This is a genomic window from Corynebacterium sp. ES2794-CONJ1 (assembly GCF_025660615.1).
Taxonomy (GTDB): Bacteria; Actinomycetota; Actinomycetes; order Mycobacteriales; family Mycobacteriaceae; genus Corynebacterium.
In genome coordinates, this window is the sequence record NZ_JAOTIM010000004.1 from 115,344 (window position 1) to 173,014 (window position 57,671).

Below are 57,671 nucleotides of genomic sequence, written 5' to 3' on the forward strand. Positions count from 1 at the left end.
GCCCGCTCGACGGCGGTGATAAACGTAACTCCTACTTCACACCAGCACTTCGTAGCTCGGTATCAGCTTGACACCTATATACTTAATTCCCAGAGAGCTCGATGAGGGATGCGATAATGCCGTGACGCACACAGAACAGAATTCGCCGCAGATAGTGCCTGAGAATATTCAGGATGAGTGGTTGGAAGAGACATCTCACCACCGCAGTGTCTACCAAGAGTTTTGGCATGACTATATCAACTATCCCAAGGCGCTCATCCAACACGGATGGAGCTTTCTGAAAACGACCCCGGGACGCATGACCGCCCTCATGCTTGTGCTGAGCATTGTGGTGGTCGGTACAGGGATGTTCATGAGTCAATCCGCTGCGCAGCGTCGCAGCGACCTCGATCACTTAATTACCACCACCGAACCTGTGAGCTATCTAGCACAGTCTCTGTACTCCAATTTGGCGGCGGCGAATACGGCGGCGAGCTCCGGCTTCGTCTTGGCTGGGGTCGATTCCAACTCCAATCGCGATGACTATCAGTTGGCGTATCAGCAAGCAGCCCGAGATATAGCGGTTACCGCCAATGGAATTACCGACCCAACTGGCGAAGAGATGAGATTGATTACTCGTCTATCCGAGCATTTACCCATCTATACCGGGTTGGTGGAAACTGCGTGGGCTAATAATCGCCAAGGCAATCCAGTTGGCGTGGCGTATATGTCCGAGGCGTCTACGCTAATGCGCGAACATATGCTTCCCAATGCTGCTCGTCTTTATGCACTTACCAGTGAGAACGTCCACCAGCAACAGACAACGCTGACCCAACCCCTGTGGATTCCCCTCATAGGCTTATTGGTTGCTCTCATCGCACTCATTCTCACCCAATTGTGGCTGTCAAGTGTGAGTAACAGGCGTTTGAACCGGGGTATGGTAGCGGCCACCTTCTTGCTATTAATTGCTAATGCGTGGGTGATTTCCTCAGCCGCTCTTACTTTTCAGGCGGGAAATCAGTCCTATACTCAGGCTTCTCAGCCCCTATCGGAGGTCATCGAGGCTAGAATTGCGGCCCAACAAACGCGTGGTTCGGAGATGCTCGCTTTAGTTTGGCGTCAATCGTTGGTGAACTCGACGAAGAATTTTGACACCACGATCAGCGATATCAATGCCACTTTAGACCTTTTTCCGCAGAGTAAAAGCAGTGATGCTCATGAACTCCTTGATCGATGGTCTCGTTCTCACCAACAATTAGTCACCCTCCTCAATGCTGGGGATTATGATCAGGCACAAAAACTTACCGCCGCTGCTTCCTCGAGTCATCCTTATCAGGAATTGGATACAGCTCTAGCGACTCTCATCGATGATTCACGAAGCCAGATGCGCGACTATATCAATCGAGGCATCGCGGCCTCGGCCTCCGTTTCGGCAGTCACACTCGTCCTCTCCCTCCTAGCGGTTGTGAGTATCTGGATGGGAATACGCCCTCGTTTACAGGAATATCTCTGATGAAGAATCCTTTTGCCCTTAACCCACTACGCTGCGGTCTCGGTGCGTGCATGGCTGTGATGGGCGCGACGAGCGGCTGCCAGGCATCACCAGCCGACCCTCCGCTGATCGCCAGCCCTAGGACCGAGGCGATTATGCCGCTACCCCACAAAGCGGTCAAAGAAGATGCGGGAGCCCAGAAGGCCCACGAATTTCGCAGTGTAGAGAATCGCGGATCCCTCCGCCCTGATGCTTTAAGTCCCAAGGAGCGGGTGCCATTGATTGTCCGCCGCGGTCGGTTAATCGTCGGCGTCGACCAAGCTCACAATCTTTTGAGTTTTCGAGACCCTACGACTGGCACGCTGGAAGGCTTCGAAGTAGATATCGCCCGTGAGATAGCTCGAGATATTTTCGGTGACCCTAATCGCATTGAGTTCCGCTATATTAACGCCACAAACTGGGAAGATGCTTTGCATACGGAAGCAGTTGATATTGCGATGCGTACGATTTCTATCACTCAAGAGCGAGAAAACGAGGTAGAGTTCTCTATTCCCTATTTCGCCGGATACACCCGAATGCTGGTCGATAAATCCTCGGGCATCAGTTCTCTTGAAGATTTAGCAGGGGGCACTGCCTGTGTCACAGAGAATTCTACGGGAGCGGCCTTTGTACGGTTGGAAGCTCCTCAAACCCATCTACTCATCACTCAAACAAGTGCTGATTGCCTAGTGGCCCTGCAGCAAGATCAGGTAGCGGCGATTATCACTGACGATACTATTTTGTCAGGAATGGCTGCCCAAGACCCCTTTACAACCATTGTCGGAGACAACCTCAACAGGCAGGATTACGCGGTGGCGATTGGACAGTCAGATTATCGTCGCAACACGTCGGGATTGGTACGTCAGGTTAATGTCACCCTCGAGCGCATTCGAGCCGATGGCACGTGGCAGCGTTCATATAATAAGTGGTTGGGTGCCTATTTACCACAGATAGCGCTACCTGCACCACGGTATCGAGAGGAGGAATAATGGATACTCATAGTGAACGTATGCATCCCGAGGTTGCTACCTCGGCGGTCCCCTTCGATCCCTTTGCTGATGATACTGAGGGCACTAGCTTCTCCTTGACCACCGCTACTCCTGCTATAGATGATCCTTCGGTACGCTCACACCAGGAAGCGCTTTCAACCTTTCGCAAACGCCGTGCAGCTACCAGGGGGGCGCGCGCGGTTGCCAACGGCATGGTGTATTTGCCCTTTGTACCCATTAAGGAAACGGAATTTCTCACTTCTGATGCGTGGAAAGACCACCAGAGCCCCGTGCTGGGGCCCGGCGATGTGGTGGGCGACCAGTATGAGGTACTCGGCGTATTAGAGCGTGGCGGTATGGGGTGGATCTATCTGGCCAAGGACCGCAATATCACCGGGCGTGTGGTGGTGCTCAAGAGTATTGTCAGCCGCGATAATCCCCGAGATTATGCGGCGGCTGTAGCGGAGCGGGAATTCCTTGCAGATATTACCCACCCGGTGATTGTTAAGGCCTACAACTTTATCGACGACCCGCGTATCGACGGTGGCTTTATCGTCATGGAATTCGTGCCTGGACCCAGCCTCAAGGCCCTACGCAGCTCCCAATATAACGGGCTCTTCCCGCTCGATATAGCTATCGGCTATATTCTGGAGATTCTACCGGCGCTGTCCTATTTGCATGCCCGCGGGGTTGTCTATAACGATTTGAAGCCCGATAATATCGTCGTCACCGAGGATCAAGTCAAGTTGATCGACCTTGGGGCGGTTTCTGGTATCGGCGCCTTTGGCTATATTTTTGGCACCAAGGGTTTTCAAGCCCCCGAGGTAGCCACCCAAGGTCCGAGTGTGGCTAGCGATATTTATACCATCGGACGTACCCTCGCTGCGTTGACCGTTCACTTACCTGTTGATAACGGCCACTACACTCTAGGACTTCCTACTCCTGATGAGGAGCCTCTCTTTGCCCATTATTTGAGCTATTACCGGCTCCTGCAGCGCGCTCTAGCTCCCGATCCGGCAGCTCGCTTTAGTTCAGTCCACGAAATGGAAACTCAGCTGTATGGAGTATTGCGGGAATATTTAGCGATCCACAAATCGCTGCAATACCCGGCGCAGCACTCACTCTTCTCCCCGCAGCGTTCCACGTTTGGTACCAAGCACACGGTTTTTAAAACTGATCAGCTCCTCGATGGAACAGTGCGGAATGCGTCAATAACGCCGGCTGAAGTCGTGGCAGCTCTGCATATTCCACTCCTCGATCGCGATGATCCCGGCGCGACCATGATCGCTGGATCAAATTATGCAGAACCCTCGGAGGCGCTCGAAACCATGCGCGGAGCCTTGCAATTAGAGGAATTTGGCGGGTCAAAGGAAATCCCTCTCGGCATCGTGCGCAGCCTCCTTGATCTCGGTTTTACACAGCAAGCCAAAGAATGGCTGGGAGAATTAGAGGAAGAATTGGGAACCGAATGGCGTTTCCAGTGGTATTCGGGTATCACTCGGCTCTTACTTGAAGATTTTACTCATGCCCAAGACGCTTTTAACAGGGTTTTTAGTGTCCTGCCCGGTGAGGTTGCACCTAAGCTGGCGCGCGCTGTAGTTAGCGAATTAATCCTCCAGCAAAAAGGGCTGTCCGAGTCGCCTTTGCTAAGCCCAGATCTCGCGCTGGAAGCCGCAAGCCTTCAAGGGACAGCGGTGAGTGAATTTGCTGGTTTGTGGAATAAGCTTACGGCAAAACCTGAAGTATTGCGCTTTAAAGCGATCTATCTCTATGCGCTGGTATGGGCTACGAACCCCACCACGGTGAGCTCGGCCTTCGGATTGGCGCGCCAATTGCTCGCCGAAAAACAGATAGATATGGCTGTGAAGGCACTCGATGAGGTACCGCCTGCGTCAATGCATCATCGTATGGCCCTATTGACAAGTATTGTGTACCTCGTCTCCTTGAAACCGAACGAGCAGCGCATTAGAAGAGCTGCTCGACGTTTGGAGGGGATTCCTACGAATGAGCCGCGTTTTTTGCAGCTGAAGATTGTGATTCTCCATGCAGCACTGAACTGGTTACGCAGCAGCAATTTGGAGGAATCCGCTGTTACCACCGATTTATTTGAGTACCCCTTTAGTCAAAAGGGGTTGCGGGTGGGCTTGGCAAAATCTCTACGTGTGCAGGCTCGAGTGGCACCGAGCGCGAAATATCGCTATCAGCTGGTCGATATGGCTAACAAAGTTCGGCCACGTACGTGGTTTTAAAAAAGCCTTAGTGGCTATTCCACTAAGGCTTGTATTGGCTTTTATTTTTTTAATCGAGACCAGCGAGCTCACTTGAGTAGCGAGCAATCGCAAGCTCCTCGTTGGTGGGAACAACGAAAACTTTGACCGCTGAATCATCGGTGGAGATCACGGTCGGCTCCTCAGCGCGCACAGCGTTTCGATCAGGATCAATCTTTATGCCATAGACCTCAAGATCTTTCAGCGCATCAGCACGCACAATAGCGTCGTTCTCTCCTACGCCGGCGGTGAAAGTGATGGCATCGACGCGGCCCAGTTGAATCATATAGCTACCGATATAACGTCGCAGTTGGTGAATATAGATCTCATAGGCCAACCGAGCTTTTTCATCACCGCGAGCGATGAGCTGGTGCAGCTCACGGAAATCATTAACCCCCGAAATACCCTTCACACCGGATTTCTTGTTCAGCAGGACATCGATCTCGTCAATGCTCATACCAGCAGTACGGTGCAGGTGGAATACGATGCCTGGATCAATGTCACCTGAGCGGGTACCCATGACCAATCCTGCGAGCGGGGTCAGCCCCATCGAGGTATCGATGGGTTGGCCGCCCTTAATAGCTGCGCAGGAGGCGCCATTACCGAGGTGCAAAGTGATCTGATTAATCTCGGCAGCGGGTTTGTCTAGCAAACCTGTAACTTGCCTGGAGATGAATTCGTGGCTGGTGCCGTGGAAACCATAGCGGCGGACGCCATATTTCTCTGCGGTCTCAAGCTCGATGGCATAGAGCGCTGCACTGGCAGGCATAGCGGCGAAGAAGCCAGTATCAAATACTGCAATATGAGGAACAGTGTCAAGCAGTTTGCGCGCCACCACGATACCGTCGATATTGGCAGGGTTATGCAGTGGCGCCAAGGGGATCAAATCGTAAACCTTCTCGAGGATCTCATCGGTGATCACTACCGGGTGGCTAAACAGCGTGCCGCCGTGGACGAGCCGGTGCCCAACCGCCTTGAGTTCCACATCCTTAGGCCCACAACCGTGCTTGGTCATCAGCGCGAAGGCCATATCGAGGCCGGTAGAATGATCGGGAACGGGGGCTTCCACAATGTGTTTTTCTCCCTGGAATTTTAGGGTAATGCGCCCTAATTCCTCACCGATTTGCTCCACTAGTCCGCTGGCAAATGGGGCCGCGGATACATCTTGGGCAGGATCGACTAGCTGGAATTTGATCGAGGACGATCCCGAATTGAGAACGAGTACGAGGGCCATGATGTAAAACTCCTTATAAAGCGGCGGCTTGGATAGCGGTGATCGCTACAGTATTGACAATATCTGCCACGGTAGCACCACGAGAAAGATCATTCACAGGTTTATTTAATCCCTGCAGGATAGGGCCAACCGCGAGGGCATGGCCGGTGCGTTGGGCGGTTTTGTAGCCAATATTTCCGGCCTCTAGATCGGGGAAGATAAAGACATTGGCTTGACCTGCAACCTTGGAATTGGGCATTTTCTTCTCAGCCACTCCGCGGTCGACGGCTGCATCAAATTGAAGGGGGCCGTCGATAAGAATATCGGGGTGGTTCTGGTGCGCGATGCGAGTTGCCTCGGTGGCACGATCAACGTCAGGGCCGGAACCTGAAGTACCGGTGGAATACGAAAGGATGGCGACCCTCGGGTCGATACCGAATTGCGCAGCGGTTCGCGCTGAGACGGCGGCAATTTCGGCGAGCTGTGCAGCGGTGGGGTTGGGGTTGACGGCGCAGTCACCAAAAGCCCACAGTCGGTTGCGCATCACCATGAGGAAGATCGATGAAACCACGGAGGTGCCTGGTTGGGTTTTGATGATCTGGAAAGAAGGTTTGATGGTGTGGGCGGTGGTATGCGCGGCACCCGATACCATGCCATCGGCAAGACCCTTGTGGATCATCATGGTGGCGTAATAGGAAATATCCTGCATGGTTTCCCGGGCCTTTTCAATCGTCATGCCCTTGGCCTTACGCAACTCATAGAACTCTTGGGCGAATTCTTCTGCGTGGGGATCGTTCGAAGGATCCGACAGGTGCGCGGCGCTGATATTCAAACCCAGCTCTGTAGCCCGAGCAGTAATAGCCGCAGGATTACCGAGAATGGTCAACTCACAGATATCCTGGGCCAGTAACTGATCGGCAGCGAGCAAAATCCGGTCATCGTCACCTTCGGGCAGGATGATATGGGCCCTAGCTTGGCGGGCGCGATCGAGCAGCCAGAACTCGAAAACCTCAGCCGACATAACCGGCTCGACCTGAGCTTCGTGCAGGGCGGGGAGGGCGGATTCTAGAGAGCTACCAGGGCCTAGGATATCGACGATATGTGCCCCCAGAACTTTGGCTTCGGCGCGTGCTAGTTCTGCACTGACGCCCAATTCAGCAGCCTGGATGATAAGTGGCACTCCGAGCGCTGCTGCCGCTCGGGCGTCGAAATCAATACTTCCCGTGCCCTGATAGACCACGGGTGATTCAGGTCGGGTGGACAAAACCCCTGTGATGGTGGGGTCGGCCACGACGAGCGGCTGGATATCGAGGCCCAATATCTGGGCGAAGTGCTCAAGATCAGCTGTGTCGATCTGGCGTCCTAGGGCGCTAATGACAACGGAGCGGGTTGTATGTGTCACCTTCAGGTGTCCCTTCTATATGGGTTTAAATACGAGAACTCGTCACACCATTTACTGCTGTGAGCCATCCCTCACAGCTTAGCGCATATACCAGCGACAACACAGAAATATTCACCGCTTCAAAAGTCCCAATTGCCCTACATATTGGCACATAAAGTGGACAAAGAGCAGAAATCCTTTCCCTTTACGCTATGGGAATTATTTTCCTACTAACCTTATTCGGGGTTAGTTCCTTCGGCACCGCTGAAATCCTTCCATTGGAGATAGCTGACACCTTAAGCGAGAAATCGCGAGGAAGCGCGAGAATGGACGAGAACGGGCAAGAGTGGGAGAGTCTGGGCAAGGCTGAGCAAAGCTGGGCAACACGTGGCTAGGCTCGCCACGATGCATTTAGGCCGTGCGGGATCCTACTGGGCTCGGCGGGATGAAGTTGGCTCGGAGGAGTGTTAGTGGCATATCTAGCTTGAAGGAATGGTTCTCTTTGGCTATTTCGATCTGTGGCCAAGACTGCTAGTATTCTTGTGCGATCGCAAAGCTAGAAATAATACAAGGATATATCGACTCTATGACTAATTCTCGCCCCCTCCGTGTTGCCGTAATTGGCGCCGGCCCCGCAGGCATCTACGCCTCTGATCTATTAATGAAATCTGGCCTTGAGGTAGCCGTCGACCTTTTCGAGCGGATGCCCACTCCCTTTGGCTTGATCCGCTATGGTGTGGCTCCTGATCACCCTCGTATTAAAGGCATCGTGAAATCTTTGCACGCGGTTATGGAGAAGCCACAGCTGCGCTTTATCGGCAATATTGACATTGGAAAAACCGTCAGCGTTGCGGAATTAAAGGAATTCTATGATGCTCTGATCTTCTCCACTGGCGCCGTAGCAGACCGCGACCTTGATATTCCAGGGCAGGATCTCGAGGGTTCCCATGGGGCGGCGGAATTCGTGGGCTTCTACGATGGCAATCCCGAATTTGCCCGCGATTGGGATCTTAGTGCTCAGCAAGTAGGCGTGATTGGGGTAGGTAACGTCGGCCTAGATGTGGCTCGTATCTTGGCTAAAACGGGCGAAGAACTTCACGTCACCGAGATTCCCGATAATGTTTACGAAGCACTGAAATCTAATAAAGCCACCGAGGTACACGTATTCGGACGTCGGGGACCCGCACAGGCGAAATTTACTCCATTGGAGCTCAAGGAGCTCGACCACTCCCCGACTATTGAAGTAGTCGTAGATCCTGAGGATATTGACTACGATGCTGCGAGCGAGAAAGCGCGTCGTGAATCGAAATCGCAAGATCTGGTGTGCCAGACCCTCGAGCAATATGCCATGCGGGAGCCCAAGAACGCCCCTCATAAGCTCTTTATTCACTTCTTTGAGTCCCCAGTCGAGATCATCGGCGACGATGGGAAGGTTGTGGGCCTAAAAACGGAGCGTACTCAGTTAGACGGCTCTGGAAATGTGGTAGGGACGGGCACTTTCAAGGTGTGGCCTATGCAGGCTGTCTACCGGGCGGTGGGTTATCGTTCTGATGCTGTTGCTGATATTCCTTTCGATCACGATAAAGCGGTGATCCCCAATGATGGTGGCCATATTCTCGACGCCCACAACCAGCCGATTCCTGGACTTTATGCCACCGGCTGGATTAAGCGTGGGCCTGTGGGCCTCATTGGCAATACCAAGTCAGACGCCAAAGAAACCACCCAGATGTTGTTGAGTGATTGGAAGGCGGGGCAGCTGGCACCGACCCAGAAACCCGAATTGCATCATATTATCGAATTCTTAGAGGCTAAGGGGCTTACCTACACCACGTGGGATGGCTGGCACCGGGTCGACGCCGCTGAGCGCGAATTGGGTGAAAAGGAAGGCCGCGAGCGTAAGAAAATCGTGGAATGGGATGATATGGTCTCCCATGCGCGTTTCGACGCTCAATCCTAATAGTTCATCCCCCGACCTCTTCAAATCAAGAAAGGTCGGGGGATTTTAGTTAGCCATCTCATGTTCTACACTCTATGGCTATGACATTCTTTTTTGCCGTTGATCCGCTGCAGCGTTTAAGCGCTCTGGAATTACACGAGATCTACCAACTCCGTGCGGATCAGCCAGCTTCCTTGGCCTTAGCCCCCATCATCGATGATCGCGACACGCTAGGCAGTACTGCCCATCTTAGGTGCTACGAACGCATTAATGACAAGACCGTACTCGCTGGCGCCGTTCGCATTAGCTCCGCCGACAACCACTTCCGCCTCGATCACGTCATAGTGGGCACGGCCTATCGTGGTGGCCACATACTTTCCGATCTTTTGGCGCATAGTTTGCGTTTTTGTTACGAGCAGGACCCCCAGCGCGAAATAGTGACCCAGACGCTCGCCGATGACGTAGACATATATGCCGAGCTAGGTTTTAAAGATTTAGATTCCAATTCTGCAGCTCTGGTGACACTCTCCTCAACCCCGCAGAGCGCTTTTGAGCATACTCGGCATTTATCCCACTGATTGATTAAGGTAAGAATATGGCATACCACGCAGACTCCCTCGATCTGGACACTAAGGAAATCTTAACTTGGGAAGGTTTTGGTACCGCTAGCCGCGAGCTAGCGCAGACCATTGCCGATTCCGATTTCGATCCCGAGATTATTATCGCAGTGGCACGTGGCGGCTTAGTACCCGCTGGTGCACTCAGCTATTCCCTGGGCGTGAAGCTTTCTGACGCTATCAATGTGGAATTTTATACCGACGTTAACACCACGTTGCCCGATCCTATTCTCTTAGAGCCCATGCTCGATACCTCCTCGATCAGCGGCAGGCGGCTTCTCGTGGTTGATGACGTGGCTGATTCAGGTCGTACTCTCAATTTGGTTATCAAACTTCTCAAGGAGCAGGGTGCTGAGGTTAAGACCGCATGTATTTATGCCAAGGACCGCACCGAGGTGATGCCAGATTATGTGTGGAAGCACACGAATGAGTGGATCGTCTTCCCGTGGTCTGATAAGCCCCCAGTTCAGAAGCGGGTATCTTAAATTTATTGAGTCGCTGAGCTGGTCATATATGCGCCATGAATAAAAATTGGTGATTCTTCACCAAAATATTGTGGACACGTCACCTTTTATGTATAGTGGTCATCAGTGGCCGCTTAGGTCATTGAAAAACTTTTAATTTCACTATATTTAAGGAGTTCACTTTCATGAGCGCATATACCTTCGACCCAGCACATACCACCATTGGTTTCGAGGTTCGCCACGCAATGGTTACTAAGGTGCCCGGCAAATTCACCGAATTCGAGGCTACCTTTGATCCTGAGGCCAAGACTGCACAAGCGACCATCAAAGCCGCTTCCTTTAATACCGGTAACGATGATCGCGATGCTCACGTTAAGGGCGAGGACTTCTTCAATGTAGAGCAGTTCCCTGAGATTACGTTCACAGCGACCTCCTTCGACCTCAACGCTGAAGGTGGCACCGTGACCGGTGACCTCACCATTAAGGGCACCACTAAGCCTGTCACTTTCGATGTCGAGCTCTCTGGCCCAGTTGAAGATCCATGGGGCGCCACCCGCCTCGGCGTCGAGGCCAAGGCCACCATCAACCGCAAGGACTTCGGTATCGATTTCCAGGCGCCGTTGAACTCTGGCGGCGTGCTTATCTCTGAGAAGGTTAAGATCAGCGTAGACGGTTCCGCTCTCCAGGACGCCTAAATAACTTTAAAAAGACCAGGTTGTAGCCTCTACAACCTGGTCTCTTTCTATCTAGGGGTGCTTGCCGCGAAGGTGTGACAGTTCCCCGATGAGCGAACTCAAGTAAGCAAACCGGCAGTGACTTTCGTATTTCACCTTCCACTTTTTAAGGTTCTTCTCTCTTAGACTCCTATTTCAGGTACGATCTGTATCTTCCCAGCAATAGCCACTATATCCCGGTGACCATGTGCCGCATCTATGAACAAAAACAAAAGCCCAAAAACCAAAGGCACAGAGGGGCCGTTACTTTATACCTTAGGGCCAATATTTCGTGCTGGTTGTAGGGGATGTCGCCGGGCAACGGGACCGGGTAACTACGCTGGGCAATAATGCTGATAGCGGAGCTTTATTCTTATCCGAGCACTGCAAGAGCATAGAGTTCTGGCCGCATAATCGCCCGTAGTGGGACTAAAGATATAACCCTTGTAGTGATCGAACACATATATTCGGGAATGAGTACCTAAGAGGAGGGCACTCGTATCAATCGTGCGGTGAGTACCATGACCACATGAAAAACCCAGTTCACAGATAACTCAGTGAACTGGGTTGGATTGTGGATCTTTACAGACCCTTAAAACCACTTGGTCGCGGAATATTGCGCAGATTCGACTTCGCTAGATCGAACATTTTGCCCACGCCGCCCTCCAAGACGGTGCGAGTAGCTGCGCGAGTAAAGCCTGCCACCTGCTCGAGGGAAATCTCGGGCGGGATCGAGAGAGCGTTGGGGTCGGTGACCACATCAACAAGAACGGGTCCGTTATACGCCAGTGCCTTACGAAGGACAGGCTCAATATCTTCTGGCTTTTCCACGCGGAAAGACTTGATGCCAATAGCCTGGGCGATATCAGCATAATTGATATGCTCATGGTCGGTGGCGAAGTCTGGCAAACCTTGGACGAGCATTTCGAGTTTTACCATGCCCAAGCTGGAGTTATTGTACACAATCGTCTTAATGGGCAGATCATAATTATGTACCGTGATCAACTCGCCAAGAAGCATTGATAAGCCGCCGTCGCCACACATGGCCACAACTTGGCGGTGCATATCTGCTTTTTGGGCCCCGATTGCTTGGGAGAGTGCGTTGGCCATGGTGCCGTGCCGTAGGGAGGCAATCAGCTGACGTTTACCCGTGGGGTTGATATAGCGGGCGTGCCATACATTGCACATACCAGTATCGGCCGTGAAGATCGCATCCACATCTGCGACGGAATCCAAGATATCAGTGAGATATTCGGGGTGTATGGGCGTGGTTTGCCGAGTGCCCTGAGTATAGGCCTCGATGACGTGGCGCAGATTCTTTTCTTGGCGCACCAGCATATCGTCTAAGAAGGAACGATCGGTCTTGACGGTGATAAGTGGGAGAAGAGCCTCGATGGTTGCTGCAACGTCACCGACCACCCCGATAGATACCTCCGTACGTCGGCCAATATGGGAGCCATCAATGTCGATCTGCGCGGTCTCGGTATCGCGCGGGAGGAAGTCGGAATACGGAAAGTCCGTACCAAGAAGAATGAGTAAATCCGCGCCGTCAAATGCATCATTGCAGGCGCCGTAGCCTAGAAGGCCTGACATGCCCACGTCGAAGGGGTTATCGTAATGCAGGTATTCCTTGCCACCGTAGGCGTGACCTAATGGTGCTTTGATTTTTTCGGCAAGTGCAAGGACCTGCTCCCGAGCGTTCTTACAGCCGGCGCCACCGAATAATGTAACCTTTTCCGCCTTGTTAATGGCCTCGGCTAGGCGTGTCAGGTCCGCCGGATTGGGCATCACTACTGGGGGATTGACGGTGAGATTAGAACGCAGTTCTGGGACGTCAACAGCGTCCTCAGAGGCGATATCGCCAGGTAGAACGAGGACGGAGACTCCATTGCCAGCGAGCGTAGATTGCAGGGCGTGGTGCAAGATCTTCGCGGCTTGTTCAGCGGAATTGGCCATCTCGCAGTAGCCTGAGCATTCAGCAAAGATCTGCTCAGGGTGGGTCTCCTGGAAGAAATCGGACCCTATGAGCTGGCTGGGGATATGGCTAGCAATCGCAAGTACCTTAGCCCCGTTCCGGTGAGAATCATAAAGACCTTGGATAAGGTGGGTATTACCAGGCCCGCAAGAAGCTGCGCATACAGCTAGTTTGCCTGTTGCTAATGATTCTGCTCCGGCAGCGAAAGCAGCGGCTTCCTCATTGCGTACGTGTACCCACTCTATGGAGCTCGTCTTGATGGCATCGACGACCGGGTTCAGGCTGTCGCCAACAATCCCGTATATCCGTTCGACGCCGTTTTCTTCTAGTGTTTGGACAAGTTGCTCAGCATAGTTCATAGACATGTCAACTATCCTACTCTAAGAATTCCTAAGGAAACACGGGGCACTGGGCGAGTGTGAAGGTACTCTTATCACTGAGGTTATCACCGAGGTTATCACTAAGGTTTTATTCACATCACCGGCGGCCTAGACGCCACCCTCCTCTGGTAGCTTTAGAGTGCAATTTGCATACCCTTTAGATAAGGACCTCCATGACACCCACAGTCCTCTTCGCCTGCCGCCACAACGCCGGCCGCTCCCAAATGGCCGCGGCTCTCGCCGGATATCACGCAGGCACAAAAATCCGCGTCCTGAGTGCTGGCACAACACCAGCCGATGATATTCACCCACTCGTAAGCGAGGTATTGAAGGCGCGCGGTTTGGGTGCGCACACCACCGCTCCCCGACTGCTCACCGCTGATACCATCGCTGAATCTGATTGGGTGATCACGATGGGCTGCGGTGAAAGCTGCCCAGTATATCCAGGCAAGACTTACGAAGATTGGCCAGTCGACGATCCAGCTCACCAATCCGAAGATAAAGTCAGAGAGATTATGGCCGACATAGAACGTCGCGTGATCAACCTCATCGAGCGGATTACTGCATAAATGACGACGATGACTTCTCCCCCGCGCCTATCATTTTTAGATCGCTTCTTGGCCATATGGATACTCATTGCTATGGCGCTGGGGTTGGCTATTGGACAGCTTATCCCTGGTGTGCAGACATACCTGACGGCTCTGGAAATATCCCATGTTTCGCTCCCCATAGCAGTGGGGCTGATCGTCATGATGTACCCACCCCTGGCGAAGGTGCGGTACGACAAAGCCCAAGCACTGATCAAAGACAAACGGCTGATGATTATTTCGCTGGTTCTCAACTGGATCATTGGGCCGGCGGTGATGTTTGCCTTTGCGTGGCTTTTCCTCAGCGATTTGCCCCAGTTGCGAACTGGTGTCATCATCGTGGGCTTAGCTCGGTGTATCGCCATGGTCCTGGTGTGGTCTGACTTGGCTTGTGCAGACCGCGAGGCGACGGCAATTTTAGTAGCGATTAATTCTGTTTTTCAGCTCCTTATGTTCTCAATTTTGGGATGGTTCTATCTCGAGGTGCTTCCTACCTGGCTCAACCTCGATACCAAGAGCGTAAACTTCTCGTTTACAGATATTGCGCGTTCGGTTCTGATCTTCCTAGGAATTCCTTTGATTCTGGGACTGCTCAGTCGGATTGTGGGCGAGAAGTTAAAAAGCCGAACTTGGTACGAAGAACGCTTCCTGCCACGTATTTCACCGCTAGCACTTATAGGCTTGCTTTATACCATTGTGGTGCTCTTCTCACTCCAGGGCGATGCAATCTTGGCCAACCCAAGTACCGTCGCACGTGTGGCCTTGCCCTTGCTGAGTTATTTTTTGTGCATGTTTTTCATTGGCCTGATCGTGTCATGGTCGGTGGGGATGAATTATCAGCAATCGGCCTCAGTGGCGTTTACTGCCACGGGCAATAATTTCGAACTGGCCATCGCGGTAGCGATCGGAACTTTTGGGGCCAGCTCCCCTGAAGCGCTAGCAGGAACGATTGGTCCACTTATTGAGATCCCAGTTCTCGTAGGTCTTGTCTATGTGGCGCGGTGGATCGCACCGAAACTCTTTGGGAACAAATAATAAGCATCACAGCACGTGTCGACGCATCAGACGCCCCCACCTCGGGGGCGTCTGATGCGTCAAAGGGATTCTGCTCCCTTGATTTCCTTTAGCGGCATGAGATGTGGTGATGGCCTATTCAGAGTCGGTCAGCATGCACGCGAGCTAAGTCACTCATATGAGACAGACAAATTAGGGTATCCTAAGTATATGTCTGAAAAATTCAAAGCTGCGGTGGTTGAAGAATTCGGCCCCACTCTCACCCTTAGTCATATTGACCTCCCGGAGCCTGGCCCTTTCCAGGCACTCGTCCGAAATATTGCATCTGGCATTTGCCACACTGACCTCCACGCTGCTGAGGGCGATTGGCCCGTGAAACCCACCCCACCATTTATTCCGGGCCATGAGGGTGTCGGTGAGATTATTAAGCTCGGCCCCGGCGTCCACGACCTTAACGTTGGCGATATGGTGGGCAACGCATGGTTGTGGTCTGCCTGCGGCTCCTGCGAGCATTGCATCCAAGGCAACGAAACCCGATGCGAAAATGCCGAGTACGGAGGCTACACCATTAACGGCTCCTTCGGTGAATATATGCTGGTTGACACTCGTTATTGCCCACGCATACCCGACGGCGTCGACCCCTGCGAAGTGGCGCCGATATTATGCGCCGGCGTAACCGTATACAAGGGCCTAAAAGTAACCGAGACCAAGCCGGGACAATTCGTAGTCATTTCTGGCATCGGCGGACTCGGTCATATCGCCGTGCAGTATGCCGTTGCCATGGGTATGCGCGTCATCGGCGTCGATATCGCCGATGACAAACTTGAGCTCGCCCACAAGCTTGGCGCCGAATATACCGTCAATGCAAAAGACTGCGATCCCGTCCAAGCCATTCGCGACTATACCAGCGGGGGCGCGCATGGCGTACTCGTCACCGCGGTTCATCCCCAAGCATTCGGCCAAGCGATCGGCATGACGCGCCGTGGCGGGACGATTGTCTTCAACGGGCTACCTCCAGGGGAATTTCCCGCACCGATCTTTGACATCGTTCTCAAAGAACTCACCATCCGCGGTTCCCTTGTAGGAACTCGCCACGATATGGCCGAAGCTCTGGACTTCTACGCCCGTGGGCTTATTAAACCCACATGGAAAGAAGTTGGACTCGACGAGGTCAACGACGTCTTCGCAGACCTTATCGATGGCACGGTCGATGGTCGCCGCGTGATTAGATACTAAAATTTCCGATAGGTCATTCCTCCTCATCATTATGAGGAGGAATTTTTTGTCCTGTACACTCTGTGACGTTCACGTATATTTGGAAGGACATAAATGAACCGTACTAAACTGCTGGCCGCAGCCCTGGCAGCAACCCTTATCCCCGTAAGTCCGGTACATGCAGCAGAGAATACTGTTGTGGCTGGCTATACCGTTAGCGTTGATGCTTCAGCCCAAACCTGCACAATCACCCCAACCGACGTCGCTCGAGCTCAAACGAAAAACCTTGGCGATACCATGTGGGTAGGTGCTGAAAAAGCTATTCTTTCTACGGGGCAACCGTGGGCTGCGGCTCAGGCACAGAAGATCAATGAGCAGCGCCAGCTCGGCACCGCTAAAGGTAACGTTGCTATTACCACTCCCATGGCAGCTCTCGAAGCTCTCTCGGTGCTGAAAGCTGGAAAAGACACGAAGGGGGCGGTTGACACCCTTAAGAAGCTACCGATCATAGGCTCCCTCATCGGGCTCATCCCTCTAGAGGGAACCGTCTCTTCGATTTTCGACACCATCGGCTCTTTAATCGGTGTCGCCATCGATGTGGATAAACTCATGCTGCCCGGGGAACTGGCAGCGCGCTTTGTCAACCCCAGCATCGACGCCTCAACTCCATTTGTAGCCTCGGGTGGTCAAACCTTCGCGCTCAACAAGATTGCGGCTGAAAAAAATTACTACCAAAAAGAGATAGACAATCCGAGCTATGCACGGGCACCGCTTACTGGTGCCGCCTTAAAGCAGGCTCGCGCCCTCGACCCCGAGTTCAAGAAGGCGTGGGCTGCGTATAATACAGACGCGGTCAAGGCTCTTGATGCCTGCATAAAACCCGTAGCCGATACGGCGCCGACCAATCCTCAGGACGTTCGGCCCCAGGACGTTCCCAATAGCCCAGATCTCCTCAAACCTCTCGATCCTCAGCAATCAGGCAGCGATGCTTCCTCGAGGATCGACGCCGCCGATAAACTTAGTTCGCTAGCCGGCAATGAGAATGGGTCTTCTAAAGCTATCGGCATTACCTCTGCTGTCATTGGTATTCCAGTCCTCTTGGGTATCATCGCCGCACTGATCCCTGTGATCAAGCCTCTGCTCCCGCCAGAGATCAGCCGCTTGCTTCCTTAAATAAATAAACTCCCCGGTATAACCCGGGGAGTTTATTAAAATCTTAGCGACGCTGTCTGGAGAGGAAAGACCAGATCTCGTCAGCAGTGCTGGGGGTATACCACCATAAGTGCCCACCAGGGACCCGAATATGCTCGGTGGGGGCCGCGCAGCCTTGAGCTACGACCTTGGTGGCACCACCGGGCAGTGGGTGTTCGGTGCGTCCCGCCCAGCAGCGATTACGCTGCGCATAGCGTTCCATCATCTCTCTACCACCGTAGTAGTGCAGTCCATAGCGGAAACCGCCATTATAGTTATGCTGTTGATCGCTCATCCCGTGAACGTTGATAAAAGCGATGGGATTGCCCTTGCAGTTGCTATCCACCGCATCAAAATAAGCGCCGGATACTGGAGCGACTCCTGCGAAAAGATCGGACGCGTGGCAGCCAAGTACCGCGGCCATTCCAGACCCCGTCGACATACCTGTGGCATAGATGCGGCCACGATCGATATTATAGGAGGCCTGAACACGGTCGATGACGCGCCGAATGAAGTCAATATCTTGGCCTGGTGCGGACGTGGCGGTGGGGTTACCCTCCCACGATTGATTCCAAGAATCTGGGTACACAATGATTGCGTCGCGACCTATCGACGAGTACTTGAGCCGCGAGTAGTTACGAAAATTCTCAGAGGTATCCTGATATGCGGGGATGCCCACCATCACAGGGAACGGGCGCGCCGCGTCATAACCGGCTGGCACGTCGATGAGGAACCGGCGGTTGCCATATGGGGTATTCACCCACAAGGCTCCGAAACCTCCGTTAGCTACGGGTTGTGGCTGCGATGGACGCCAACCGGCCGGAGCCGGCGGTAGTGGCAGTGGAGCGGAACTCGAGGAACCTTGAGCGAGCTGACGCTGAATATCGTTGACAGTGCGCTCAACCTGGGTGCGCGCATTGTCAATCGCTCCCTGAACCTCGGGCGGCAACGGCAACTGAGCCTGAGCGGTGGCGGGGAGTACAGAGGTCATGAAGGTTGCCGCAAAAGCCGCAACTGCCATGCGCGAAAAAGTCTTGTTCACAATAATCTTTCCACTAATTTTTCTAAAGAATAGGGGGAGCTAGTAACCAGCGACGCCTTGGGCGCCACCCGGCAGCTCAACAGGAGCTTCAACAGGGGCTGCAGGTTGTTGAGGGGGCGCTGGAGGTTGATACTGCGGAACGGGCGCGGGAGCTGGGGCAGGGACAGGTGCAGGCGCCGGAGCAGGTACGGGGGCTGGTATCTGTTCCTGCGGTGCCGGAACCTGATCGGGCACCACTGGGGCTGGATCACCTGCGGTTGTCGCTTCCCCTGGAACCGGCTCTGCGGAAGTAGACTCGACCGTAGTCGTTGGGGTGGTTGTGATAGTTGACACAATCACCGTGGTCGTCGACGTCGTCGTGGGTGCTTCTTCATCATTGCCACAGGCAGTGAGCGCGAGCGAACAAACTCCAGCGCCAATAATGACACGGGCGACTTTTTGAGATAAGTAGGCCATATTGATTCCTCCCCTTAGGTATTGGTCCATTTTAGTACGTTAAAATTATCAGCTGCGAAAACTCTCACCTAATAGTGAGCCCCCTCGGGGGGAATTTCTGCGGGACTTATTATTACCGATCATTAACATATCAAGGATCGTTGATAGTTTCAGAGCTAACCCTTATGGGGTCACGTATAGTACCTTCTGATGACGAAACCGCCGAGCGAATAAAGAGAGAAAACGTTGACCGCCTTTCCCATCACTGGCAAGCGCCCCACCCTTCCTTCTTTGACGGGCGCACGCTGGTGGGCCGCCGTGGCGGTCTTCCTCCTGCATGCTTTAGTATTCCTTGCCGTTTACCCTTTCCAAAAGGGTGAGCTTTTTGCCGCCCTCCACCGCCTTGTTCCCATGCAGTTGGGGTCCGCGGGTGTGACTTTCTTTTTCGTATTGTCTGGTTTTCTCATTTACTGGTCGAATAGCGATGTCAGAGGGGCTCGCGATATCGTTTACTATCTTCGACGGCGCTTCACCAAAATTTATCCGATGCACTGGGTTGCGTTGGTGCTCTTTGTTTTAGCCTCGGCATCCATTAGCCGCGACGGTATCACCTTTGCACTCGATTTCTCTCGACTCGAACTTTGGGTACCCAATGCCCTGCTTATTCATACATGGAATCCCCATTGGGCACTTCTAGGTGGTCTCAATGTCCCCTCCTGGTCCCTAGGTGCAGAGATGCTTTTCTATATCTCTTTTCCTTTTATTATTCCCTTTGTTAACAAGCTCACTGGCTCGCGTACATGGTTTGCTTTCTGGTCGCTCTTTGCATGCGCGAGCGCGGTGGCTCTCAGCGTGCACTTTATTTTCGAAGGCGGCTGGGCCACTGCAAATGCTTTCGTACCACGTTTGTGGGATATGGATATCTCGCCAGTTGCAGAACCCCATGCCGATCCAGTGTGGTTCCAGCAACAATCCATTCCGGTGCATATGGCTTATTTCTTCTCCTATTATTTCCCTCTCTCGCGTCTCGTAGAGTTTTATATGGGAGCCTTAATAGCCAAACTAGTTGCGGAAGGGCGTTTTGATAATCGCAAATTGCTGTGGCCGCTGGTGGCTTTAGTGCTAAGCTTTGGCGCTACATGGTTTGTCCCGGTGGCCTTAAAGATGGCGGTGATGATGCTCGTCCCCATGTGCTTTGTGGTGGGAACTCTAGCCACCCGGGATTTAGCCGGCATTTCTGGGCGCATCGCTCAACCTCGCGCAGTCCTTTTGGGAAATATCTCTTTCGCCTTCTATCTCGTGCAGTTCCCAGTGATGGTATTTCTCCAGCGTTATCTCATTGCTGGTCATAGCTGGGGTTTTCTGGGATGGTTAGGATCAGCAATCTTAAGCTTCCTCATCTCACTCATTGTGGCGTGGCTGATGTTTACCCTCATCGACGATCCCCTCATGAAAGCCACTGCCAGAGGCCCGAAGCGGTCTCGGAGGCGGGAGAATATTCTTATTCGCGATGCACGGATCCTGCTCAATATAAAACACTGATACGAAAATGATATGAGCGGTACTCATGACCGCCTGATGACGGGAGTCAACTCTAATGAATGTGCAATGCGTCAATAGCGCGTTCCGCCTGTGGTGAGGCGATTTGGAAAAACCATACCCCACGGGGGAACTTTGGGTAGCCAACGAGGATGGAATCTGCTCATCAACGAAGGACAGTCAAGCAGACTTTTTAAGGTGGTTATATAACCAGCGCTCTCGACTCTGACGGTGCTAGCGCGATGGGCCCGTCAAATAGCGGATATTGTAGTGGAGCTGGCGACGGGAATCGAACCCGCGCCGTCTGCTTGGGAAGCAGAAGTTCTGCCATTGAACTACGCCAGCAATGGTCTCATGATATCACCCATTGATCTCCAAACAAGAATTCCCAGCTAAGACCAGAGCTCTCCCCCACCTCAGCCCATTAAAAAGGGGTAGGAGCGGAGTCCGTTTCGTTGCAGAGAGGATTGTTGGCTCGCGTTTGCGCAGCACTTTTGCACGGCGCATCTATGCAGTAGCTCTAAGCAGCTCTAAACAGCGGCTCTCCCAGTCGCCGACGCAAGACCCACGAGCCCTCCAGCACACTCTCTTCCCCATACGCCAGAGGATGCGGAAATTCGACAGTGTACCCAGCTTAGTTTTCCTAGTAAGACACTGAGGCCCGTGGCCCCATACCATCCGATAATTAATGGCGGTAGTAAATTGGGGCCTCCCCATAGAAGCAGTCTGGATGCCGTTGCCCTGCAACGGAGGTGCCTGAGGGGCGAATATTTATTGTCTATCGAATCACTTAGGCCACAACGGTTTTCTACCAGTAGCACTCCACCACAAATCAAACCGCGATACAGTGGAATAAAAATAACCCACATATGCGGAGCAATTGAAGCTCGCAGATGTGGGTTTGTTAGAAGTAGTCTAATTCTCCATAACGTCATGCAACACAATAGTCTGATCGCGCCCAGGACCTACACCGATATAAGAAATACGGCAGCCAGATAGTTCCTCTAAGCGGCGAACATACTGCTGCGCCTTATCGGGCAGTTCTTCAAATGTCGTGCAGCTAGTAATATCCTCATCCCATGCAGGCATCGTCTCGTAGATCGGGGTGGCGTGGTGGAATTCTGATTGCGTCAATGGCATCTCATCGTAGCGCTTTCCGTCCACGTCGTAGGCCACACAGATCGGGATTTCCCCGATACCAGTGAGCACGTCGAGCTTGGTGAGGAAAAGATCGGTAAAGCCGTTGACTCGAGAGGCATAGCGGGCGATCACGGAATCGTACCAGCCACAGCGCCTCTTGCGGCCGGTATTCACACCTACTTCCCCACCGGTGGTCTGCAGGAATTCGCCCCACTTATCAAATAGCTCAGTGGGGAATGGGCCCGCGCCCACACGCGTGGTATAGGCCTTAATAATGCCAAGCGAGCTAGTAATGCGCGTAGGTCCAATGCCCGCGCCCACACAGGCGCCACCAGCGGTAGGATTCGATGAGGTGACAAAGGGATAGGTGCCGTGATCAACATCGAGCATGGTCGCTTGACCACCCTCCATAAGGATATGTTTGCCGGCATCGAGGGCTTTGTTTATTTCGAGTTCCGCATCAATCACCATTGGTCGCAGGCGGTCGGCATAGGAGAGGAAATACTGGACCGTTTCCTCCACATCAATGGCTTGGCGGTTGTACATTTTAACCAGTACCTGGTTTTTGAATGCCAAGGCAGATTCGATCTTTTGCCTCAGGATCGATTCGTCGAAGATATCTTGCACGCGAATACCCACACGCGAGACTTTATCGGCATAGGTTGGGCCGATACCACGCCCGGTGGTACCGATCGCGCGTTTTCCTAAGAAACGCTCCTGAACTCGATCGAGTTTTTGATGATAGGGAGCAACGAGATGTGCATTCGCAGAAATTCGCAGGCGGGATGCCTGAGCTCCACGAGCTTCGAGGCCGTCAATTTCGGCGAAAAGCGCTTCTAAGTTGATCACAACACCATTGCCCAAAATTGGGGTGGCGTTCTCCGAAAGTACGCCCGCGGGAAGCAATTTAAGCTCGTATTTTTCGCCGCCGACAACGACGGTATGCCCAGCATTATTTCCGCCGTTTGGTTTGACGACGTAGTCGACGAGCCCGCCGAGGATATCAGTCGCTTTACCTTTGCCTTCATCGCCCCACTGGGCGCCGACGATTACGATTGCTGCCATGATCAAAATCCTTATCGGGAATGGTGTATGCTGCGCTGCGAACGCGTAGACGATTCCTCATTGTACATGCCTGGCCACCTTCTACGGCTGAGTAAAGAGATCCGCTCAGTCGCAGTCTCCTAGTACACTAGGAGACGTCAATCCGTGCGACTGTTTCGCACTTTTTCTACCTCGAATATGAAGGGCCTTTTTATGACTACTCCTACTCCATTTACCATCGACCGCGTAGCTAAAATCTTCGACGAGAAGGGCTATAACTACAATACTGACGATGACGGCGATATCTACGCCGGCTTCGACGAGAATAAATTCATGCTGCTCGCCACTGGTCAAAAGCGCGAGGTATTTGCGGTGCGCTCCGCGTGGAAGGCCACCGGGCCCATCGAATCTCGCGCTACCTTGATGGAATTCTGCAATGAGTGGAATCGCACCAAGATGTGGCCTAAAACGTATGTCACCGTTAATGATGAGGGGATTGTCGGCGTGCAGGCTGAGGTTAATACCGACCTCGAACATGGTGTTACCGATGCCCAGCTCGAGCAGTTGCTCAACTGCGGTATCGCTACGGCCTTGCAGTTCTTCCAAGAATTAACAGAGCAATTCGCTGTGGCCCAGGCGGATGAACCCAAAGAGTAAATGAGGCAGACGCTCCTGATTAAAGCGGGGGAATGTTCCATGCAACCCCCCGCTATCGAATATCTGCGTACCTCTGATAAGCCCACTAGAGCCGAATTGCGAGCACTCGATAGTCTCGCGGCTCAGATACTTCCCAACGATCCCACGCCCAGCTTGGATGAGATAGTCAAGCGCCCCGATATTCCTCATATGGGTCAACCAACGGTGGCCCCCCAAAAGGATTATCTCCTACACCCTCTACGCATCATTGTGGCGGGAAGCGATGCGGCGCTGTCGCTCGTGGTCACCCGCTTGATGCGTAGCGATCGGCTGTGGGCAGAGGTCGCCTTTATTCCCACTCATGAAGAATCTGCTGTGGCAAGCTGTTGGGGGCTGCCGCGGGACACTCAGCAATGCCTCGATATCGCTCTGAATGCTCCCGTTGCGCCCATGCCACTCATCCGCGATGACACCGCCACAGCACTGATGGGTCGTGGAGAGGTGAGCGCGTGGGACGCAAAGGAAATGACTGCCGAGATCGTTGTCGATGATGAGGTATTGCTGCGCCATCAAGCGCGACGTTTAACCCCGCGACGGGGGATATTCGGAGCGCGACTAGCACCCATGCTTGATGCCCCCGGATTAGCAGCAGTGGTCCTTGATACCCCTGTTGTTTCGCGCTCTCGACTCCTAGGGCCATGGGGAACCGCGGACCCTGAGTCCGTGATGATCGGGCGGGCCCTGCAGGCCGGTGGAGAGCAGCTGCGAGTGACCATTGATGGTATCTCTCGGCCTCGCGCTACTGACCGTGTGACTTTCTATCGCCACCTGCGCGACCTGCAGGCCGTGCGACCAGCCTAGTTTTCATCGAGAGGCAATTCGCTGCCCCAAATCTCTGGAGGTTGTGCTGGGGTGCTGGAGGTCGGCTTGAGGGTCGCTATCGCGCTGCGACGACTCAAACCGCAGATCTGCAGGAGATCGACAATGATCGAACGGGATTGGCCCAAGATAATTTGTGCACTCAGAACGTGTTCGTTGGCGGTATCGAGCCCCGCCATACTTCCCAAGACTCGCAACCGCTTCACTTGCTCAGGAATTACTTTGTATTCCTTGTCATCACCGTGGAAGAGTCGGTGTAACTCATCGGCCACGCTCGCGAGTTCCTCAATGATATAGAGCTGGTCGTCGGAGACTTCATCGTGATCTTCCGCTAGCACGAGGGCGCGCCTAGCGAGCACGCGGGTATTGCGCATAGCGTTGTCCACGGGGTTGAGCAGACGCATGAGTGATTCAATTTTCTTGCGTTGCCGCCACAAGAGGGGCGAGACCACAATATTTTCTTTACCTGCCCGTGCGGTCGCAATCATAGAGTTGATGGCTCCCTGGGTACCCCGGGCGCTGTTTAATGCCTCTTCAATTCCAGCTACGTCACCTGTGCGCAAAGCTGCTGCTACTTGGGCCAGCACCTGCGAGGTCATTTGAAGTAACTGAGATACTTCATTACGTCCAGGTTTGAGTGGCGATTGGGGTAAAAGGGCGATCACAACCAGCCCAACAAGGCCGCCCACGAAGGCGTCCACCATGCGGTCTGGTCCTCCACTCGTAGAGGGGGGCAAAATAGTAGCCACCAATACCGCGGCGAACGCGGCTTGGTTGGCCACGAGAACACCTCTATCGATAAAAGTGCCGAGGGCGATGGCGAGAGTGACGCCCACAGCAATCTGCCATACTCCGGAGCCAAATGTCTCAATCAGCAGGTCACCGAGGCCCACGCCCAAGGACACTCCTACTACTAACTCCACAGCGCGTCGAAGCCTCTCACCACCGGCGGTGGAGAGGACGATCACGGTGGCCATAGGGGCGAAGAAAGGATGGGGGTGGTTGAAAATATGAACGCCCGCCCAATAAGATGCGCCGGCCGCAATACCTGCCTGGAGGATATAGAACCACTGATTGCGGAGACGAGTAAGCCCATCGCGAACTCTTTTTTCCACGGTGCCCGGGACTAATGGATACATGAACTAAAACCTCTTTAGAATCTAAGCGTATGCATTACCATACCCACCCCCTGAGACATGGCAAAAGCCCAGCGTAAACGCTGGGCTTTTGCTGCAGACCTTCAATTAGGCCTTATTGGCGTAAGTCACGGTACCACCCGTAGCCTCGGAGATAACCTGCAGGTAAGCAGGGTCATTCTTGAAGGTCACGGCGTCCACGCGCACATTTGGGTGCTCGTCAGTCATCTTGAGGGTTAGCTGGGCGATATCGCCGCCACAGGTATCCACACCATCAGAGAATACAACGATACGGGCTGGGCCGTCAGCTGGCAGCAGCTTGGCGGCTTCCTCGATGGCCTTGGTTACTGGGGTATAACCGCGAGCTGGCAAAGCCTCGATGGCCGCGGTGGCAACCTCAGCATCCTCGAGGGAAGAAAGGGGACGAAGAACCTCAACGTCTTCGCAACCCTGAACTTGGCTCTCTGGAGCGTTGTCGGTGTTGTGTCCGAAGACAACCACGCCGAGCTCGCTGCTGGTGGGGAAGTTATTCACCAATTCAACAGCAGCTTCCTTAGCCTGGGTATAGCGGGTCTCATCATTGCCCTCGTCGAGCATGGTAGCCGATGCATCCATGACAATAACGGTAGGTAGGGCCTCACCGGCGTCTACAGGAGTTGTTTCCTGCTCCATAGCCTCCATAGTCATCGTCTCCTCTGCGGTTACCACAGCAACGGTGCTGGGGGCAGTGGTGGTTTCAGGCTCGGTGGAGGAGCAACCAGCTACTAGCAGGGCGCTGGTGGCAAGAACAGTGGTGAGAATCTTGGGGGTGGAAATAGCAATCACAGCTTTCTTAAAATCTAAGCAAATCATTATCAACTGAGCTTCTAAGCCTTATCAAGGGCTTTAGCTGCTCGCCGGATCCACCATACCAGAGCTTTGACACCAATGTCGGATGAGGGATATGGGTGGGAATAGGAAAATCCCCTCGACCTTAGCCATATGGCCGAGGTCGAGGGGAATATTTGATATTTACTTACCCAAGGTGGTTCCTACAGAGTGGAGATCCTGACATGCCTCAACAATACGATCGGCCATGCCTTGCTCTGCCTTCTTCATATATGAGCGTGGGTCGTAGGCCTTCTTATTGCCCACTTCGCCGTCAACCTTGAGAACGCCGTCATAGTTTTGGAACATATGAGACACGACGGGGCGAGTGAAGGCGTATTGGGTGTCAGTATCAACGTTCATCTTGATAACGCCATAACGTAGCGACTCTTCAATCTTCTCCTTCTCGGAGCCTGAGCCACCATGGAAGACGAAGTCGAATGGAAGAGCGTCATCGCCAAGGCCCAGCTTCTCTCGGGCAACCTTCTGGCCTTCAAGTAGAACTTCTGGACGCAACTTGACGTTGCCTGGCTTGTAGACGCCGTGCACGTTACCGAAGGTAGCAGCCAGGAGGTAGCGACCCTGCTCACCGGTGCCGATGGCATCGATGGTCTTAGCGAAGTCTTCTGGGGAGGTGTAAAGGTTAGCGCCTGCCTTAGCCTCAACGCCATCTTCTTCACCGCCGACAACACCAATCTCTACCTCGAGAACGATATGCGCCTTATTAGCTTTTTCGAGCAGTTCTTGGGCGATGACCAGGTTCTCATCAATATGGATAGCAGAACCATCCCACATATGAGATTGGAACAGAGGCTGCTCACCGCGGTCTACACGCTCCTGAGAGATAGCGATGAGGGGGCGCACATACTCATCGAGCACTTCCTTCTGGCAGTGATCGGTGTGCAGCGCGATATTCACGCCGTAGTGCTTGGCAGCCTCGTAGGCGAATGCTGCCAATGCGCAAGCACCTGCAACCTTGTTCTTCACGGACAAGCCAGAGCCGAATTCAGCGCCACCGGTAGAGAACTGAATGATGCCGTCAGATTCTGCCTCAGCGAAGCCGCGAAGTGCAGCGTTAATGGTCTCGGACGAGGTGCAGTTGATCGCAGGATATGCAAATCCGCGCTCCTTTGCACGATCAAGCATCTCTTTGTAGACCTCAGGAGTTGCGATTGGCATGTGTCATCCTCCAACTAAATAGAAGTTTCTATGTCAGAACCACAGGGAGCAGTCCATGAGCACCATTATGCCAGCAAATCCCCCATATTGCACCGTTCATATACAGTGAAAAACCACACAGTCGGGCATAAGCTCACCAATATGGGCGTGAATCAGCGGCTTCGTCTCTCTGCATTAGCCAATTGAGCCATGTCATGACGAGCAATACGCGCTGCTGCTTCCATGAGCATCCATCCAGAGAGCTGGACGGAGAGATCGCGTTCATCAACGCGGACAATATGGACAAGGTCACTCAAGGCTCCACTAGAGCCCCCGTAATTATGCGGTAGCTTTGCATCGGCAAGCCAATCGGTGCCGAAGATGGGGAGGCCATCTACCTCCAGGCGGTGTTGCCACAGGGATTCAGCGGAAGCTAATACTATGCGCTTCGCCCGCTTTTTTGCGGCAATATTGGCTTCGCTATCGCCTGGCAATCGCACCGCAACGTCCGCGAGGTAGCGGGCAAGTATTCCCTTAAATAGGCCGCCGTCCCCGTCGCCAGTATTCCAGTCAATGACCCCGTAGGCATTAGTCATATGCCTATCAATAGCCTTGATCAGGGCCCTGATATGAACGAGATAGTTGATCGCTTCTTCTTCGGTGCCGGGGTGTTTCATCAGTGACAGGGCAATGTCAAGGCACGCCCCCACAGCCACTCCCTGGCAGTACGGGTGAATAGCTTTAACGAGTTCGGGGCCGTTCATAGTCATACGCAGCCCGTCCATAACCAGGCCGTCTTCGTTGATTAATTTATCGAATATCCAGTCGACGATAAATCGCGCTTGGCCGAGGTTTTGTTGGCGCGCCAGCATAATTGCTGCGGGCCCATTGGTGGGGGTATTGAAGAAGGTTTCGCCGACGCGCCACGGAAGAACACTGGCTACGGGGTCGAGACCTTCTAAAATATTATGTTCCAAGGCCTTGATATATTTTGGGCGCTTTTTATTATTCAGGCTCGCCGCACGATCGAGAGCTAGGGCTAACCAGAGTTTGTCGTCGTAGTAGTTATTCCGCTTAAACGATCCGAAATTCCTTAGTTTGATGCCGCGGATGGTGGTTTGGATGCGACGTTTTCGGTCTTTGGTGGGGCGTCTTTTGGCGGCGTCGACAAGGCAATCGAGGTAGTGAGCTTGCCACCAGTAGTGCCAGCGATAGAAAGTTTTTTCTTTAACGTGGGGAGGCCATGCAGCGACTGCTAGGTTGGTGTGCATCAGCCCCCAGAGGCGCTGTGAATGGCGTTCATTGATGGCCGACTCGGCGAGATCCGCACGGTGTAACCATTTCTCCTCGACCACCTGAACGTCACTCCTTATTGTTAGCGTGCTTGACTGAGCGTGATTATTGTAAACGAGGTAGTGTGCCGGCTCGGCTACCATGCTTGCGAAAGATCGGCGTGCTGCCTGATCCATTGATGCATGGCAATCCCGGCGGCCACTCCCGCATTAATGCTACGAGTGGATCCAAATTGGGCGATTGAGCAGGTCATCAAAGAATTCCTGGCAGCTTCTGGAGAAATCCCTGGTCCTTCTTGACCAAAAAGGAGCAGACATTTTTGCGGCAAGGTGGCCGTTTCGATCGGCACGCTACCTGGGGTATTATCAATCGCCACCACACCCAAACCGCGGTCTTGTGCCCATGTGATGACGTCTTCGGTCCTCGGGTGGTGCATAAGATGTTGGTAGCGGTCGGTCACCATAGCCCCCCGACGGTTCCACCGTCGTCGACCAACGATATGAACCGTATCGACGGCGAAGGCATTAGCGGTGCGCACAACGGTGCCGATATTGGCGTCGTTTTCAAAATTTTCGATGGCAATATGCAAACTGTGCCGGCGCCTATCGATATCGGCCACGATTGCTTCTCGACGCCAATATCGGTAAGCGTCAACGACATTTCGATGATCCCCTCCCTCGAGCAGCTCTGGATCATAGTGGGAATCCTGCGGCAAGGGCTTGTCGGGGTATTCCTCGATCCAAGGGCCAAGACCATGGCGGCCTTGGCCCCACTCAGTCGGCCCGGGAGGGAAGGGCGAGTGTGGAATATGTGGGATACTCACGAGGAGAGTCCAAGGTCTTCCAGGCCCAGCAGGTAGCGGTATTCCAATCCCGCCTCGGCGATGACTGTGTCTGCACCTGTCTGCCGGTCAACCACGGTAGCCACGCCTACGACTTCAGCCCCGGCGGCTCGCACAGCGGCGACGGCATTGAGGGGGGAATTTCCCGTCGTGGTGGTGTCTTCTACAACCAGCACTTTCTTCCCCACAATATCTGGGCCTTCAATCTGGCGTTGCATTCCGTGTTTCTTGGCTTCTTTGCGGACCACGAACGCATCGATATCGCGGCCTTGAGCGTGCATGATGGATGTGGCCACCGGATCGGCGCCCAGCGTGAGGCCACCGACAGCCACATAATCCCAGTCGGCGGTGAGTTCGCGTAGCAATTCCCCAATAAGCCGCGACGCGCGGTGCTCTAGCGTTGCTCGGCGCAGGTCGACATAGTAGTCAGCCTCTTTGCCCGAGGAGAGAATAACTGAGCCATGAACCACTGCTAGTTTCTTCACTAGCTCTGCGAGTTCGGCTTTCTTTGCGGAATCGATCATTTTCCATCTCCAGTGTCAGCTGTGGTGGCAGCAAAATTTTTCTTCGGTTGATGGAATTGTAGCCTAAGAGTTTTCTAGCGGTCCCCATCAGAGAAGATCGTAGATTTCTCGGTGTGGGGGCGCAAAGCCCGCGTGCCCAAAAAGTCCGAGGGCTGAGGTGGTGAGCTGGGGTTATCGGCAATTGAATCCACATTATCCTCACCCGGGGTATGGATATCAAGAGTGCCCCATTGTCGCTCATAGACACGTGTGGGTAGATCTAGTTCGATATCCTCGCGCCCGAATTCTTCTGCAATTTGAGCAGGAAGAACGAGCCGTTGTGGCGTTTTTGGGGCATAGGTAGTGTGGTCAGCACGAGAGACCAAAGGACGAGTCGGAGGGTGAGATGCAAAATCAAGGGTATTCTCGTGGTGCGGTGGCAATGTGGCTGTAGCATCAGCAAGCAGCGCAAGAGGCACCACTATTTTTTCCCACAGATCAGGCTGAGATTCGAGATCACACCACGCACACACCCACTCAGACTCGATCCACAGACCAGCCACGGCATCGGGCATATTAATAAGCGCACTATATACCCGTTCGTCAAGCATTCGTTGCACAGGCCCAGGATGAGTGGTTGTCACGAAGAAGTTAGCGCACTGGCTGACAGCAATAAGTTCGTCACCGTGGGTGTGAAAGTCATCGCGGTGCATTTCCACGACGACGGGAGAGGAGGCGTTTAGGTGCATGGCCATAACCATGGATTCGCCGATGAGGCCGATATGCATCTCGTAGCCGGCCGCCATGCCACTAATACTGTGGCGGACGGTAGAACTTATGGTAGCGGGGCCTCTGGTCCACTCGTCGGCGAGGTAATCATCTGTGCTGCTGAAACTGAAACCATAGTGGTGGGCCCATGCACGTTTGAGCCGAGTGCGATAACCGGGTAGGGCTGGAAAAAGACGTTCATTGTCGGCCTCAAAGGGGGCGTGCCCGGCGCCAAACGGGGTGATGATGATGGCTGCGTGAGATTGCCATAATTCTTCTAGGTCGGCATTGTCTTCCACAACTTCGTCATCGACTTCTGCGTTTTGTGCAGCTTGGTAGGTGGTGGTGTTGATGGCAGGAATAGACTCGGGTTCGAGAAGCACAGTCGGCTTCTGGTCATGGCTTCGCTTTTGCTGGGCATCGAGCACAAGCAGCACAGCCGCAGCACAAGCGAAAAGACCTGCCAAAAGAAAAACCATAGTGTTTAGTCTATAGCGTTAAATGCCCACAAGGAGGTATTAGTCTCCTCGATCGGTGGGATTCTTCGGGTCCGCACACCACTGGCTCCAGCCACCGATGAAATGGCGAGGGGCTTTCAAGCCTGCAATGGCCATGGCCACGATGACCTGAGCTGAGTGGTTACCGGAACCGGAGTACACGATCACATCGTCGATGGTCTCTGCGGTAATACCGGCTTCGCGGAAGACCTCGCGGAGCGTATCGGCATCTTTAAAGGTGTAATCCTCGTTGAGTACGGCGCGGGTGGGAAGGTTGATAGCTCCAGGAATATGACCAGCTTTGAGATCGAGAGACTCTTTGCGTCCCGCATAGCGGTTAGGTTCACGGCAGTCTACCAAGATTCCCTTATGGGCCTTGACATCTTCGATGGTGGCAACGGGCATATTGCCTACCTCTGCCCCCTCGCCATCGTGTAAGCGGGGATTACCTGGGCCGCCAAGAACCTCATATCCAGCGGCTTCCCAGGCGCGTTGCCCGCCGTCGAGAATACGCACATTTTTTACGCCGGCATATTTCAGCATCCACCACGCGCGTGCAGCAAAAAGACCCCGTTCGCGGGAATAAACAACGACTTCGCGGTCAAGGGTGAGACCCCATTTAGCGAACCACTTATCCAAGGTTTGCTTATCAGGGAGAGGATTGCGCCCACTGGTGGAGGAGGGCATGGAGGCCAGGGAGTGGGCGGTATCGCAATAGCGGGCCGAGGAAATGTGCTCGGAGCGGAATTGGCTATATCCGCCACCTTCGGTGGGTGCCCAGTGGGAGGCGAGAATCATGGGGGCATTGCCGCCTTCAACGCGCGCATTGAGTTCTTGTGGAGTGATGAGAATATCCATATCCTCGATCTTAAAAGAGCGGGGAATAATTTGCTTATTGAAAATACATGGAAATGCCCGTCTCCTGATCACAGCCCACATGAATAGACCTCACTGCAGGCGGCGGGCTTTGGATTCTACGACGAGCGATATAAGAAATTCTGGGCGACTCCGTAGGTTGCCAGTACGCTGGCATCGAGGTACGGGCGTGGATACGCACGATTAATCGCGATAAGAGCGTCAGATAGCATGAATATTGCACCGCTACTAGGGCTCTTGAGCGATGAATATGTAGCAAGGAGTGCGGCATAGGCAATAAGTCGGGGATCTTTTACCAGTGGGGCCGCAACGCCCAAGGCCGCGAGATGCCACAACGGCTTCTTGGGCTTCTTTCCCTCTTTGATCGCGCGCGCGATATGCGCGAGGTGTCCCAGCCCAAATAGAGCCGCCCCCTTATGGAGGGAAGCGTGATCGCGCATCAATTCCAGATCGCCTAGGAAATGCCCTATGCCACCGATTGCAAAAAGCGGATCCCGTAACCGGGTAGGCTCACTAAGCATCAAAGCGGGGACAATAATCGGCTTCGAAATTTTCTCTAGAGGGCGGTTAGAGGTGAGTTTTGCGAGGGCACAGGCGCCAGTGGCGGCCAGTGAGAGAGCAGCAAGCTTATTCATACCTTAAGAGCCTAATAGATAGATAAGGCTGGTAGGAGTTCCCTACCAGCCTTCGTAGGCTTAAGCCTCAATACTTAGGCCCTCTCCGACAGCCTTGATGTGCACGGTATCTCCATCATGGATCTCCCCGGCCAAAAGCTTCTTAGCTAAGGTATCGCCGATTTCCTTCTGGATCAGTCTGCGTAACGGGCGGGCACCATAGGCAGGGTCATAGCCGAGCCGGGCGAGAAATTCCCGCGCTTCCGCATCGACGGTGAGGCTCAAACGGCGCGCCTTCAGCCGCTGAGCGAGGTCCCCAATCTGGATGTCCACAATACTGGTGAGCTGTTCTTGGCTAAGCGCATCGAAAGTGACAACGTCATCGAGTCGATTGATAAACTCCGGTTTGAAAGCACGCTTGACAGCCTCCATAATCTCCGCCTTGTCTCCTCCGGCCCCAAGGTTCGAGGTGAGAATGAGCACCGTGTTGCGGAAATCTACCGTGCGTCCCTGACCATCGGTGAGACGCCCCTCATCGAGTACCTGAAGGAGGATATCGAAAACATCAGGGTGAGCCTTTTCGACTTCGTCGAATAGGACGACGGTATAGGGGCGGCGTCGTACTGCTTCAGTCAACTGGCCGCCCTGGTCATATCCCACATATCCCGGAGGGGCTCCCACGAGGCGCGCAACGGAGTGCTTTTCACCGAATTCGGACATATCTATGCGTACCATCGCACGCTCGTCGTCGAACATGAACTCAGCAAGAGCCTTGGCCAGTTCCGTTTTACCGACACCTGTCGGGCCGAGGAAGAGGAAGGAACCGGTGGGTCGATGAGGGTCGGCCACCCCGGCGCGAGCGCGGCGAACAGCATCGGAGACCGCTTGCACAGCTTGCTGCTGCCCTACCACGCGCTTGGCGAGTTCACTTTCCATATTCAACAGCTTTTCGGTCTCACCTTGAAGCATCTTGCCAGCAGGAATCCCAGTCCACGCAGAGACTACTTCGGCGATGGTATCGGGAGTAACTTCCTCCGATAACATGGTGGGCTCTTGGGCATGGGTCTCGTGCTCTTCTAGCTGCTTTTCCAGCTTCGGTATATGCCCGTAGCGCAATTCCGCAACGCGGTCGTACCTGCCGTCGCGTTCTGCGATTTCCGATTCTTGACGTAGTTCTTCTAGTTCTTCCTTCAGCTTTCTGACCGTGTCAATGGCTGCCTTCTCGTTATTCCAGCGTGCTGTGAGTTCGCCGAGGTGCTCGCGTTCATTGGCGAGTTCACTACGCAGAGCAGCAAGGCGTTCTTGAGAGGCGGCGTCAGTCTCCTTCGTCAGTGCCATCTCTTCAATTTCTAGTCGCCGCACAATGCGTTCAATGGCGTCGATCTCCTGCGGCGACGAGTCGATCTCCATACGCAACCGTGAGGCAGCCTCGTCAACCAAATCAATGGCCTTATCAGGGAGGAATCTGGAGGTGATATAGCGATCCGATAGAGTGGCCGCCGCAACCAGAGCGGAGTCTTGGATCCGGACACCGTGGTGCACCTCGTAGCGCTCTTTTAAGCCACGCAAAATACCGACAGCATCTTCGACCGAAGGTTCAGCGGCAAATACCTGCTGGAAGCGGCGCTCTAGAGCGGCATCTTTTTCGATATATTTACGGTACTCATCTAGGGTGGTGGCACCGACGAGACGCAGCTCCCCGCGGGCGAGAAGTGGTTTGATCATATTGCCTGCGTCCATAGCGGAATCACCGGTTGCCCCCGCTCCCACAATGGTGTGTAGCTCATCAATAAAGGTGATGATCTGCCCGTTGGCTCCCTTAATCTCGTCGAGGACTGCCTTGAGGCGTTCCTCGAATTCTCCGCGATATTTTGCGCCGGCGACCATGGACCCGAGGTCCAAGGAGACTAAAGTCTTACCTTTTAAGGATTCAGGAACATCTCCAGCAACGATTCGGCGAGCTAAACCTTCGACGATTGCTGTCTTACCAACGCCCGGCTCACCGATGAGGACAGGATTATTCTTGGTTCGCCGCGATAGCACCTGGACGACACGGCGTATTTCCGCGTCGCGCCCAATGACCGGATCGATCTTGCCTTCCCGAGCACGCTGGGTGAGATCAGTGGAGTATTTCTCCAAAGCCTGAAATTGCCCTTCCGGATCCTCACTGGTGACTGTGTGGGAGCCGCGCACCGACGGAAACGCTTCCTTGATAACTTCGTAGGTAGCTCCCCGCTTTGTCATCAAATGCGCGGCATCGGTATCTCCCCGCGCAATAGCTGCAAGCAGCACTTCGGTCGAGATATATTCATCACCTAATTCGCTCATTAACTCTCGAGCATTGGTCAGAATATTAAGACTATCGCGGCTCAGATTGGGATTTGCTAGGCCTTGGCCTTGAGCCGAAGGATAGGAAGCTACTAACTGCTCAGATTCCTTTCGCACCACCTCGGGGTCCACTCCGGTGGCTCGTAGCACAGGGCTCGCGATGCCATCTTCTTGACCTAGAATGGCCGATAATATATGTGCCGGCCTAATATCAGGGTTTCCTAATGAAGCCGCTTGGTGTTGGGCCTGCTGGAGGGCCTCTTGGGTTTTTGTGGTGTACTTGAAGTCACTCATGATGCTCCTTGAGTTATCGTTTTATATTTAATGAAGTTGAGCTTGTATAACTCAACCTTTGAGATCATAATACAGCAACTCTTCGCAAAAGTTAAGCCTATTCCACTCAAGTTTCAGTATCTCTTCCTGAAACTGTTGAAACGTCACCAAATGGTGTTGGATGGGGGTCATGAAATCTTTCGGCTTTCTAAGCTTCGGCCATCACAATCGTTCCTTTCCCCCGGGACGTGCCCTTAAAGAAGGACTTGAACTAGCAATCGCGGCCGAATCCTTAGGAGTCAACGGAGCCTATTTTCGCGTCCACCACTTTTCGCCGCAATATAGCGCCCCCATCCCTCTTCTCTCGGCCATTGCCGCACGAACCTCCACCATTGAAATAGGCACCGGGGTCATTGATATGCGCTACGAGAATCCTCTCTATCTCGCTGAGGAATTGGCCGCACTTAATCATCTCGCTGATGGGCGTTTAGCTATTGGAATTAGCCGTGGCTCACCCGAACAGGTATACAAGGGGTGGGAAGCCTTTGGCTATCACAGCTCGGAACCAAAAGCTCAGGATCTTGCGCGCGAAAAATTCTTAACATTTCTTTCCGCCGCCCGTGGTGAGCCTCAAGCCGTCGCCGCCCCGAGCGACCAACAATATCCTCGGATTTATGCTCCAGGTAAGCCATTAAGTATTACTCCCGACGTGGGAAATCTTAGTTCCTTGATTTGGTGGGGTGCCGGATCTCAGGCCTCGGCGATTCAATCCGCTCGTGACGGGGTCAACCTCATGAGTTCCACCTTGGTATTTGATTCCCGGACCACCACCCTCAGCGAGGCCCAATACCAGCACATTATGGCCTACAAAGAGGCGTGGACGGAAGCGGGCTGGAGCCGTGAACCGCGAGTATCGGTAACTCGGACTATTATTCCTATCGTCAATGAGCGCGACCGCAGGGATTTTGGCACCCCTGGCTCAGGCTCTTCTGAAAGGCACAGTATGCTCGACGGTCAGCAAGCCATCCTCGGTCAGCGGCTCATCGATACCCCAGAGAATATCCTTAAAACTCTATTGGCGGATCGAGCTGTCTGTGCAGCAGATACCCTCATGCTTGCCATTCCGAATCTCGCCGGATTGGATGCAAATATTCGACTATTGAACAATTTTGCCATCCACATCGCTCCCGAACTCGTCAAAAACCACGGCCTTTAAATGGTCTAAGAAGTCTATGCGGACAATAGCGTTTAGGCTCTATATTCAGTAGACTAAGGCTCGTGAATTCCATCGAGCCTACCCCACCTCAGCGGCTCGAACTGGGATGGGCTCAAGAGATCTACCGGTATTTATCCACCCACCCGCTGGCTCTTCGGGCGGCGGCTGATTACCTTGGGCGCCATCAGTATATGCGGGCAGCCCTAGGCTCAGATTTTCCCCTCGATCGCGCCATTACGGAGCTTTTTCGTCTCGCCGATATAAACGGAGCGCTCAGCTCTCGAGGGCGTACAGTTCTTATCCGCGCAATCCATACCGCGCTTCACCAGGGTGCTAGTGATCTACCAGGTCTTATTCAAACCATAGTGCCGGAATTTCTCCACCACTGTGAGCCTTTAGGGTTTTCTGCAGGTTTTCGTTCCCAACAATTCATCGGCGAAATCATTCACCTTGTAGAGACTGAGACTGCTCGATCCTCTGCCCGCCCGATTGGTGGCGAAGTGGTTGAGGTAGCTAAACGCTCGCGCTTTATCCACTGCATCCGCATTATTACTGATGAGCCGCTGAGCTATCAGCCTGGACAATTTATTCCAGTCACCTCAAACTACACCCAAGGCCGCTGGCGCGACCTTCTTCCTTCAATACCCGCTAATGACGCATGTCAGATCGAATTTCACGTGCGCACTAGCAATGCAAGCTCCACAGCCTTGGCGCACGCGCAACCCGGTGACCGCTGGCTCTTCGGACTAGCAGGCGGCGGATTTTATATCGACGAGACCGAAGACCTTCTCCTCATCGCCCACGGAACCGGACTAGCTGGCGCTCGCGCGATCATTCTCGACCTCTTCAAAAAGACCAACCCGCCGCGCACCTACCTCTTCGTATGTGCCAATTATCCTGGCGAGTTATATGAATTGCGCTCCTTGTGGCATATAGCATCGACCGCGCCCTGGCTTTTTATTGTTCCAGTCATTAGCCACGCGGAAGATGCGTGGTGGGTAGGAGCAACTGAGCATTCGATTGCGCCACGAGGATTGCACCTGCCCCATATTGGCTGCGCGGGCGAACATATCTCCAGTTTTGGTACATGGTCGGGCCATCACATCATCATCTTTGGTGACACTGAGGACGTACGCGGCACCCGTGACAATCTCATCGCTCACGGGACTCCAGCGGAAAATATTCAAACCCTCGACTATCGGCACCGCTACTTCTGGGACTAGAGGATAGGTAATCGGCGTCGAGCTTCGGCGACCATAGCGGGATCAATATCGACGAGCCCCAGTTGGCTATCGGGGCCTAAGGTCACAAGAACCCTTCCTTCTGGGCTAATCGCCTGCGAGAACCCCACACCCAGCGGCTGAGAATCTTTAGCATCCTTTGGGGGAGCCTGATCAACCGCCACAATAAAGCTCGTGGAATCAAGAGCGCGGGCACCAATTAAGGTATCTCTCTGTGCCCGTTTCCCCTCCCCACCAGCCCATGACATGGGGATTAAGATAACCTCGGCACCGGATCGCGCAAGATCCTGATAGAGGGTGGGGAAACGCACGTCATAACAGATACTCAGGCCGAAGCGTATACCATCAAAATCCACGACTTTCATATCCCCTCCGGGCTTGACCGTTTCGGATTCCTGGAAACCATAGGCGTCATAGACGTGGATCTTGTGATAGATATCTACCTGTTGGTGCGGGTGGACAAATACCAATGTATTGAAGACCCGCTGAATATCCCCCACCGTATCAGCAGGAGTGAAAATACCAGCCACGATTGCCACATCATACTGGTGAGCCCACAGCTTTAAGCTCTCGACGAATGGGCCAGAGATTTCCTCCGCTTGGAGATCAAGCCTGCCTGAGGCAAAAGCTTGCATCGTAGCTTCTGGGAAGATAACCATTCGTGCACCTTGTGCATGCGCCTTACGCACATAGGTGTGAATCTGCTGTAAATTTTCCTGCTTGTCAGTAGCGGACGTCATCTGAGCCATCGCGATTTTCATGCCTACTACCCTATATCGAGAACGCGGAGAAAGTTATCCACAGATTCCCCCAATGCGACAAGTCTCGACATGCGACGAGAACCGACGTGCGGTGTGCTTTATATTATGGATATCTCATTTAACTCCCACGCACGGCAGCTCCTGCAACCCCTGCTGATCCCCTCTCTCATCAACCCTGTGATCTCACCCAGTCGAACTGCTGATAGCCTGCGCTCCACAACCGCGTACCTTAATTTGCAGATCGGAGACTCCATTCGTGCCCATAATGACCACGTGGATGCACTCAACGCTTTTCTTCGTCGGTGCGAAAACCTAGATACAGATCTCGCTCTGGAGTTGGACCATGACTGAACTAGACCTTCCACTGCGCTCGGTAGAATTGGAGCGCAGCGCCCACGAACTGCTCCAGCAAGCCACAAAGCTCTCAGATGAGGTTGCGGCTGCTGAGCAACGATTCCAGGCTTTTGCGGACCACACTGCTGGTCTCGCCTTAGAACAAGGGCTGGTAAGAGCTAAGAAAATTACCAACGAGTACCGCCAGCACGCTGACCTGATCACCCTCATCGCCCATATTCTGCTCGCCACCGCCGAGGCTCAAGCGGAATTAGAAGACTATGCGCGCCGGATAAGGAGCCTAGCGCGCGCTCTTGGCATTATCATTGGCCCACAGCGCCATCTCATTGCCGTTGCCGACTACGCGCTCGCCCATATTCCGCTCGTGCGCACGGCACTTAACTATATCGACGCTGCCTCGAACTATTTAGATACGCAATGCAGTATAGAAATTGAATCCCTACACCCCTCCTGTAGTCACCCATTAGATCCGCGCGGCCTTTACTTCGCTGAGTCTCAGGACCTAAGCATCGATGACATCCATGTCCAAGCACGTGCGAAATTAGAGAGCTACGATTTTCCAGGCATCGCAGAGTTCCTCGATTCGAACCCCCATGCGCGGCTCATTGAAATAGACCACGACGGCATTGTGGTGGCTTTTGGAGATATCGAAAAAGCGCAGCACATTGAAACTAAAATCGCCGGCACCGGCTCCTCCGACCCACATTCTTGGGTAGGGCGCCTCGAGACTGCGGCCCAACTGCAGCGAGACTCTAAGGGTTCTGCAGCGATCATCAGCTACCTCAATTATCAGGCCCCTCCCACTCTTAGCGCTGCCATCAGTAAACGATGGGCGCGCCGGGATGCACCTGCCATCAACGAGTTCCTAAAATCTCTACGTAGCCGCGCCCCACACGCCTTTTTATACGGAGAGGGTCACTCCTACGGGGCGCTGCCCCTTGCGATGAGTGCCCAGCCCGGTGACGATAATCCCCTTGACGCACTCGTAGTATTGGGAGCTCCGGGGCTAGGCACCGCTTCCCGAGAGGATATACATCTCGATGGACCAATTATTAACGTCGAAGGGGAAACCGATATTATCCGTTTAGTCAATAGCCCCACCGGTGGCATCCACGGTCCTGACCCTCAAGAAATTGCCGATAAAACCCTCACCTGCGCGGTCTCCCACAGTGGCTACGATACCGACGAGAAGTGCCGCGCGGATATCAACGCGGCACTTGGACTTAATTGATATTATCTGCGCTTGCCTCGGCGGGGTTCCCACATCACGACCGCCGTGGAACGCGGGACATGAACGATCTCCCCCCGGGGGCGGTTGATATGGCGCTGGAGTTCAGTTAATTCACTCTGGGTTTGACGCAACTGCGCCCGAAGCCGATCGTTATCCCGTTTAAGTTCGATAATGGCCTTGATACCTGCGAGATTGACGCCATCTTCTTGGCTTAAACGTTGCACCGTGCGGAGCAGTTCTACGTCCTCATAGGAGTACCGTCGCCCCCCACCGCTGGTGCGCTGGGGGGTGACTATTCCCAGGCGATCATATGTACGCAGCGTTTGGGCGTGCATTCCGCAGAGTTCCGCGGCGACGGAGATAACAAAAACTTGCTCAGTGTCTTCAAAGTTTGGGTTGTCATTCTTTCGACCCATGACAATCAACTCTTTCAGTCTGTTTGCTGTTCATTAGTGCGTATGTCCGGCCCAGTTGGCGCGAGGATCGAAACCTGATTTCTGCTCGGCCAACGCATATTGCTGCAGAGCTGCCAGCGCTTCTGAGTCGAGTGAGGTAGGTACAACGAGATCCAGTTTCACTCGGAGATCTCCTGTGTCGCCATTACGTCGCGAAATGCCCCGCCCCCGAACACGCAAGACGCGACCATTCGGGGTACCTGCAGGAATTTTAAGTGTAACGGGAGAATCAAGGGTAGGAACCGAGATGGTATCGCCAAGAGATAACTCAGCAAAGCTAACCGGAACTTTTACCTCAAGATCTAAGCCTTTGCGCTTAAAGAGTGGGTCCTGCTTGACATGGACATGAACAAACAGGTCACCCGCTGGTAAGCCATGGGGGCCCGCTTCTCCTTGCCCCGCGAGTCGGACCTTTTGGCCGTCCTCAACTCCAGCTGGAATCCTCACCGTTATCGAGCGGGAGCGTCGCACTGTGCCAGTGGAGCGGCAGGCAGAACACGGGTCATTGATTTTTTTCCCATCGCCTCCACAATCCGTGCACGGTGCAGAGAAACCGAAGGCACCTCGATTTTCGGACTTGAAGCCGGAACCGTGGCATGTTGGGCAGGTGCTAACCTCGCCTGTTTGGGAGCCGGAACCGTGGCAAGCTGCGCACGGCGCATTACCGGTTAATTGAATGGGAAACGTCGTCCCCTTCGCGGCCTCACGGAATTCAATGGTGACTTCGGTTTCGACATCGGATCCCCGCGTTTGCCGAGTTGGGTTGCGATGACCAGCGCCGCCACCGAAAGCGCTACCGAAGATATCCCCAAAGCCGCCTGTCGCGCCAGCCGCTCCACCTCGTCCAAAGAGATCGGAGAGGTCGAAGTCGTGCGCCCGAAACCCCCCACCAGTGGGGAAACCACCCCCAAAACCGCCGCCATTTTTCAACATAGTGCGGAAATCGTCGTACTCTTTACGTTTTTCCTCGTCGCCTAAGACGTCATAAGCTTGAGCCACTTTTTTAAAGCGCTCCTCGCGAACGGTATCCCCGGGGTGAGAATCCGGGTGGTTATCGCGAGCTAATTTGCGGTACGCCCGCTTAATGTCCCCCTCGGAAGCCTGTGAGGAGACTCCGAGATCGGCGTAATAATCTCTCTCCGCCCATTCGTTTTTAACGGCCATGGCATATTCTCCTTTAATAACTAAGTTGAGTCTATGACACTAAAGTTTAGCGTATTGGGCGCAGAAAATCACAAGGTGATGCCAGTGAGCTTCCCCTAGTCGCTACTACCAAACAAAGGCGTCCACCAGTCGACTGCGCCAAAGAAGGCCGCCAAAGCCAAGAAGACGGTATCAAAGAAATGCTTGACAGAATCAGTAAAGATCCGCCACTGAGGTGTTGGTTGTGAACTCTCACCCGGCTTCTCCGTGGTCGTATCCTGAGCTTCATCGGCTGAGCTATCAGCGGTTACCTGCTGCTCCTTCTGGGATACTGGGCGCGTGTCGGATAGGTGCGCAGTGGTAGACAGGGGTGCAGAGTATAAAGTCGCAGAGGCGAGCTGCTGATTCGCTGGAGTCGGCGCTGGTTGCGCGCTCAGTGGTTGGGCAACAGCAACAGAAGTTAAGGTGAGGACCACCGCGGTGGTGATCGAGAGTAGTTTCTTCACTGGAATCTCTTTCTAGCATGAGGAAATATCGAATAAAATCCCCCTCAGCTTAGAGCAGCAATCACCTAAAGGACACGAGTTTAAGGAAATCCACAAAAACTCCCCACCGCTGCGCATGGGTCACATCACGCAGCGGCGGGGAGTTTTTTATCTAGCTATTCCTAGCGCCAACCGAAGAGTTGCCGTAGTGGGCTATGGGGATCGAGGGTGACTGATACCAAGGCTGCAAGAATGCCGCCAAGGAGTGCCACAATTGGAACCCAGATCTTCCAGCCAGTTGGCCCAGCGGAGGAACCATCCTCTGCCGGTGGAGTAGGCTGTTTTGGCTCCTCGATCTTGACCGTTGCAGTCACAGGCACCGTGGTAGAGCCGTACTGCGCGAGGACCACGATATCGTGGGTACCCACTGGCGCATCTGGAGTGACGGTGAGCTCGCCGCGATCATTAATGGAATACCACGCGGGGGCAAAATCTGCCTTAGACCAGCTCACAGCTTCATCTGCATGAGCTACCCACTTGGTCTTATCCTTGATATCGGCCTTGAACTTTGGTGCCACGAGAACCTCGAGGGGAATCTCGGACGTAGAGCCGTCCTCAAAAGTCACCCGAACAAGTGGCTTGAGGATCTGACCAGCCAGATTTTCGTCATCGGCTACCGTGATCTTCATATCGCCGTTGTCCAGCAACTCCACGCTCACCGTGGAATCATTCGGCACGGTCACTTCCTGGATACGCAGCGCACTATCGCCTACCTTCGGAACTACAACGGATGTACCCGGTCGAGGAGCTGCGTTGATAGTCCATTTCGGATCGCTTGCGTGTGCCAAGGATTCCTTAAGGCTCACGCGTGCGTTGATATCCTCCTGAGATTGATCCGAGTATGTCACAGTAACGGTTACGGCAATGGAGTCGTCTCCCAGTTCGGCACCAGGACGTAGCTGCAATTCGCCGGTCTCAGTATTGATAGTGACCCACGAAGGGGCATTCTTGAGAGCAAACTGAGCACCTTCGGGACTATCCAGAACTGCCACAGTCGTAGATTGACCTGCAATAATCTCGATATTTTCATAACGCGGCTGGAATTTCTCTGCGTGAGCAATCGGCTGCACAGTGATCCTCATATCCACAACCTTTGTCGAGCCATCAACAAAACGCACGGTGACGTTGACCTGCTCGGTACCCTCACTCGTGCCGGTAACGCGGAGGCTGTGATCCGGTTGCACGGTGATATCGCTGTGTACAGCATCTGAGACAGTTACCTGCTCAATATTCTCAGTGCTACTTGGTGCAATATCGATGCTCTGGCCGTTGACAAGGGTGCTATCAGGATAATTCAGGTCACCAGCCGCGTCTGCGTGGTTGCCGGTTACTGTCACCGTGAGGGAAACCTCATCGACGCTGGCATCCTGATAGGTAACCCTGACCTTGATAGCCACTGGGGCAATGTCCACCTGCGCACCCGGCGCGGCCTGAACTGTGCCACTGTCAGTGATACTCACCCACTCGGGAGCATCCACGAGCTCATAGCTGGTGATTTCTTCGGCGCGGTCGGCTGGATCGATGTGGACCTCAGCACTCGCTGAACCAATACCACGGCTTACCGTCACGTCTTCCCACGTGGGAGTGATCTGCTGATTGAGATAAGAACCTACATTTACTATCACTGGGACAGTCTTAGTGGATCCATCTGCAAACCGAGCGGTCACGGTAGTCTCATAACGCTCAGCTGCGGTATCGGCAGGCGGGTTGACAACGAGTACTCCCTTGTCAGCAATACTGATCCACTCAGGGTGATCAGCCGGCAGGCTGAGATCAGTATCATTCTCGTAATTCTCTGGAGATACCCGAACCTCACCGCTACCAGCCTTGATGCTGTGCTCTGGATAGGTCAGATCGGAAGCATCGGCTTGATTCTGGTTCACCTTCACCGTCACCTCAGCCTCATCAGTGCTGTTGTCGGTATAGGTGATCACCACCGTTGCGTTGACCTCACCTACTGGGATATCAGCGCCTGGTTGCGCTTCGAGCTGGCCGTGATCATTGACGCTCAACCACTGAGGAGCCCCATCTTTGAGGGCAAATCCTCGGATTGTGGCGGCCTGGTCGGAGATCACCGGATCGAAGGTGACCTCTTGTTGTACCGCTTGGGTGCCACGAGCGACACTGAGCTCTGCATAGGACGGTTGGTATAGATCCGCAACTAAAGGTTGCGGGCTGACAGTAACCGTGAACTGTATCTGGGTGGTCGTATAGTCTGCGAACTGAACGTCCACGGTAACCGGGTATTGCTCAGGGCTTACCGAGGCTGCAGGATTGACAGTGACAATTCCAGTCTTCCCGTCAATGCTGACCCACTCAGGATGACCTGCAGCAAGCGTATAGGTGGTGCCAGGTATTGTCTTGCTGATTGCAGTCGTTCCTTCGGGACCGCCAGCTGTCACACTCACATCGTTATAACTGAGATCCTGGTTTTGATCGCTATCATTCGGCAAGACATTCACCGTTATATCGACTTCATCTGTGGTGTCATCGATGTAGGTGACAGTGACCTTTGCTGTGACTTCGCCCACCTCGATATTCGCACCTGGTGCAGCGGATAGCTGCCCCTCATCATTGATGGTCAACCAGTCAGGTGCACCGGCTTGAAGCTCGTAGCCGCGCACGCTTGCGTCTGGATCAATGAAGTAGGGCTCAAATCTAACCCCTTGGATCGCTGTGGCTGTACCGCGGACAACCTCGATCTTTTCCCATAGTGGGGTGTGGCGGTCGGCCAGGCCCTGAGCCTTATGATTCATCACCACGACCGTGCGGGCAGGGATTGTGAGGTCACCTTCAGTGGGATTCCACTGTACGTCCTTTATGCGCGGGTTGGCCTTGAGGATATCGGAGACAACAATTTCCTCACCTTTAAGATTGCCAATACGCACAGTACCGGCGTTCGGGGCAGCGTTGATGGCGACGACGACGCCAGCAAGGTTCTCGTCGATATCTTCGCCCTGACGGTCATCGATATGCATGGTGATCATGCCATGTGGTCCCTTGGGGAAACTGATCTTTTGCTTGATCAGCTCTGTATCCCCTAGGTGCATCAGCTTGGTAGCCGACCGTAGCTGTAGCAATTCCTGAGCCAATTTATTGGACAGCTCAAGATCCGCAGGTGATGCTTTCAGCGCGGGGTTATTCAGCAGTGGGCGGTACTCATTCCACTTATCACCGTTCTTCTCCTCCGATGGCAGGCCGACGCCGAAATTGTGAGTCTGACCTGAGAGATCGAGTTTGTTGAAATGATCTCCGGCGTTATAGGAATCTCGATCAAGCGACTTCGAACGCATGAATTCCGTACCAGCGTGCCAGAATGCCGGAGACTGGCCTAATGTGACCGTTGCCAACTGCACGGTATTCATCAATACTCGATCCTCCATGGTGGTATCGAGCGGCAGCTGGAGCACGCTGAGATCATAAAGGGTTTGGTTATCGTGAGCATCAACATAGTTGACAGTATCGCCTGGGGTCAGACCATAACCGACCTGTTGGCCGTCTAGGACGAGATCCCGGCCGAATTTACGGCCATCTTTAGAGTCGAATTCAAAATCAGCGAGGTTACCGGCCATGCCGACCTTGATAATATCCTGCAAGTGCTCGAGGTGGCCTTCCCCCTTTTGCGGATGGCCATTCGGGGCGGTTACTAGACCAGTGCCGAAACCTTGTTCCGTCCCTTCGTGTCCGTGGACACCATTGCGCAATTTATCGTTGAAGGTACCGATATTGGTGCCGGAAAGGTTGCCTTGGATCGCTTGCGGGAAGCGTTGACCATCTTGTACTTCACCAAAATTCCAGCCCTCACCGTAGAGATAGATCCGGCTACCGTCGATTCCATCCTTTTCCTTGGTCAGGCCCTGAAGAGCCCGCTGCACAGCCTTGAGATTCTCGGCTGAGTGGTGGCCCATGAGGTCAAAGCGGAAACCGTCAATGCGATAATTCTTCGCCCAACTCAATACTGAGTCGATCATGAGCTTTTCCATGAATTTATGCTCGGTAGCGAGGTTATCGCAGCAGGTTGAGTTAGCTATAGATCCGTTCGGGTTGAGTCGGTGGTAATAGCCTGGAACAACTTTATCTAAGACGCTGTATTCCCCAGTGCCTGCACCATAGGTGTGGTTATATACCTGATCACTAACGACGCGCAGATTCATACCAGCAAGTGCTTGCACCATGCTGCGGTATTCCTTAATGCGGCTGGGTGCTTGCGGATCGGAGGCGTAGGAGCCCTCAGGGGTCATATAGTGATACGGATCATAGCCCCAGTTGAAGCCATCGGTTTTCGCGGTAGCGGCCACAGCAGCTTGAGGTTGCTCGCTATCGGGTGCAGGATTGGCCTCAATAGCTGGCTGGTCCTGATTAACCTCAGGGATCGAGGCAATATCGTTGGTAGGAAGTAGGTGCACGGTATTTAGGCCAGCGTCGGCAAGCTGCTTGAGGTGCTTGACCGAGGCGGAATTCTTCTCGGTAAATGCTAGATATTTACCACGATGTTCCGGCGACACTGTGTTATCAGCGATAGAGAAATCGCGAACATGGAGTTCGTAAATCATCTGGTCAGCGGGATTTGCCAAGCTGGGCACTTCTAGAGCGTCCCAGCCATCAGGCTTGAGTGCCGGATCATTCAGATCGACAATTACCGACTGCTGTGAATTCGGGGTCAAACCAATGGAATAGGGATCTGTAACCAACGTATCGGTAATCTCGTTATCCGTAGGATTCCATACCCGGACCTTATATTTATAGGCCCGGTTCTTCCATGAGGGATCACCCGTAATGCTCCAGATACCCGTCGCATCGTCGTAGTCTAAATCGCGCGATTCGGTTGCCCCTACCCCTGTGCTATCGGGGTAGAGTTCCACGGACACCTGATGAGCAGTGGGAGCCCACAGCTTCAAGGTGGGGGTATCACCATTGAAGATAACGCCGAGCTGTTCCTGTAGCGCAGGTGCGAAAACAGCATCGATGACGCCAGGAATTTGGACACCCGTGACATTGAGCGCCTCGGCTTGCTGCCCCTTTGCATAGACAGCGACTCCTAATCCACCGCCGAGCATAGTTTTGATCTTATCGGTTGTGACACTAGCGGGTACTCGGTAGCTTAAGTAGTCACGGATATAGGGATTTTGTTGCGCCAATTCTAATGAGAGGGCACCGAGCGATTCCAGATTGATGCTCTCGGCTTGAGCGCCGTCCTTTGTTGAGGCACCTGTTCCGCCCTTCACAACGGCTTGGCCGTCACTAACGCTAATAAGATCAACGCTGACCTCGAGAGCATTGCGGCCCTCGAGAAGAGCTGGTGGTAGCGCTATGGTGCGCTCATCCAACCAGATCGCGCTGCGATCTTTCTGCTCCAAGGAGCCACGATCGAGCAGTTCAGTGCTGAGAGTATTCGATTCGTCATTCCAGATGAACCGTGGATATTTATCGGCTTTACCCTCAAAGTTCAGTTTATAGTTACCGCTGCCGTCGCCGAAGCTGGTGTCCCACGTGCGGTTATAGGCCACTTTGAACTCGTAGTTACCGGCAGGGATAGCCTTCGATTCAAACTCGTAGGTATGCTCACCGGTTCGAGTCATCAGTGAGTTGAGGCAAGCTGGCCCCCAGTTGCCGTATTCGTTACCGCTGAGATCTCCCTGCGAACCACGAGGGCACTCTAAGGCGCCGCCGAAAGTGCCCGGCAAAGTGATGGCTGGGTGCTCGACAGTATTAAAGAACTCATGAGTGACGTTGTTATAGAAGAAGGTTACGTCCTCTTCGCTGGTGAGAGAGAATTTAACGTCTGATCCATTCGGGGTGCTCTCGTCGGTGGTGGCGGAATTCTTGCCGTAGTTCTCCTTCCAATCTCCACCCACAGCGATCTTGTATTTGTGATCACCTTGGGCGACAGGGACGGTCAGAGTAGACCAGTCAGAGCCCGCAACGCGAATAAGCTTCATCTTTTCACAAGACGGCATCCAGTCAGATCCGCAGAGAGCGGCAGTGAAGGAGCCAGCCACCGCTGGTCCGAAAGGTTCAATCTCGGTGCCAGGAACGGCAAGATCTTGCCCCACGACACCCCACCCGGAGGAGGCCGTCTTATTACCGTCCGCATCGACAGTCACCGTGCGGTATTCCACCACAGTACCTGGCTCGAGTGCGGAAACATTGTGGTATACCATAGCGCGAGCACCAGTGGCGGTACCAAGCTTGTTCCAGTCAGTATCACCCTGGATACGCCACGCGAAGGAGGTTTCAGACCAGCTATCTCCCGAAATATCGGTTCCGATAGGTGCTAGACCCTCAAGGGCGTGGCCTTTAACCGTAAGGCCACCAGTCACGGAACCAGATACCTGCTTTTGTGCCTTATAGACACTAGCGGATAGTCCAGGAACTTCGATCTCCACTGCCCCATCGGCGCCGGTATTGAGAGTATCGGGACCGTTGCCGTAGATCTTCGTCAGCGTGGCATCTTTGCTGAGAGCCTTTGGAGACACCGTCTGGGCGCTCGCACTATTGTTCAGCGCGACGAGGTACTCAACTTTTTCATCAGTATCAATGCGGCTAAAGGCATAGACACCTGGGCCACTGCTCTTCCAACGCTCAATTTGGGCGCCTTCGCGCAGAGCTTTGTGCTCCCGACGCAGTTCAGCTAGTGCCTTGATGTGCTGGTAGAGTCCCGCGTTTTCGTCAAAATGATCGCCATCGCCAAAGGTACTGCCATCTAAGAGCTTTTCACTCTTCACGTCTACAACTTGGGTAGCGAACATATCTTGGCGGGCTTCTTTGTCACCACCGTTACCGATGAATCCTTGCTCATCGCCATAGTAGACAACAGGTTGTCCGCGGGTTAGGAACATCGTCGAGTGCGCTAACTCAGAGCGCTTGAGCGGATTATCGGTTGAGCTGAGGAAGGAACCAATACGCCCCATATCGTGATTGCCGAGGAAAGTAGGCAGCACGCTGGCATCTGAGTGCTCAGTAATATAGTGGGCATCATCTCTAAAAAGCCCCGCCAAGGATTCGGTGGAGGCACCAGATGCAAAGTCCTTAACACGGTTCTGGAAACCGAAGTCTAGGACAGCATCCATATCGCTTTCGCGCATATAGCGAGCGAGCTTGTCGGCTTCCCGATCATAGGCTTCGCCGAACATGAAGAAATCGCTGCGTCCAGTCTGAGCAGCATGCTCTTTAATACGTTTGGTCCATTCCTTCCAGAATTCGAAATTCACGTGCTTGGCGGTATCGATACGGAAACCGTCAAGGCCAGCGTCAACCCAGGCGCTGTAAATCTCGGTCATACCGTCAACCACTTTTGGATGTTCAGTGAAGAGATCATCCAGGTTAGCGAAATCACCGTAGATATCGTCTTCACCCGAGGAATTGAAATCTACGTTACCTCGGTTGTGGTAATAGGTCGGATCATTGAGCCAGTCGGGAACCAGAGTGATGGAATCATCACGGCTGAGGGTAAAAGGGAAAGAATCCTGATTAAGTTCGGGGAACGCTTTGCCCGTGCCCACGTAATCACTAAGTGTAAAGGGCTGGCCCTGAGCATCTTTATAGGGGTGATCGGCGAGGTTCATATAGGTCTTGCCCGCGGACCCATTACCCCCGGCAAGCTGGATGATATCGGCAGTGTGGTTGACCACGATATCGAAGTAGACCTTCATACCCCTATTATGAGCGGCAGCGATCAGCTGCTTCATCTCGTCGTTGGTACCTAGATGAGGGTCGATCTGGGTGAAATCGGTGATCCAATAGCCATGATATCCAGCGGTAGCCTGATCACCTTCGCCCTGCACTGCCCGGTTCTTAAAGCTGGGGCTGAGCCACAAAGCTGTTGTTCCTAGCCCTGCTATATAGTCGATCTTGTCAATGAGGCCCTTCAGGTCGCCGCCGTGGTAGAAGCCTTTGGAGGTGGGGTCAAAGCCGTGGTTGAGGCGATTATCTTCGCCGTCAATGAGGCCACGATCATTCGAGGGGTCACCATTATTGAAGCGATCCGCGAGAACAAAGTAGAAATTCTTTCCAGCATTCTCATTGCGGTACGGCTTTCCGACGATCTCACGGTCGGTGTCTCGATAATTCTGAACAGTCTCGCTATTCTCCGCGAACCCTTGAGGGGCTCGAATTCCCACATGTTTAGTTGTGGGATCAAAACTAACTTCCAGAGTGGTAGGCGCTGCCAGCTTAAGCTCTACGTTCTTATCGGTGCCACCGGAAGGAATACCGTAGCTGTTGCTCCAATTACCATCTAGTACAATCTTGAATTCACTTTTACCTGCCGGAAAGTCGATCCGTTTGGTGTAGTGATCTCCTTTGCGCTCCATTTGAGTATTGGGGCATGTTTCGGCCCAGTTCTTGGCGCAACCAGCTTGTTCTTGAAAATCTCCAGCTACTACCGCTGATGCGAGGTCCGTCGCATGAGCTGCTGGAATGAGCGATTCTTCTCCTACTACTTTGGCACCTTGGGCTATTAAGCTCACAGCAGCCACGGTAGTGAGGATGATGCGTGTTTTACTCATCAACCATCTCTCTCTAGCCATGAATACGAATGTTATATAGAACCTAAAATGAACCCTAGTGTTATGGCTCGCACCCAGCCAAATAAAGTTAACTAGATCTCATCGGAAAGAGTTTTGTCAGCATTGGATAGTCAAATTTTATGATGCGACGAAGCGTTTCAATACCGAGCTAGACGCCTGGAGCCAATGAATATATCGTACCTAGCATGTACTTTTAAGGAAGAAAGCAATACGCACAGGAAGTCTTCTGTTATGGAAAATACGCACTGGTTAAGTGTTTTCGATTGACGAGGAGATTATCAGTGCAATAGGTCTTCTTGAGGCATTCTGAGGTTGATTAAAGGCTCTTAAAAGGCAAAGGGGATAATCAAAGACCACCATCTTCCGGCGGGATATGACGGTGTCGACGGCAGGTTCAAAAGTCTAGAGACACGTATCCGTTGCGGCGCCTTTTACCGTACTAGCGCTAGGGCTGGAAAAGCAGGGATCTTATTAACTGGCCTTTACTCCAGCTCCATGATTTCACATCGACTGTGTAGGTATCAATCTGGAAGTGGGACGGCCCATTGGGGTCGATATATTTTCCTCCACCATCTGAAACACCATACATATAGTTTAAGATCGAGCTTCCATATTTGGTGTGGAAAGCATGGGGATTATCCTCCTTTTCCAAAGATATATGAGCCAAAAAGTAGCGGTTTCTTGTGAAAGGACGCGGAAATTGCGTATCACAGAATCTGCGACACAGGACAAAGTGGTCAACGGTCTGAATCGTCGCACAATCGGCGGATGTGCTTAAGGGGTCATGCGGCCTTCGCCTATCTGCCAAATTTTCACCTCCATGATGACACGGCAGTCTTTGGATATAGACAGTGACCAGGAGCACCAGGGAGTGCTAGCGCTCTACTACCAGGAGTTGGACCGCTCTATCATTATGACGCTAGCCACAGATTAGGGGCTTCAATCGAGAATCAGCAATGAGAGGCCTCTGGAGTTTTTCCATCACTGTAAACCCTAAGCCTCCCTGTGTACAGTGGGTTTTGGTAATCTCTGCGTTGGAGCAGGCAAAGCTCCTTTCGAGGATCTTACGACCAGATCTCGCTTGTTTGTTTACTCAAGAGTCGAGAAAGGGTTCCGGGAGAGCTGATCTGTTAGTCCAGCTTGCTATTTAACCCTCGGAAGGTGAACTCTTGAGTCTCGGCCAACACAATCCCATTGGCCTCACCTATCAAGCACCTCAGAGCAATGAAGTCGTGGAACGCTATTGAGCAGGTTCTTCTGCTAGCGCCCACAACCACTCAGCTATCAGAACCAGCTGACAAATGAGGCGAAGGCCGCAGCGATCGCGGCAAGAGCCGCAACTATACCTCCTAGAATCGGTGCCCATAGCCCCTTTGCGCTTGGCTGCTCAGCCTCGGATACACGCATGGTCGCGACTAGGTATTGATACGAATTGTCACGGTAAGTCACAGTGACGTTCACCGGATAGGAACCAGGATTAACGTCTCTGCCAGGATTGACAATAAGCGTGCCGTCTTCTTTCATGGTTACCCAGTCAGGTGCAGAGACCATTTCGATTTTGTGCACAAACTTAGCAGGATCAAGAGGTAGTCCGCTATAGGTGATAGGTAGAGTGCGTTCTCCTCCGCCTGCTTGCATATCGAAGGACTGACTTTCCCGATAAGTCTCTGTCCAGTGCGGAGTAACAATAGTATTCAGCGGCGCATCACTTGTGTCTTCGATAGTAAAGGGTTGATCGAGTGTTGTGCCGTCACTAAAGCGAATCATCACAATAAAGCTCTGATCGCCTCGACCACGCAAAAGTTCCTTATCGACTATAAGCGCACCCGTTTCGGGATTTATATCCACCCCTTCAGGTGCCCCAACCAGTGAATAAGACACAATATCGGGAATCACGAGTGCTGGATCGAGAAAAGGTGGATTATTGACATCCTCGGCAAAACTGGGACCAGGATCACCAGGCGGATCCATTGGAGCGGTTATAGCGCTATTAGCTTCGGGCTCACTGGAAGCTGGAGCTGCTAAAACCACGGGAGTAGCGGCAAGACTAAGACTAGTGATGATAGATGGAAGGATGAGGCGCATGGGTGTTATTCTTTCTAGTTTTGTTCAGCGTGAATAAAAATTCTTACACGTTAGGCTACCATGTCTCCTCAACCCGTGGCTGCGTTTAATCTTTTCTAAGAATTTATTCAGGCACGGAACCCTAATAAGAAATTCCGCGCGCATCCAGTAGTGTTTTTAGTCGCGAGGGGTAATCGGTAATCAGCCCGTCGACGCCAAGATCCAACTGCGCTTGCAGATCTGCCTCATCGTTGACCGTCCACGGCACGACCGTCAACCCAGCGTCGTGCGCTTTTTCTATGAGTGCAGAGTCAACGAGAGAATACTGTGGGCTCAAGACGGATATCCCGTTCTTTAGAGCGGCTGCAATAATATCCTCCTCGAAGGGGCCCCACGGAGTACCTTCAAACCATGTGGTCTCATCCCAGAGAGCCACTAGAGGTATCTTCGGATCATAGGCACGAACGAGCGGGAAGGTACGCCAATCAAAGGACTGGATCATCACTTTCTCCACGAGTCCAAAGGCTTGTACCGTATCTAAGATAGCGCTCACAAATTCTTCAGGTTCAGCACTGAGATGTGGTTTGTCGGCCTCGATCTTGGTCTCGATATTGAAGTGGACATCATAACTAGCAGCGAGATCGAAAACCTCAGCGAGTGAAAGTATGCGGTTATCTCGCGCCACCTCGGCTTGAGGAAAATCTGGCAACAATTTTCCACACGGCACGCGTTTGAGCTCTTCGAAGCTAAGATCATAGACGTTCTCCCCGACCCTGGTATCGCATTTCTCTGCCAGTAGTACAGGGTCGTGCCAGCATGCAGGAACACGGTCCCGAGTGAGTACGATATCTAATTCAAGCGTGGAAACTCCGAGCTCAAGCGCGCGACTAAAAGCTAAGTACGATTCCTCGGTCCATTCGCCGCGGCCACCACGGTGGGCCTGGAAATCAAATGATGGTAGTGGATAAGTATTCACCCTTAACACTCTAGGTAACCATGCAAAAGAATCAAGCCCCATCCGGGCAAGAAAATGCGGCGCCCGCAGTATCTCTACTACTGGGCGCCGCATGAGGTTCGTGCCGAGTTCTCACTACTCGGCGACAGGTTCCCCTTCATTCGTACCAGCCTCGGGCTGGGGATCGGTGATAATAACCATCGCGGTACGCAGTAAGCGCTCATTCATCTTGTACCCCTTGCGCAGAATCGTTCCCAGGCGTTTGTCCTCGCCCTCGGAAAGATCTTGCACGGCCTCGTGACATTCGGCGTCGAAGGGATCCCCCTCGAATCCGAACGCTTCAACCTTAAGGGTCCTGGTGATGGACACAAACTTATCGCGAAAAGCCTTGAGCGGGCCTTCTTTCAGATCACCATGCTGCTCTGCAAGATCGAAGTCATCGAGAAGTGGCAAAAGTTCCGTGAGAACTTGCGCTTTCGCCTGTTCGATGATTCCAGCACGTTCCTGAGCGGTGCGGCGCCTAAAGTTGGCATACTCCGCATTGATCCGTTGTAGGTCCTCGGTGCGCTCGCGCAACTGCTCCTCGAGACTAGGCTCCTTCGGCTCGTGCGACTCCGCATCCTCAGAAGGTTTTGGATCTTCCTGCTCTCCGTCGGGATCCACCGACGTGATGTCCACATCGGCGAGGGCTTCAGCTAAGTCATCCTCCAAGGTGGGGTCGAGGTCATCCTCTGGCTGCTCACCGTGGGGGTGGTTCATTACTTATTCTCCTCTTCATCAACAACTTCAGCGTCAACGACGTTGTCATCGCCGGACTCTTCGGCCTGAGCCTTTGCGGCTTCTGCTTCGTATAGAGCCTTGCCCATCTCCTGCGCCTCAGTGTTGAGCTTCTCTACGGCTTCCTTAATGGCGTCAAGATCCTCTCCCTTGAGGGCCTCATCAACCTTGTCGGCTGCGTCGTTGACCTTGGTCTTAAGCTCTTCGTCAAGCTTATCGCCGTTTTCTTCCACGAATTTACGGGTCTGGTACGCAGTCGACTCGGCAGCGTTGCGGGTTTCCTGCTCTTCACGGCGCTTCTTATCTTCCTCGGCGTGCGCCTCGGCGTCCTTGACCATGCGATCGATCTCTTCTTGGGAGAGGCCGGAACCATCTTGGATCTTGATGGTATTTTCCTTGCCGGTGCCCTTATCCTTTGCGGTGACATGCACAATGCCGTTGGCATCGATATCGAAGGTCACCTCAATTTGCGGCACACCGCGAGGAGCAGGGGCAATGCCACCAAGCTCGAAGGATCCAAGAAGCTTATTGTGAGCCGCGATTTCACGCTCGCCCTGGAAGACCTGGATTTGCACCGAAGGCTGGTTATCGTCAGCGGTGGTGAAAGTCTCCGAACGCTTGGTAGGAATAGTGGTGTTACGCTCGATCAGTTTGGTCATTACACCGCCCTTGGTTTCGATACCGAGCGAAAGTGGCGTGACATCGAGAAGCAAGACATCCTTGACTTCACCGCGGAGTACACCAGCCTGCAGAGCAGCACCGACGGCCACAACCTCGTCAGGGTTAACACCCTTATTGGGCTCACGGCCTCCGGTCATTTCCTTCACCAGTTCAGACACAGCGGGCATGCGGGTTGAGCCACCTACAAGCACAACGTGATCGATTTCGGATACCGACACACCAGCATCAGCAACCACTTGGTTAAATGGCTTCTTGGTGCGATCGAGGAGATCTTGGGTAATACGCTGGAATTCGGTGCGCGATAAGGTCTCATCGAGGAAGAGCGGATTCTTATCTGCATCGACAGTAATATAAGGCAAGTTGATATTGGCGCTCTGCGAAGAAGAAAGCTCAATCTTGGCCTTCTCAGCGGCCTCACGCAGGCGCTGGAGAGCCATCTTATCCTTGGAGAGATCCACACCTTGGGCGCTCTTAAACTTTTCAACCAACCAGTCAACGACGCGCTGATCCCAGTCATCGCCACCAAGTTCGTTGTCACCAGCAGTGGCACGAACTTCTACGACACCGTCGCCGATTTCCAACAGGGATACGTCGAAGGTGCCACCACCAAGGTCGAAGACCAAGATGGTTTGTTCTTTTTCGCCCTTCTCTAGGCCGTAGGCCAAAGCTGCAGCGGTCGGCTCGTTGACAATACGCAGCACGTTCATGCCTGCGATTTGACCAGCCTCTTTGGTGGCCTGACGCTGCGCATCGGAGAAATATGCAGGAACTGTAATAACGGCATCGGTAATATCCTCACCCAAGTACGATTCTGCATCTCGCTTTAACTTCATCAGGGTGCGTGCGGAAATTTCCTGCGGGGTGTACTTCTTATCATCAATATCAACAGTCCAGTCCGTACCCACGTGGCGCTTCACGGAACGGATAGTGCGGTCAACGTTAGTGACGGCCTGGTTCTTTGCTGACTGACCAACAAGTACTTCACCGTTCTTGGCAAAAGCGACCACTGACGGAGTGGTGCGCGAACCTTCGGAGTTGGCAATGACATTAGCTTCGCCACCTTCAAGAACTGCCACTACGGAGTTCGTGGTTCCAAGGTCGATACCTACTGCGCGTCCCATAATTTTAAGCCTCCTGCAAATAAGTTTTTTGAAGATTTTGTCATTTAAAGTTGATTGGCAATCGCTCAACTTCTGGATACGAATCTAACATACTTCATGCAAGTTGCCAACTAAATTGAGCGGAATAGACTCAAGTTACTCTATTACCGCAGTTCACGGACGGAATTACAGCTACCTCCGACTCTCGTTTTTGCGGCGAACACATTCTCTACAGGTCTTCTTCCTTTCCGCCACCCCCTGCCCAATAGACTTTTTAAAAAAAAGTGTGGCAAAGTATTTCCCATGTCCAAGAATTCCCATGGTAATGACCACCAAAAAGGCGACAAATCGCAGGCTAAAGAACATCTAGCCAACAAGGATCACGAGGCACTCGAGGAGGCCGTATTAGGCATCGTGGAATACGATGAAACGCACCCTTCTGAAAACACCACGGTGGCCCCGAGTGCTGTGGAGGATCGCGACACCCATATTGTCGAATCTGATGATCCAGCTGAGCCTATTATCGCCCATACCGACCGCGCCGAGATCTTAGGGAATGACGGACGGTGGGTTGCAGGCTGGGCCTTACGCTTTATCATCATGGTCATCGCGGGTTACCTAGCATGGCGTGGCCTAGGCGCCATATGGAAGGCTCTGCTTCCCGTTCTCCTAGCCATCTTGGTCAGTTCTGTGCTGTGGCCACCAGTGCGTTGGATGCGTAATAAAGGCATTCCCGCCGGTCTCGCCTCCGCTGGTGTTATTTTAGGCTTCTTCGTGCTGATGGGCGTGCTCGTGAGAGCTATGGCTCCGTCGGTCGCATCTCAGTCCCGGGAACTGTCCCAGCGAGCAGCCATCGGCGCTCGTCAAATCCAAGAATGGATTCAAAGCCGTCCCTTTGATCTCGATTTTTCTCGCTTCGATTCGGTTATTGATGATTTGACGGCCTTCCTCCAGACCCGTTCCGCCGATATAGCCAATGGTGTCTTCTCTGGCCTATCCACCGCGACCTCCATTTTGATCACCATCGTCTTGATGTTGGTCCTGACCTTCTTCTTCCTGAAGGATGGAGTGGGTCTACTTCCGATGCTCCGCAAGGCCGCCGGCCCTAATGCTGGGTGGCATATTACTGAGGCGCTGACCCGTGTATGGAATACCATCTCTGGATTTATCCGTACCCAAGCCATCGTCTCCCTCGTCGACGCTGTCTTTATTGGTGGGGGCCTTTTAATTCTTGGCGTCCCCCTCGCGCTAGTGCTCGCCGTGATCACCTTCTTCGCGGGCTTCATCCCTATTGTGGGC

General features: G+C 53.3%; 46 protein-coding genes and 1 tRNA gene (1 of these 47 only partly in view). 21 read left to right on the forward strand and 26 right to left on the reverse strand.

Translation table 11 applies throughout. From position 1 onward, the window contains the following. Positions 1 to 121 precede the first annotated feature (121 nt). From N7326_RS06285 to N7326_RS06295, 3 genes are read left to right on the forward strand one after another with little or no spacing between them, the layout of a single operon-like run. Complete coding sequence (locus N7326_RS06285; protein ID WP_259078761.1) at positions 122 to 1,492, forward strand: phenol hydroxylase; 1,371 nt, start codon at positions 122 to 124, stop codon at positions 1,490 to 1,492. Next, positions 1,492 to 2,499 (forward strand): glutamate ABC transporter substrate-binding protein, encoded by a 1,008-nt coding sequence (locus N7326_RS06290; protein ID WP_259158421.1) that lies wholly within the window; start codon positions 1,492 to 1,494, stop codon positions 2,497 to 2,499. Before N7326_RS06285 ends, N7326_RS06290 begins: the two co-directional genes overlap by 1 nt. After that, entirely contained in the window at positions 2,499 to 4,748 is a 2,250-nt protein-coding gene (locus N7326_RS06295; RefSeq protein WP_396125071.1) for a serine/threonine protein kinase, read from the forward strand. Before N7326_RS06290 ends, N7326_RS06295 begins: the two co-directional genes overlap by 1 nt. 49 nt (positions 4,749 to 4,797) lie before the next feature. Here N7326_RS06295 and N7326_RS06300 read toward each other — a convergent pair whose 3' ends face one another. Together N7326_RS06300 and pta are read right to left on the reverse strand one after the other, a co-directional pair. Beyond that, positions 4,798 to 6,000: an acetate kinase gene (locus tag N7326_RS06300; RefSeq protein ID WP_259158422.1), complete on the reverse strand. Its 1,203-nt coding sequence runs from the start codon at positions 5,998 to 6,000 to the stop codon at positions 4,798 to 4,800. 13 nt (positions 6,001 to 6,013) lie between these two features. Beyond that, entirely contained in the window at positions 6,014 to 7,381 is a 1,368-nt protein-coding gene (gene pta / locus N7326_RS06305) for a phosphate acetyltransferase (RefSeq protein ID WP_259078758.1), read from the reverse strand. A gap of 191 nt (positions 7,382 to 7,572) precedes the next feature. On the opposite strand from pta, the gene N7326_RS06310 reads away from it, so the two are divergent. From N7326_RS06310 to N7326_RS06330, 5 genes are all read left to right on the forward strand, one after another. After that, entirely contained in the window at positions 7,573 to 7,755 is a 183-nt protein-coding gene (locus N7326_RS06310; RefSeq protein ID WP_263088320.1) for a hypothetical protein, read from the forward strand. 191 nt (positions 7,756 to 7,946) lie between these two features. After that, complete coding sequence (locus N7326_RS06315) at positions 7,947 to 9,317, forward strand: FAD-dependent oxidoreductase (protein WP_259078757.1); 1,371 nt, start codon at positions 7,947 to 7,949, stop codon at positions 9,315 to 9,317. 80 nt (positions 9,318 to 9,397) lie between these two features. Continuing rightward, on the forward strand, positions 9,398 to 9,874 hold the full coding sequence (locus tag N7326_RS06320; RefSeq protein WP_259078756.1) for a GNAT family N-acetyltransferase: 477 nt from the start codon (positions 9,398 to 9,400) through the stop codon (positions 9,872 to 9,874). Between the two features lie 17 nt (positions 9,875 to 9,891). After that, positions 9,892 to 10,398, forward strand: coding sequence for a phosphoribosyltransferase (locus N7326_RS06325; RefSeq protein WP_259078755.1), 507 nt, complete (start codon positions 9,892 to 9,894; stop codon positions 10,396 to 10,398). 164 nt (positions 10,399 to 10,562) lie between these two features. Next, complete coding sequence (locus N7326_RS06330; protein ID WP_259158424.1) at positions 10,563 to 11,072, forward strand: YceI family protein; 510 nt, start codon at positions 10,563 to 10,565, stop codon at positions 11,070 to 11,072. 600 nt (positions 11,073 to 11,672) lie between these two features. Here N7326_RS06330 and N7326_RS06335 read toward each other — a convergent pair. Beyond that, positions 11,673 to 13,430, reverse strand: a complete 1,758-nt coding sequence (locus N7326_RS06335; protein WP_259078753.1) for a pyruvate dehydrogenase — start codon at positions 13,428 to 13,430, stop codon at positions 11,673 to 11,675. A gap of 188 nt (positions 13,431 to 13,618) precedes the next feature. Between N7326_RS06335 and N7326_RS06340 the strand changes: the two genes are divergently transcribed. From N7326_RS06340 to N7326_RS06355, 4 genes are all read left to right on the forward strand, one after another. Next, positions 13,619 to 14,014 (forward strand): arsenate-mycothiol transferase ArsC, encoded by a 396-nt coding sequence (locus tag N7326_RS06340; protein ID WP_259078752.1) that lies wholly within the window; start codon positions 13,619 to 13,621, stop codon positions 14,012 to 14,014. Positions 14,015 to 14,023: 9 nt separating this feature from the next. Next, positions 14,024 to 15,067 carry an ACR3 family arsenite efflux transporter gene (gene arsB / locus N7326_RS06345; RefSeq protein ID WP_259078751.1) on the forward strand — a complete coding sequence of 348 codons (1,044 nt, stop codon included), beginning with the start codon at positions 14,024 to 14,026 and terminating at the stop codon, positions 15,065 to 15,067. A 189-nt stretch (positions 15,068 to 15,256) separates the two neighbouring features. Next, positions 15,257 to 16,282 (forward strand): zinc-dependent alcohol dehydrogenase, encoded by a 1,026-nt coding sequence (locus tag N7326_RS06350; RefSeq protein ID WP_259078750.1) that lies wholly within the window; start codon positions 15,257 to 15,259, stop codon positions 16,280 to 16,282. A 93-nt stretch (positions 16,283 to 16,375) separates the two neighbouring features. Next, on the forward strand, positions 16,376 to 17,434 hold the full coding sequence (locus tag N7326_RS06355) for a hypothetical protein (RefSeq protein ID WP_259158427.1): 1,059 nt from the start codon (positions 16,376 to 16,378) through the stop codon (positions 17,432 to 17,434). Positions 17,435 to 17,477: 43 nt separating this feature from the next. Here the strand turns inward: N7326_RS06355 and N7326_RS06360 are convergent, their stop codons facing one another. Beyond that, entirely contained in the window at positions 17,478 to 18,494 is a 1,017-nt protein-coding gene (locus tag N7326_RS06360) for an alpha/beta hydrolase family esterase (protein ID WP_259158428.1), read from the reverse strand. A gap of 39 nt (positions 18,495 to 18,533) precedes the next feature. Further along, positions 18,534 to 18,950, reverse strand: coding sequence for a hypothetical protein (locus N7326_RS06365; protein ID WP_259158429.1), 417 nt, complete (start codon positions 18,948 to 18,950; stop codon positions 18,534 to 18,536). 225 nt (positions 18,951 to 19,175) lie between these two features. Between N7326_RS06365 and N7326_RS06370 the strand changes: the two genes are divergently transcribed. Beyond that, positions 19,176 to 20,471: an acyltransferase family protein gene (locus tag N7326_RS06370; protein ID WP_259078746.1), complete on the forward strand. Its 1,296-nt coding sequence runs from the start codon at positions 19,176 to 19,178 to the stop codon at positions 20,469 to 20,471. Between the two features lie 268 nt (positions 20,472 to 20,739). Here the strand turns inward: N7326_RS06370 and N7326_RS06375 are convergent. Both N7326_RS06375 and N7326_RS06380 read right to left on the reverse strand, forming a co-directional pair. Beyond that, positions 20,740 to 20,813, reverse strand: a tRNA-Gly gene (locus N7326_RS06375). A gap of 570 nt (positions 20,814 to 21,383) precedes the next feature. Next, entirely contained in the window at positions 21,384 to 22,673 is a 1,290-nt protein-coding gene (locus tag N7326_RS06380) for an adenylosuccinate synthase (RefSeq protein WP_259078744.1), read from the reverse strand. 192 nt (positions 22,674 to 22,865) lie between these two features. On the opposite strand from N7326_RS06380, the gene N7326_RS06385 reads away from it, so the two are divergent. Together N7326_RS06385 and N7326_RS06390 are read left to right on the forward strand one after the other, a co-directional pair. Continuing rightward, positions 22,866 to 23,309 carry a YbjN domain-containing protein gene (locus N7326_RS06385; RefSeq protein WP_259158432.1) on the forward strand — a complete coding sequence of 148 codons (444 nt, stop codon included), beginning with the start codon at positions 22,866 to 22,868 and terminating at the stop codon, positions 23,307 to 23,309. A gap of 39 nt (positions 23,310 to 23,348) precedes the next feature. Continuing rightward, positions 23,349 to 24,149, forward strand: a complete 801-nt coding sequence (locus N7326_RS06390; protein WP_259158433.1) for a hypothetical protein — start codon at positions 23,349 to 23,351, stop codon at positions 24,147 to 24,149. Here the strand turns inward: N7326_RS06390 and N7326_RS06395 are convergent. From N7326_RS06395 to clpB, 10 genes are all read right to left on the reverse strand, one after another. Then, on the reverse strand, positions 24,146 to 25,306 hold the full coding sequence (locus N7326_RS06395) for an FUSC family protein (protein ID WP_259078733.1): 1,161 nt from the start codon (positions 25,304 to 25,306) through the stop codon (positions 24,146 to 24,148). The genes N7326_RS06390 and N7326_RS06395 overlap by 4 nt on opposite strands. Before the next feature lie 105 nt (positions 25,307 to 25,411). Next, positions 25,412 to 26,128 carry a vWA domain-containing protein gene (locus tag N7326_RS06400; RefSeq protein WP_259289498.1) on the reverse strand — a complete coding sequence of 239 codons (717 nt, stop codon included), beginning with the start codon at positions 26,126 to 26,128 and terminating at the stop codon, positions 25,412 to 25,414. 186 nt (positions 26,129 to 26,314) lie between these two features. After that, positions 26,315 to 27,349 (reverse strand): class II fructose-bisphosphate aldolase, encoded by a 1,035-nt coding sequence (fbaA, locus tag N7326_RS06405; RefSeq protein WP_259078730.1) that lies wholly within the window; start codon positions 27,347 to 27,349, stop codon positions 26,315 to 26,317. A gap of 152 nt (positions 27,350 to 27,501) precedes the next feature. Then, a complete protein-coding gene (locus N7326_RS06410) occupies positions 27,502 to 28,797 on the reverse strand; it encodes a glycoside hydrolase family 76 protein (RefSeq protein ID WP_263088321.1) in 1,296 nt (431 codons plus the stop codon). Continuing rightward, the gene (locus tag N7326_RS06415) at positions 28,758 to 29,429 is read right to left on the reverse strand and encodes a TrmH family RNA methyltransferase (RefSeq protein ID WP_259158513.1); all 672 of its coding nucleotides are present in this window, start codon (positions 29,427 to 29,429) and stop codon (positions 28,758 to 28,760) included. Before N7326_RS06415 ends, N7326_RS06410 begins: the two co-directional genes overlap by 40 nt. 11 nt (positions 29,430 to 29,440) lie before the next feature. Next, positions 29,441 to 29,986 carry an orotate phosphoribosyltransferase gene (pyrE, locus tag N7326_RS06420; RefSeq protein ID WP_259158437.1) on the reverse strand — a complete coding sequence of 182 codons (546 nt, stop codon included), beginning with the start codon at positions 29,984 to 29,986 and terminating at the stop codon, positions 29,441 to 29,443. A 74-nt stretch (positions 29,987 to 30,060) separates the two neighbouring features. Then, positions 30,061 to 31,212 (reverse strand): hypothetical protein, encoded by a 1,152-nt coding sequence (locus N7326_RS06425; RefSeq protein ID WP_259289500.1) that lies wholly within the window; start codon positions 31,210 to 31,212, stop codon positions 30,061 to 30,063. A gap of 39 nt (positions 31,213 to 31,251) precedes the next feature. Then, a complete protein-coding gene (locus tag N7326_RS06430; protein ID WP_259078709.1) occupies positions 31,252 to 32,088 on the reverse strand; it encodes a sulfurtransferase in 837 nt (278 codons plus the stop codon). A 116-nt stretch (positions 32,089 to 32,204) separates the two neighbouring features. After that, positions 32,205 to 32,741: a lysoplasmalogenase gene (locus N7326_RS06435; RefSeq protein WP_259158439.1), complete on the reverse strand. Its 537-nt coding sequence runs from the start codon at positions 32,739 to 32,741 to the stop codon at positions 32,205 to 32,207. Between the two features lie 60 nt (positions 32,742 to 32,801). Further along, positions 32,802 to 35,342, reverse strand: coding sequence for an ATP-dependent chaperone ClpB (gene clpB, locus N7326_RS06440; protein WP_259078704.1), 2,541 nt, complete (start codon positions 35,340 to 35,342; stop codon positions 32,802 to 32,804). Between the two features lie 169 nt (positions 35,343 to 35,511). Here clpB and N7326_RS06445 point away from each other — a divergent pair, with 169 nt between their 5' ends. Both N7326_RS06445 and N7326_RS06450 read left to right on the forward strand, forming a co-directional pair. Further along, positions 35,512 to 36,537, forward strand: a complete 1,026-nt coding sequence (locus tag N7326_RS06445) for an LLM class flavin-dependent oxidoreductase (RefSeq protein WP_259158440.1) — start codon at positions 35,512 to 35,514, stop codon at positions 36,535 to 36,537. Positions 36,538 to 36,599: 62 nt separating this feature from the next. Further along, entirely contained in the window at positions 36,600 to 37,760 is a 1,161-nt protein-coding gene (locus N7326_RS06450) for an oxidoreductase (protein WP_259078695.1), read from the forward strand. Here the strand turns inward: N7326_RS06450 and N7326_RS06455 are convergent. Then, entirely contained in the window at positions 37,757 to 38,539 is a 783-nt protein-coding gene (locus N7326_RS06455) for a carbon-nitrogen hydrolase family protein (protein ID WP_263088322.1), read from the reverse strand. The two genes, N7326_RS06450 and N7326_RS06455, sit on opposite strands and share 4 nt — an antisense overlap. Before the next feature lie 105 nt (positions 38,540 to 38,644). On the opposite strand from N7326_RS06455, the gene N7326_RS06460 reads away from it, so the two are divergent. Both N7326_RS06460 and N7326_RS06465 read left to right on the forward strand, forming a co-directional pair. Continuing rightward, positions 38,645 to 38,890: a hypothetical protein gene (locus tag N7326_RS06460; protein WP_259158443.1), complete on the forward strand. Its 246-nt coding sequence runs from the start codon at positions 38,645 to 38,647 to the stop codon at positions 38,888 to 38,890. Further along, on the forward strand, positions 38,883 to 40,124 hold the full coding sequence (locus N7326_RS06465; RefSeq protein WP_263088323.1) for an alpha/beta hydrolase family protein: 1,242 nt from the start codon (positions 38,883 to 38,885) through the stop codon (positions 40,122 to 40,124). The genes N7326_RS06460 and N7326_RS06465 overlap by 8 nt, the downstream gene beginning before the upstream one ends. A 2-nt stretch (positions 40,125 to 40,126) precedes the next feature. Here N7326_RS06465 and N7326_RS06470 read toward each other — a convergent pair whose 3' ends face one another. The 4 genes from N7326_RS06470 to pulA all read right to left on the reverse strand — a co-directional run bounded on the left by N7326_RS06470 (position 40,127) and on the right by pulA (position 50,774). Continuing rightward, complete coding sequence (locus tag N7326_RS06470) at positions 40,127 to 40,540, reverse strand: heat shock protein transcriptional repressor HspR (protein WP_259078687.1); 414 nt, start codon at positions 40,538 to 40,540, stop codon at positions 40,127 to 40,129. Positions 40,541 to 40,573: 33 nt separating this feature from the next. Then, positions 40,574 to 41,743: a molecular chaperone DnaJ gene (dnaJ, locus tag N7326_RS06475; RefSeq protein WP_259078686.1), complete on the reverse strand. Its 1,170-nt coding sequence runs from the start codon at positions 41,741 to 41,743 to the stop codon at positions 40,574 to 40,576. Positions 41,744 to 41,838: 95 nt separating this feature from the next. Further along, positions 41,839 to 42,228, reverse strand: a complete 390-nt coding sequence (locus tag N7326_RS06480) for a hypothetical protein (protein ID WP_259078679.1) — start codon at positions 42,226 to 42,228, stop codon at positions 41,839 to 41,841. 161 nt (positions 42,229 to 42,389) lie between these two features. Then, positions 42,390 to 50,774, reverse strand: coding sequence for a pullulanase-type alpha-1,6-glucosidase (pulA, locus tag N7326_RS06485; protein ID WP_263088324.1), 8,385 nt, complete (start codon positions 50,772 to 50,774; stop codon positions 42,390 to 42,392). 805 nt (positions 50,775 to 51,579) lie between these two features. Between pulA and N7326_RS06490 the strand changes: the two genes are divergently transcribed. After that, positions 51,580 to 51,729: a hypothetical protein gene (locus tag N7326_RS06490; protein WP_259078667.1), complete on the forward strand. Its 150-nt coding sequence runs from the start codon at positions 51,580 to 51,582 to the stop codon at positions 51,727 to 51,729. A 350-nt stretch (positions 51,730 to 52,079) separates the two neighbouring features. Here the strand turns inward: N7326_RS06490 and N7326_RS06495 are convergent, their stop codons facing one another. From N7326_RS06495 to dnaK, 4 genes are all read right to left on the reverse strand, one after another. Further along, positions 52,080 to 52,880, reverse strand: a complete 801-nt coding sequence (locus tag N7326_RS06495) for a Rib/alpha-like domain-containing protein (RefSeq protein ID WP_259158450.1) — start codon at positions 52,878 to 52,880, stop codon at positions 52,080 to 52,082. 121 nt (positions 52,881 to 53,001) lie between these two features. Next, on the reverse strand, positions 53,002 to 53,835 hold the full coding sequence (locus N7326_RS06500; RefSeq protein WP_259078664.1) for a glycerophosphodiester phosphodiesterase family protein: 834 nt from the start codon (positions 53,833 to 53,835) through the stop codon (positions 53,002 to 53,004). Positions 53,836 to 53,949: 114 nt separating this feature from the next. Then, entirely contained in the window at positions 53,950 to 54,573 is a 624-nt protein-coding gene (grpE, locus tag N7326_RS06505) for a nucleotide exchange factor GrpE (protein ID WP_259158451.1), read from the reverse strand. Continuing rightward, a complete protein-coding gene (gene dnaK / locus N7326_RS06510; protein ID WP_259078654.1) occupies positions 54,573 to 56,393 on the reverse strand; it encodes a molecular chaperone DnaK in 1,821 nt (606 codons plus the stop codon). Before dnaK ends, grpE begins: the two co-directional genes overlap by 1 nt. 282 nt (positions 56,394 to 56,675) lie before the next feature. On the opposite strand from dnaK, the gene N7326_RS06515 reads away from it, so the two are divergent. After that, on the forward strand, positions 56,676 to 57,671 hold the 5' portion of the coding sequence (locus N7326_RS06515) for an AI-2E family transporter (RefSeq protein WP_259078648.1). It continues 414 nt past the right edge of the window; the window shows 996 of its 1,410 coding nt (coding positions 1–996); its start codon is at positions 56,676 to 56,678; its stop codon lies beyond the right edge, outside the window.

Bases quoted from the DNA above. Each gene is read 5' to 3' on its own strand.
- N7326_RS06490 (WP_259078667.1), top strand. From the start codon at position 51,580: ATGCGGCCTTCGCCTATCTGCCAAATTTTCACCTCCATGATGACACGG.
- grpE (WP_259158451.1), bottom strand. From the start codon at position 54,573: ATGAACCACCCCCACGGTGAGCAGCCAGAGGATGACCTCGACCCCACC.
- N7326_RS06465 (WP_263088323.1), top strand. From the start codon at position 38,883: ATGACTGAACTAGACCTTCCACTGCGCTCGGTAGAATTGGAGCGCAGC.
- N7326_RS06365 (WP_259158429.1), bottom strand. From the start codon at position 18,950: ATGGCCTACTTATCTCAAAAAGTCGCCCGTGTCATTATTGGCGCTGGA.
- N7326_RS06300 (WP_259158422.1), bottom strand. From the start codon at position 6,000: ATGGCCCTCGTACTCGTTCTCAATTCGGGATCGTCCTCGATCAAATTC.
- clpB (WP_259078704.1), bottom strand. From the start codon at position 35,342: ATGAGTGACTTCAAGTACACCACAAAAACCCAAGAGGCCCTCCAGCAG.
- N7326_RS06390 (WP_259158433.1), top strand. From the start codon at position 23,349: ATGCAACCCCCCGCTATCGAATATCTGCGTACCTCTGATAAGCCCACT.
- N7326_RS06310 (WP_263088320.1), top strand. From the start codon at position 7,573: ATGGGAATTATTTTCCTACTAACCTTATTCGGGGTTAGTTCCTTCGGC.
- N7326_RS06325 (WP_259078755.1), top strand. From the start codon at position 9,892: ATGGCATACCACGCAGACTCCCTCGATCTGGACACTAAGGAAATCTTA.
- arsB (WP_259078751.1), top strand. From the start codon at position 14,024: ATGACTTCTCCCCCGCGCCTATCATTTTTAGATCGCTTCTTGGCCATA.
- N7326_RS06425 (WP_259289500.1), bottom strand. From the start codon at position 31,212: ATGGTTTTTCTTTTGGCAGGTCTTTTCGCTTGTGCTGCGGCTGTGCTG.
- N7326_RS06340 (WP_259078752.1), top strand. From the start codon at position 13,619: ATGACACCCACAGTCCTCTTCGCCTGCCGCCACAACGCCGGCCGCTCC.
- N7326_RS06495 (WP_259158450.1), bottom strand. From the start codon at position 52,880: ATGCGCCTCATCCTTCCATCTATCATCACTAGTCTTAGTCTTGCCGCT.
- fbaA (WP_259078730.1), bottom strand. From the start codon at position 27,349: ATGCCAATCGCAACTCCTGAGGTCTACAAAGAGATGCTTGATCGTGCA.
- pulA (WP_263088324.1), bottom strand. From the start codon at position 50,774: ATGAGTAAAACACGCATCATCCTCACTACCGTGGCTGCTGTGAGCTTA.
- N7326_RS06320 (WP_259078756.1), top strand. From the start codon at position 9,398: ATGACATTCTTTTTTGCCGTTGATCCGCTGCAGCGTTTAAGCGCTCTG.
- N7326_RS06460 (WP_259158443.1), top strand. From the start codon at position 38,645: ATGGATATCTCATTTAACTCCCACGCACGGCAGCTCCTGCAACCCCTG.
- N7326_RS06355 (WP_259158427.1), top strand. From the start codon at position 16,376: ATGAACCGTACTAAACTGCTGGCCGCAGCCCTGGCAGCAACCCTTATC.
- pyrE (WP_259158437.1), bottom strand. From the start codon at position 29,986: ATGATCGATTCCGCAAAGAAAGCCGAACTCGCAGAGCTAGTGAAGAAA.
- N7326_RS06470 (WP_259078687.1), bottom strand. From the start codon at position 40,540: ATGGGTCGAAAGAATGACAACCCAAACTTTGAAGACACTGAGCAAGTT.
- N7326_RS06395 (WP_259078733.1), bottom strand. From the start codon at position 25,306: ATGTATCCATTAGTCCCGGGCACCGTGGAAAAAAGAGTTCGCGATGGG.
- N7326_RS06445 (WP_259158440.1), top strand. From the start codon at position 35,512: ATGAAATCTTTCGGCTTTCTAAGCTTCGGCCATCACAATCGTTCCTTT.
- N7326_RS06290 (WP_259158421.1), top strand. From the start codon at position 1,492: ATGAAGAATCCTTTTGCCCTTAACCCACTACGCTGCGGTCTCGGTGCG.
- N7326_RS06455 (WP_263088322.1), bottom strand. From the start codon at position 38,539: ATGAAAATCGCGATGGCTCAGATGACGTCCGCTACTGACAAGCAGGAA.
- dnaK (WP_259078654.1), bottom strand. From the start codon at position 56,393: ATGGGACGCGCAGTAGGTATCGACCTTGGAACCACGAACTCCGTAGTG.
- N7326_RS06430 (WP_259078709.1), bottom strand. From the start codon at position 32,088: ATGGATATTCTCATCACTCCACAAGAACTCAATGCGCGCGTTGAAGGC.
- N7326_RS06380 (WP_259078744.1), bottom strand. From the start codon at position 22,673: ATGGCAGCAATCGTAATCGTCGGCGCCCAGTGGGGCGATGAAGGCAAA.
- N7326_RS06410 (WP_263088321.1), bottom strand. From the start codon at position 28,797: ATGGATCAGGCAGCACGCCGATCTTTCGCAAGCATGGTAGCCGAGCCG.
- N7326_RS06350 (WP_259078750.1), top strand. From the start codon at position 15,257: ATGTCTGAAAAATTCAAAGCTGCGGTGGTTGAAGAATTCGGCCCCACT.
- dnaJ (WP_259078686.1), bottom strand. From the start codon at position 41,743: ATGGCCGTTAAAAACGAATGGGCGGAGAGAGATTATTACGCCGATCTC.
- N7326_RS06335 (WP_259078753.1), bottom strand. From the start codon at position 13,430: ATGTCTATGAACTATGCTGAGCAACTTGTCCAAACACTAGAAGAAAAC.
- N7326_RS06435 (WP_259158439.1), bottom strand. From the start codon at position 32,741: ATGAATAAGCTTGCTGCTCTCTCACTGGCCGCCACTGGCGCCTGTGCC.
- N7326_RS06330 (WP_259158424.1), top strand. From the start codon at position 10,563: ATGAGCGCATATACCTTCGACCCAGCACATACCACCATTGGTTTCGAG.
- N7326_RS06295 (WP_396125071.1), top strand. From the start codon at position 2,499: ATGGATACTCATAGTGAACGTATGCATCCCGAGGTTGCTACCTCGGCG.
- N7326_RS06385 (WP_259158432.1), top strand. From the start codon at position 22,866: ATGACTACTCCTACTCCATTTACCATCGACCGCGTAGCTAAAATCTTC.
- N7326_RS06315 (WP_259078757.1), top strand. From the start codon at position 7,947: ATGACTAATTCTCGCCCCCTCCGTGTTGCCGTAATTGGCGCCGGCCCC.